The 57,671-nt window shown below is 39.4% G+C and carries 52 protein-coding genes; 28 read left to right on the top strand and 24 right to left on the bottom strand.

Features of this window, described 5'->3' with window-relative positions; genetic code table 11:
* Positions 1-127 precede the first annotated feature (127 nt).
* From J2Z66_RS13600 to J2Z66_RS13505, 20 genes are all read left to right on the top strand, one after another.
* Positions 128-586 carry a GyrI-like domain-containing protein gene (locus tag J2Z66_RS13600; RefSeq protein WP_209971983.1) on the top strand — a complete coding sequence of 153 codons (459 nt, stop codon included), beginning with the start codon at positions 128-130 and terminating at the stop codon, positions 584-586.
* A gap of 253 nt (positions 587-839) precedes the next feature.
* Complete coding sequence (locus J2Z66_RS13595; protein WP_245375524.1) at positions 840-1,613, top strand: kanamycin nucleotidyltransferase C-terminal domain-containing protein; 774 nt, start codon at positions 840-842, stop codon at positions 1,611-1,613.
* A 62-nt stretch (positions 1,614-1,675) separates the two neighbouring features.
* Complete coding sequence (locus J2Z66_RS13590; protein ID WP_209971982.1) at positions 1,676-2,863, top strand: extracellular solute-binding protein; 1,188 nt, start codon at positions 1,676-1,678, stop codon at positions 2,861-2,863.
* A 338-nt stretch (positions 2,864-3,201) separates the two neighbouring features.
* Positions 3,202-3,921 carry an ankyrin repeat domain-containing protein gene (locus J2Z66_RS13585; protein ID WP_209972195.1) on the top strand — a complete coding sequence of 240 codons (720 nt, stop codon included), beginning with the start codon at positions 3,202-3,204 and terminating at the stop codon, positions 3,919-3,921.
* 336 nt (positions 3,922-4,257) lie between these two features.
* Complete coding sequence (locus J2Z66_RS13580; RefSeq protein WP_209971981.1) at positions 4,258-4,848, top strand: PadR family transcriptional regulator; 591 nt, start codon at positions 4,258-4,260, stop codon at positions 4,846-4,848.
* A complete protein-coding gene (locus J2Z66_RS13575; protein ID WP_245375523.1) occupies positions 4,845-6,683 on the top strand; it encodes an ABC transporter ATP-binding protein in 1,839 nt (612 codons plus the stop codon). The genes J2Z66_RS13580 and J2Z66_RS13575 overlap by 4 nt, the downstream gene beginning before the upstream one ends.
* Positions 6,684-6,713: 30 nt before the next feature.
* The gene (locus tag J2Z66_RS13570) at positions 6,714-8,474 is read left to right on the top strand and encodes an ABC transporter ATP-binding protein (protein ID WP_209971980.1); all 1,761 of its coding nucleotides are present in this window, start codon (positions 6,714-6,716) and stop codon (positions 8,472-8,474) included.
* A complete protein-coding gene (locus J2Z66_RS13565; protein ID WP_209971979.1) occupies positions 8,452-10,329 on the top strand; it encodes an ABC transporter ATP-binding protein in 1,878 nt (625 codons plus the stop codon). Before J2Z66_RS13570 ends, J2Z66_RS13565 begins: the two co-directional genes overlap by 23 nt.
* A gap of 261 nt (positions 10,330-10,590) precedes the next feature.
* Complete coding sequence (locus tag J2Z66_RS13560) at positions 10,591-14,085, top strand: PAS domain S-box protein (protein ID WP_209971978.1); 3,495 nt, start codon at positions 10,591-10,593, stop codon at positions 14,083-14,085.
* Positions 14,086-14,318: 233 nt separating this feature from the next.
* Positions 14,319-14,732, top strand: coding sequence for a hypothetical protein (locus J2Z66_RS13555; protein ID WP_209971977.1), 414 nt, complete (start codon positions 14,319-14,321; stop codon positions 14,730-14,732).
* A 204-nt stretch (positions 14,733-14,936) separates the two neighbouring features.
* Entirely contained in the window at positions 14,937-15,569 is a 633-nt protein-coding gene (locus J2Z66_RS13550; protein WP_209971976.1) for a hypothetical protein, read from the top strand.
* Between the two features lie 180 nt (positions 15,570-15,749).
* A complete protein-coding gene (locus tag J2Z66_RS13545; protein ID WP_209971975.1) occupies positions 15,750-16,079 on the top strand; it encodes a PadR family transcriptional regulator in 330 nt (109 codons plus the stop codon).
* A 14-nt stretch (positions 16,080-16,093) separates the two neighbouring features.
* A complete protein-coding gene (locus tag J2Z66_RS13540) occupies positions 16,094-16,960 on the top strand; it encodes a pentapeptide repeat-containing protein (RefSeq protein WP_209971974.1) in 867 nt (288 codons plus the stop codon).
* A 12-nt stretch (positions 16,961-16,972) separates the two neighbouring features.
* Complete coding sequence (locus J2Z66_RS13535) at positions 16,973-17,734, top strand: ABC transporter ATP-binding protein (protein ID WP_209971973.1); 762 nt, start codon at positions 16,973-16,975, stop codon at positions 17,732-17,734.
* Positions 17,735-18,502 (top strand): ABC transporter permease, encoded by a 768-nt coding sequence (locus tag J2Z66_RS13530; protein ID WP_209971972.1) that lies wholly within the window; start codon positions 17,735-17,737, stop codon positions 18,500-18,502.
* Positions 18,503-18,758: 256 nt separating this feature from the next.
* Positions 18,759-19,136, top strand: a complete 378-nt coding sequence (locus J2Z66_RS13525) for a MerR family transcriptional regulator (RefSeq protein ID WP_245375522.1) — start codon at positions 18,759-18,761, stop codon at positions 19,134-19,136.
* Positions 19,137-19,167: 31 nt separating this feature from the next.
* Positions 19,168-19,995, top strand: a complete 828-nt coding sequence (locus J2Z66_RS13520; protein ID WP_209971971.1) for an NmrA family NAD(P)-binding protein — start codon at positions 19,168-19,170, stop codon at positions 19,993-19,995.
* 264 nt (positions 19,996-20,259) lie between these two features.
* A complete protein-coding gene (locus J2Z66_RS13515; RefSeq protein WP_209971970.1) occupies positions 20,260-20,739 on the top strand; it encodes a DUF2975 domain-containing protein in 480 nt (159 codons plus the stop codon).
* Positions 20,740-20,749: 10 nt separating this feature from the next.
* Positions 20,750-20,971, top strand: a complete 222-nt coding sequence (locus J2Z66_RS13510) for a helix-turn-helix domain-containing protein (RefSeq protein WP_209971969.1) — start codon at positions 20,750-20,752, stop codon at positions 20,969-20,971.
* 69 nt (positions 20,972-21,040) lie between these two features.
* Positions 21,041-22,285, top strand: coding sequence for a DUF4153 domain-containing protein (locus tag J2Z66_RS13505; RefSeq protein ID WP_209971968.1), 1,245 nt, complete (start codon positions 21,041-21,043; stop codon positions 22,283-22,285).
* A gap of 232 nt (positions 22,286-22,517) precedes the next feature.
* Here J2Z66_RS13505 and J2Z66_RS13500 read toward each other — a convergent pair whose 3' ends face one another.
* The gene (locus J2Z66_RS13500; RefSeq protein ID WP_209971967.1) at positions 22,518-23,210 is read right to left on the bottom strand and encodes an adenylate/guanylate cyclase domain-containing protein; all 693 of its coding nucleotides are present in this window, start codon (positions 23,208-23,210) and stop codon (positions 22,518-22,520) included.
* 861 nt (positions 23,211-24,071) lie between these two features.
* On the opposite strand from J2Z66_RS13500, the gene ppsA reads away from it, so the two are divergent.
* Positions 24,072-26,666, top strand: coding sequence for a phosphoenolpyruvate synthase (gene ppsA, locus J2Z66_RS13495; RefSeq protein ID WP_209971966.1), 2,595 nt, complete (start codon positions 24,072-24,074; stop codon positions 26,664-26,666).
* A gap of 524 nt (positions 26,667-27,190) precedes the next feature.
* On the opposite strand, the gene J2Z66_RS13490 is transcribed toward ppsA, so the two are convergent.
* The 6 genes from J2Z66_RS13490 to J2Z66_RS13465 form a co-directional block, all read right to left on the bottom strand.
* Positions 27,191-28,543: a hypothetical protein gene (locus J2Z66_RS13490; RefSeq protein WP_209971965.1), complete on the bottom strand. Its 1,353-nt coding sequence runs from the start codon at positions 28,541-28,543 to the stop codon at positions 27,191-27,193.
* A 19-nt stretch (positions 28,544-28,562) separates the two neighbouring features.
* On the bottom strand, positions 28,563-30,104 hold the full coding sequence (locus J2Z66_RS13485) for a tyrosine-type recombinase/integrase (protein WP_209971964.1): 1,542 nt from the start codon (positions 30,102-30,104) through the stop codon (positions 28,563-28,565).
* Positions 30,105-30,292: 188 nt separating this feature from the next.
* Complete coding sequence (locus J2Z66_RS13480) at positions 30,293-31,819, bottom strand: TniQ family protein (protein ID WP_209971963.1); 1,527 nt, start codon at positions 31,817-31,819, stop codon at positions 30,293-30,295.
* Complete coding sequence (locus tag J2Z66_RS13475; RefSeq protein WP_209971962.1) at positions 31,816-32,844, bottom strand: ATP-binding protein; 1,029 nt, start codon at positions 32,842-32,844, stop codon at positions 31,816-31,818. The genes J2Z66_RS13480 and J2Z66_RS13475 overlap by 4 nt, the downstream gene beginning before the upstream one ends.
* Positions 32,845-32,863: 19 nt before the next feature.
* Entirely contained in the window at positions 32,864-34,804 is a 1,941-nt protein-coding gene (locus J2Z66_RS13470; RefSeq protein WP_209971961.1) for a TnsB C-terminal domain-containing protein, read from the bottom strand.
* On the bottom strand, positions 34,786-35,454 hold the full coding sequence (locus J2Z66_RS13465) for a TnsA endonuclease N-terminal domain-containing protein (RefSeq protein WP_209971960.1): 669 nt from the start codon (positions 35,452-35,454) through the stop codon (positions 34,786-34,788). Before J2Z66_RS13465 ends, J2Z66_RS13470 begins: the two co-directional genes overlap by 19 nt.
* A gap of 142 nt (positions 35,455-35,596) precedes the next feature.
* Between J2Z66_RS13465 and J2Z66_RS13460 the strand changes: the two genes are divergently transcribed.
* Positions 35,597-35,806 carry a helix-turn-helix domain-containing protein gene (locus J2Z66_RS13460; protein WP_209971959.1) on the top strand — a complete coding sequence of 70 codons (210 nt, stop codon included), beginning with the start codon at positions 35,597-35,599 and terminating at the stop codon, positions 35,804-35,806.
* A 49-nt stretch (positions 35,807-35,855) separates the two neighbouring features.
* On the opposite strand, the gene J2Z66_RS13455 is transcribed toward J2Z66_RS13460, so the two are convergent.
* Together J2Z66_RS13455 and J2Z66_RS13450 are read right to left on the bottom strand one after the other, a co-directional pair.
* Positions 35,856-36,185 carry a hypothetical protein gene (locus J2Z66_RS13455; protein WP_209971958.1) on the bottom strand — a complete coding sequence of 110 codons (330 nt, stop codon included), beginning with the start codon at positions 36,183-36,185 and terminating at the stop codon, positions 35,856-35,858.
* Positions 36,186-36,230: 45 nt separating this feature from the next.
* Entirely contained in the window at positions 36,231-36,572 is a 342-nt protein-coding gene (locus tag J2Z66_RS13450) for a hypothetical protein (protein ID WP_209971957.1), read from the bottom strand.
* A gap of 138 nt (positions 36,573-36,710) precedes the next feature.
* On the opposite strand from J2Z66_RS13450, the gene J2Z66_RS13445 reads away from it, so the two are divergent.
* Entirely contained in the window at positions 36,711-37,055 is a 345-nt protein-coding gene (locus J2Z66_RS13445; RefSeq protein WP_209971956.1) for a helix-turn-helix domain-containing protein, read from the top strand.
* A gap of 736 nt (positions 37,056-37,791) precedes the next feature.
* On the opposite strand, the gene J2Z66_RS44065 is transcribed toward J2Z66_RS13445, so the two are convergent.
* Positions 37,792-37,932, bottom strand: a complete 141-nt coding sequence (locus J2Z66_RS44065) for a DinB/UmuC family translesion DNA polymerase (protein WP_209971955.1) — start codon at positions 37,930-37,932, stop codon at positions 37,792-37,794.
* Between the two features lie 327 nt (positions 37,933-38,259).
* Between J2Z66_RS44065 and J2Z66_RS13435 the strand changes: the two genes are divergently transcribed.
* Complete coding sequence (locus J2Z66_RS13435; protein WP_209971954.1) at positions 38,260-42,063, top strand: hypothetical protein; 3,804 nt, start codon at positions 38,260-38,262, stop codon at positions 42,061-42,063.
* A gap of 580 nt (positions 42,064-42,643) precedes the next feature.
* Here the strand turns inward: J2Z66_RS13435 and J2Z66_RS13430 are convergent.
* From J2Z66_RS13430 to J2Z66_RS13370, 13 genes are all read right to left on the bottom strand, one after another.
* Positions 42,644-42,940 (bottom strand): hypothetical protein, encoded by a 297-nt coding sequence (locus tag J2Z66_RS13430; RefSeq protein ID WP_209971953.1) that lies wholly within the window; start codon positions 42,938-42,940, stop codon positions 42,644-42,646.
* 416 nt (positions 42,941-43,356) lie between these two features.
* Positions 43,357-43,515 carry a hypothetical protein gene (locus J2Z66_RS13425; RefSeq protein ID WP_209971952.1) on the bottom strand — a complete coding sequence of 53 codons (159 nt, stop codon included), beginning with the start codon at positions 43,513-43,515 and terminating at the stop codon, positions 43,357-43,359.
* A 328-nt stretch (positions 43,516-43,843) separates the two neighbouring features.
* The gene (locus J2Z66_RS13420) at positions 43,844-44,395 is read right to left on the bottom strand and encodes a hypothetical protein (RefSeq protein WP_209971951.1); all 552 of its coding nucleotides are present in this window, start codon (positions 44,393-44,395) and stop codon (positions 43,844-43,846) included.
* A gap of 145 nt (positions 44,396-44,540) precedes the next feature.
* Positions 44,541-45,092, bottom strand: a complete 552-nt coding sequence (locus J2Z66_RS13415; RefSeq protein WP_209971950.1) for a hypothetical protein — start codon at positions 45,090-45,092, stop codon at positions 44,541-44,543.
* A gap of 208 nt (positions 45,093-45,300) precedes the next feature.
* Positions 45,301-46,143, bottom strand: a complete 843-nt coding sequence (locus J2Z66_RS13410; RefSeq protein WP_209971949.1) for a P-loop NTPase family protein — start codon at positions 46,141-46,143, stop codon at positions 45,301-45,303.
* A gap of 400 nt (positions 46,144-46,543) precedes the next feature.
* On the bottom strand, positions 46,544-47,068 hold the full coding sequence (locus J2Z66_RS13405) for a GNAT family N-acetyltransferase (RefSeq protein WP_209971948.1): 525 nt from the start codon (positions 47,066-47,068) through the stop codon (positions 46,544-46,546).
* Positions 47,069-47,327: 259 nt separating this feature from the next.
* On the bottom strand, positions 47,328-47,918 hold the full coding sequence (locus J2Z66_RS13400; RefSeq protein WP_209971947.1) for an HD domain-containing protein: 591 nt from the start codon (positions 47,916-47,918) through the stop codon (positions 47,328-47,330).
* Positions 47,919-48,163: 245 nt separating this feature from the next.
* Positions 48,164-49,021: an alpha/beta fold hydrolase gene (locus J2Z66_RS13395; RefSeq protein ID WP_209971946.1), complete on the bottom strand. Its 858-nt coding sequence runs from the start codon at positions 49,019-49,021 to the stop codon at positions 48,164-48,166.
* Positions 49,022-49,185: 164 nt separating this feature from the next.
* Entirely contained in the window at positions 49,186-49,740 is a 555-nt protein-coding gene (locus J2Z66_RS13390; RefSeq protein WP_209971945.1) for a 2'-5' RNA ligase family protein, read from the bottom strand.
* Between the two features lie 190 nt (positions 49,741-49,930).
* Positions 49,931-50,428, bottom strand: coding sequence for a hypothetical protein (locus J2Z66_RS13385; RefSeq protein WP_209971944.1), 498 nt, complete (start codon positions 50,426-50,428; stop codon positions 49,931-49,933).
* 106 nt (positions 50,429-50,534) lie between these two features.
* Positions 50,535-51,101, bottom strand: a complete 567-nt coding sequence (locus J2Z66_RS13380) for a helix-turn-helix transcriptional regulator (protein ID WP_209971943.1) — start codon at positions 51,099-51,101, stop codon at positions 50,535-50,537.
* A 612-nt stretch (positions 51,102-51,713) separates the two neighbouring features.
* A complete protein-coding gene (locus J2Z66_RS13375; RefSeq protein ID WP_312894546.1) occupies positions 51,714-52,502 on the bottom strand; it encodes a 2-phosphosulfolactate phosphatase in 789 nt (262 codons plus the stop codon).
* Positions 52,503-52,609: 107 nt separating this feature from the next.
* The gene (locus tag J2Z66_RS13370; RefSeq protein WP_209971941.1) at positions 52,610-53,080 is read right to left on the bottom strand and encodes a GNAT family N-acetyltransferase; all 471 of its coding nucleotides are present in this window, start codon (positions 53,078-53,080) and stop codon (positions 52,610-52,612) included.
* A gap of 323 nt (positions 53,081-53,403) precedes the next feature.
* On the opposite strand from J2Z66_RS13370, the gene J2Z66_RS13365 reads away from it, so the two are divergent.
* The 4 genes from J2Z66_RS13365 (at position 53,404) to J2Z66_RS13350 (ending at position 55,459) form a co-directional block, all read left to right on the top strand.
* Complete coding sequence (locus tag J2Z66_RS13365; protein ID WP_209971940.1) at positions 53,404-53,565, top strand: hypothetical protein; 162 nt, start codon at positions 53,404-53,406, stop codon at positions 53,563-53,565.
* 142 nt (positions 53,566-53,707) lie between these two features.
* Entirely contained in the window at positions 53,708-54,226 is a 519-nt protein-coding gene (locus J2Z66_RS13360; RefSeq protein WP_209971939.1) for a DUF3231 family protein, read from the top strand.
* Between the two features lie 24 nt (positions 54,227-54,250).
* Positions 54,251-54,544, top strand: coding sequence for a WGxxGxxG family protein (locus J2Z66_RS13355; protein ID WP_209971938.1), 294 nt, complete (start codon positions 54,251-54,253; stop codon positions 54,542-54,544).
* A gap of 252 nt (positions 54,545-54,796) precedes the next feature.
* On the top strand, positions 54,797-55,459 hold the full coding sequence (locus J2Z66_RS13350) for an exosporium glycoprotein BclB-related protein (protein WP_209971937.1): 663 nt from the start codon (positions 54,797-54,799) through the stop codon (positions 55,457-55,459).
* 604 nt (positions 55,460-56,063) lie between these two features.
* Here the strand turns inward: J2Z66_RS13350 and J2Z66_RS13345 are convergent.
* Positions 56,064-57,566: an IMP dehydrogenase gene (locus tag J2Z66_RS13345; RefSeq protein WP_209971936.1), complete on the bottom strand. Its 1,503-nt coding sequence runs from the start codon at positions 57,564-57,566 to the stop codon at positions 56,064-56,066.
* Between the last annotated feature and the right edge of the window lie 105 nt (positions 57,567-57,671).

The following is a 57,671-nucleotide window of genomic DNA, read 5'->3' as shown; positions in this document are numbered from 1 at the left end:
TAAATGACTACCTTTATCTCACAGATTATGGTAAAATAATAATATAGAACGCATGTTCCCTTTGTGGGCATTGTTGGAATGTAATACATGATTAATTTAATAAAATTTAAGAAAGAAGTGAAATATTTTGAGAGTAACTGAACTTAAAGAGATGAAGTTAGTTGGACTACGTGTTGTTTGTGAAGGTGATCAATATGTTAATGAAATTCCCAGAGCAGCAATTACTTTAAAAAACGGTCTTAAAGAAATTAAGGAAGTTGTAACCCCAACAAGATTAATAGGAGCTTTTATTGTAGGAGACTTCACTGATGAAGAAGATGGTTATTGGGTATGTGTTGAAGTAAAGCAGTATAATGAAATACCTGTTGGTATGGTTTTTTTAACGATACCTCCACAAAAGTATGCAGTAATCAAACATAAAGGACCTAATTATAAAATTAGGGATACGTACGAAGTTTTGCATAAGTGGATTGATGAAAACAGATTTGAACGAATAGTTAGATCATGGCATCTTGAAATATCAGATGAATGGGGTAGTAACAATTCGACAGAAGTAGAAGTTGAACTTCACGATACAATTAAATGAAAATAAGTTGACTATAAGAATTCTTTACAAAATTTTTCATAAGTGAATGTGATATAGTAAAAGAACGTTTACATAAGGGGGATTCTTTTAATGGTTGATGTTTTTCCGTAGCAGATATTATTGTCGATCAAATTAAGACTCAATACCCGCAAGATGTTGATATTGTTGGAAACTATGGATCGTATTTGCAGGGTAGGGATCGGATTTGGACTTCTTCTTTATACCGGCCACGGAGAGAGGAAGACAAGTAGAGTTGCAGTTTATAATCGATGGTATAAGTTTTGATTTCTTGCCAATCGGATGGGAACGTGCGGGAAGAATGGCAACATCTGAGAGTGGAGTACGACCATTATTGCAGACTGTGAATTATTATATGTCCTATTGTCGAACGCAGGCCCAAGAGATTGCTGTTTCCGCATTTAAATCACTTGCCTTGTTGAACCAAGCTTACTATACACGTATGTGGGGCCATTTCCGTGAGCAGGTCATGAATTTTCCGATTAAGCCAGATCAACTGGATCCATATCTGGACACAATTATGTTCAGCCATTCTAAAGATGAAATTATGTCTGCGTGTGAGCAACTGACTAAAGATACTCTTAATCTGATTTCAGAACGCAAAAATAGACTAGAAGGAATTCGCTCTTATAAAGATCGAATGAAGGGTTACTACGAAGAGGAAAAAGGAATGCTAAACAAACTCTTGACTGCTTGCGAAAAAGGTCATTACGAAACAGCATTTTTCGTTGCTATTGGCGTACAAGATGGTTTGTCCCGAGCATTGTACGCAGCCGAAAAAGGACGCTGGCCTGGTATTTTGGATTCGGGGAAGTATCGAGAGTTTTATTATCGGTTTGGGTATCCAGATCTCGTCTCTCTTCTTGATCCAACAGATTTTGAGCCATCGCGGTTAGCTGTTGTGCACCTTATAGAGAAGCTAGAGGAACATTTATGTTCAGAAGATGTATCTTTGAACCAGTTCGACTCTGTTGCTGAATTCGAAACATTTATTAAGAACAGAATTTGATCACTAACGGTTGCATGTTGACTGATTACAAATCAGAGATCAATGGCTTGGAGGACGATGCGATGAATAAGGTGGAAATTAAAGTGTTTATCGATGAACCCTGGCAGAGGGAAGCAGTAGAGGCTGTCGCAAGTCGGTTTGAGACCAAGAACCCGGAAGTGAGTGTACTCATCGAGGTTTTCCAGGGTGGTGAAATTCGTAATGCGCTTTACACAGGAGAATTGAAGGCGGATCTCGTCCAGCTGTTTAATGGTGATATTGCGGATGCCAATCGGGATGGTTTGCTTCTGAATCTACAACCATGGATGGAAGCTGATGGTATGGATGCTATATTTCACTCTTCAATCCTTCAATTTTTGCGAATGGATGGGGGCATCACTGCAATTCCGCTGAGTGCTACAATGAAGGGCTTTTTTTACAATAAGAAATGGTTCGATAAAGCTAGAATTCCGTATCCGGAGGGAAACTGGACATGGGACGATTTTCTTGAGACGGCCCTACGGTTGCAAAGGGAGAATGTAAACCTAGATGAGGAACGGTTTGCTGCCCGCATCTCGTTCCATCGTGAATATTTGGGTCTCCTATTGATATCCAAGGGTACGGATTGGACATCTCCGGACCGAACCCGTGCTTCGGGATATACGAACAGCCTGCAAGCTATCGAAGTAATCATGTGGGCAAATGATTTCGTCCGCAAACACCGCGTGGCCCGTGCAACTCAGGATTACTTCACAAGCACTGATTTGCTTGAAAATAAAACCGGTATGATCTTAGATTATTTCATCATGCTTCATGAAAATCAGCCGCTATTAATGGACGATCTTGGCATAGTGGGATTACCATACTTCCGTGAAGGTCAAAGAATAAATGAACCATGGATTTGCGGATTCGGCATCTCATCCCGTACCAAACACCCTGAAATAGCCTGGCGTCTGCTACACGAATTAACCTGTACAAACAATGAGCTTACCCAGATAGTGACACAAGGCTTTATTACACCGCTTCGCTCGGTGTATTCAGATGTCGGTCATGATCTAGATCCGATGCGCGGTGTGGTACTGGCAGAAATGGCATATGGCAGCAAACTTCCGTTGTCAGCCACGTCAAGTTACTACCAACTGCTGGATGAGTATGTCAATCCTGCGTTGGCTCGGATTGTATTCGAAGGTGCTGATGTAAAAGAGACGCTAGATGAACTGGCATTGAAGCTTGATCAAGGGTTGGTGAACCTGCAAAAACAGCCTGTGTAAATCAGGCTAACAATTGAAATGCAATCCACCAAATGGCCAAATCCATTTGAGAAGTCCCCGTCACCATCCAAAATTTGATGCGGACTAGTGTTCCATACGGGTTTCTTTTTATATTCAATATAGCACCGGCTCTCTGAATATTATTAAAAATATTCAGAATGTTGGTGTTTTTTTAATAATAAATGTAGTGCGGTTCTAAAAAGAAGGATCAAACAACTGCCGTTATTCCATTATTTTCAATTATTGGTGTAATGACTATAAATCTTATTATTTTAATATTTTTCATATAGTAATCTCTATGTTAGCATATTTGTATAGAAGGAAAAGGAGTGATGTCGATGCACCGCCTCCTCATGATTGTATTTGTTGTCCTGCTTACTGCGTGTCATATCACGCCCAGTTCCTCGCAGAATTTGCCGAAAGAAACGCAAACTAAAGAAAAGAAGGTGGATACGATGAACCAACAACTGATTTATTCAGCAGAAAAAGGAGACATCGAAAGCGTTCTGAACCTGCTTGAAGACGGCGCAGACATCCATGCAACCGATGGACGCGGAAGAACAGCCGTACTGGCAGCGACTTATAGCAATGAGGTAGATACGGTAAAGGCACTTATCGAAAAGGGCGCGGACATTAATGCTCGTGATAACAACTTAAATAATGTTTTCTTGTATGCCGGAGCCGAAGGAATGCTCGAAATTGTAAAACTAGCCATTGATGCCGGGGCTGATACAAAGCTTACGAACCGGTTTGGAGGCACGGCTCTTATCCCTGCTTCAGAACGTGGACATGTTGAAGTGGTTAAAGAACTTCTTACTCGTTCGGATGTTGATGTCAATCATATCAATAATTTGCATTGGACGGCATTATTAGAAGCAGTAATTCTAGGTAACGGTGGAGAGAAGCATCAAAAAATCGTACAACTACTAGTTGACCACGGAGCAAATGTCGATATTGGCGATAAAGAAGGGATAACTCCTTTGCAGCATGCTCAAAAACGCGGGTTCCTGGAAATTGAAAATATTATTAAAAGTGCTTCTTTTGGCAAGGTCTCTTAAACAATTTCATGATGCCAATCATCTAACAACATTCACTATGTAAAATTTAGCTCAGTTAACAATGAAGCGGGTCTATAAGTTAAGGTTTACTTTCGAAGTGAAATTCGGCTCCTTCCAGAGGTCAATTCTAAATCCTTACTGTAATTATGCAAAATCCAGTAAAGTACGATTATTTACTGGATTTTGTTATGTGAAAATTTGTTATACGAGATTTTGTTCTACAAAATTAGAGGATGCTCATAAAGGAAGAAATTTGTAGCAAGGGATTGCCAATTAACGATATATCGTTTAGTATAGAAATCAATACGATATATCGTTAACGAAGGAGAGTATGAAATGTCCAATGAATGGCGGTCAGAGGAACGATTATTTTTGCATCATAGCCAGGAAAGGGACGCAAATGGTTCAGGCAAGCGATTTTTCAGCCGAGGAGGAGTGAAATATGCATTGCTGGAGCTGCTTGAGCAGGAAAGCATGCATGGCTATCAAATGATGAAAGCGATTGAGGAGCAGTCCGGGGGCACCTATAAGCCGAGTGCAGGATCCATCTATCCTACTTTGCAGATGCTGAGGGATCAAGGGTTTGTGGAAGCCTCCAAGCAAGATGGCAAGAAGGTATTTAACATTACGGATAACGGCAAAGCTTATTTGCTGGAAGAGAAGGAAAATGCCGCTGTCGGGTCTGATCGCAGGGAGTATGGCTTTGTTGAAGAGGAGGCCGCCCCATGCGACCGGAACAAGCCGAACCGGCGGCTGACACCAGCCGGCAAGGAGCTGCTGCATTTGTTGAAGGCGGCGGAGCGTGCTGTCGTGAGTGATAGCAGCAAAGCCGTTCAATTGCGCCTCATTCTCGATAATCTGCGGATATCGCTACGCCAGATAACGGCTGAAGCGATTATCAATGGCAGTGAGGATGACGAGGTATGAGCAATAAGGGCGACTCCGCTCGGAGTTTTCATCAAGGTGGCGGTATGGGAGGGATGAGGAGATTCGGAAGCGGTGAGAAGGTAAAGCCTGCGAGCATATACAGTATGTTCGTGCGAATATATACACATGCCCGGACGCAATTGCCGCTGCTTCTCGCTGCTGTTGTTTGCGTCATCATGATTTCTCTGCTGGAGTTCATCGTGCCTCAGCTAACACGCTATACCATTGATGAGATTATTCCCAACAAGCTCTTTAATAAGCTGTTCCTTATTATGTGCGGCATTCTGGGATCGGCCATAGTGCTCGGTATCCTGCGTTATATTAGTGCCTCTCTCATGGCTTCTATCGGCCAGAGAGTACTTTACAATCTGCGAAATGATTTATATCGCCACATGCAAAGTCTGGACGTTTCTTTTTTTGACCGCAATCGTACTGGTGATCTGATGTCCCGGGTTACGAATGACGTAAGCATTCTACAGCAAATGATTTCCTCCAGTATGATGCAATTATTTACCGATTTTTTCACCTTTACGGCGATCGCAATTTATATGCTCTGGATTGATTGGAAGCTAACGTTACTGCTGCTTGCTACTTTTCCGTTTATGATTTTGACGACCCGAATATTTGCGAAAAGAATGCGCTCCTCGTTCCGCACGGTCCAGGAATCCGTGGCGGATGTGAGTGACCATTTGCAGAACACGCTGACAGGTATACGTCTTATTAAAGCATTTACAGCTGAGTCTTACGAGTCGGAGCGTTTCTCCCAGCGGACCAAGCGGAATATGGATGCGAATATTCAGGTGACTCGCTTGCGAGCCGCTTATGAACCTATAATTGATTTTCTTAATTTTCTAGGCCTCGCTATTGTACTTGTGTTTGGTGCGTGGCTGGCTATGAAGAATCAGATGACGATTGGAACGATCGTTGCTTTTATTGCCTATTTGCGACTCTTGCAAAATCCGGTGCGTCATTTTAGCCGAATTATGAATACCATTCAACAATCAGCTGCTGCTTACGAACGCATTATGGAAGTTTTGAACACGGAGGCGGAAATCGTTGAGAAGCAGGGCGCCATCAAGCTGCCGCCAGTGCGCGGGCATATTGTGTTCAATCAGATTGATTTTGCTTATTCCAGTGATACTAGCGTTCTGAAAGATTTTCATCTGGAACTGGAGGCAGGTAAGGTGACTGCACTTGTGGGATCATCCGGTTCAGGAAAAACTACGATTGCGCATCTGATCGCCAGATTCTATGATCCTCAGTCTGGAGAGATCACGATTGACGGTTATTCACTTAAAGATATTACGCTGGCCTCGCTAAGAGAACAAATTGGCATCGTATCACAGGATATCGTATTGTTCAACGGTACGATTGAGGAGAACATCAGGTACGGCAATCATCATTCGACAGATGAGGAAGTTATAGCCGCGGCTAAAGCGGCAAATGCATCTGGCTTTATCGATTCGTTCCCACAGGGCTACCATACGCAAATCGGCGAGCGGGGAGTGAAGCTCTCTGGCGGACAGAAGCAGCGGCTTTCTATTGCAAGGGCCATTCTGAAAAATCCCCGGATTATTATTCTGGATGAGGCTACTGCTTCGCTTGATACCGAGTCAGAGCAGCACATTCAGGATGCTTTGGCACAATTGCTGCCAGGCCGAACTTGTCTCGTTATAGCACATCGTCTGTCAACGATTCAACAGGCAGATCAGATATATGTGCTGGAGCAAGGGCAGGTTGTAGAGAATGGAACGCATAGTGAACTGCTGGACCATCAAGGGCGTTATCATCAGCTTTATGAGCTGCAATTCCCACAAACGGATGCATCGCAATAACAATTATTGACAATAGGAAGTGGTCGCTTTTTGAAACCAAAACGAATATTGGCCGACTTTTTTCGGAAAACGTGGTATGTGTACCTGATCTCTATTTTTTTTCATCTGATTTCTAATGCCATTCATGTTTTTTATCCAAAGGTCTTGGGTGAGTTTACAGATACGCTGCAAAGCGGAGGCCTGACCAGTGAATTGGTTGTCGATTACAGCTGGATGCTGCTTGTAATTGGCATTGGTCATGTATTGTTTAACGGATCGGCTATGTATTTGATTATGTATGTGGGCAGAAGGTTTGAATTTATCGTGCGGAGAGGACTGTTCCTGCATTTTACGGAAATGGGCGAACGCTTTTATTCGAAGAACGGTGTCGGTAAGCTGCTGAGCTACTTCATGAATGATGTAACTGCGGTTCGTGAGTCGATCTCCATGGGGGTCAACTCGACGGCGAATGCGACAATGCTGCTTGTAGCGGCTGTTACGATGATGCTTGTTAGTCAAATTCCCTATTATTTGATTTTAGCCTCCGTATTTCCGCTGCTGCTCATTCCAGTTATTGTTGTATACCTGGGTCCAATCATTAGAAGACGATCGCTTGAGGTGCAGGAATCGCTTGGCAGGATGACGGAAACGGCGGAGGAGCAGTTTGGCGGCATTCGGGTAACGAAGAAATTTGCGGTGGAAGACATTATGAACGAACGGTTTGGTCAAACCGTAGAAAAAATTCGCGATAATCAAGTGCGGCTCGTACGCGTTTCGTCTTTTTTTCAGGCGTTGGTTCCTTTTCTTGGAGCTGCGGCATTGATTATTGCGCTTGCCCTCGGTGGCTATTTGACGATAACGAAACAGATTACACTTGGTAAATTTGTCGCTTTGACGCTTTATATTAGAATGATGATGAATCCACTCCAGCAAATCGGCAACGTCATTAATACGATTCAACGCTCGCGCGCTTCACTGGACCGCTTGAATGGCCTGCTGTCACAGCGGCCGGAAATTGTGGAGCTTGAGAATGCGAAGGAAGCAAACTTCGGTGATGCAGACATTACTGTTCGTAATTTGTCATTTGCGTACGATCCAGCCTCCAGTCCTGTTCTTAAAAACATAAATCTGAACATTAAGGCGGGAACGACGTTAGGGATAATCGGCCGCACTGGCAGTGGAAAGACAACGCTTATGAAGCTGCTTCTGCGTACTTATGATCCGCCTCCAGGAACCATATGGTATGGAGAGACGGATATCAGAGCGTTGAAACTTGAAAGCTTGCGGACTCAGATTGCTTACGTACCGCAGGACGGATTTCTGTTTAGTACGACGATCAAGGAGAATATTGCTTTCTCTGATAGCACGCTGGATTTTGAAACGATCGAGGCTGCCGCGAAGCATGCCCAAATTTATAACAATATCGTTGATCTGCCTAACAAGTTTGAAACGCGGCTGGGAGAGCGGGGCTTAACCTTATCCGGTGGACAGCGTCAGCGTACCAGTCTGGCTCGCGGGATTGTCAAGAATGCTCCGGTTATGCTTCTTGATGATAGTGTAAGTGCTGTGGATGCAATAACGGAGAAGGATATTATTGAAGCGATCCAAATAGACAGAAGCCATAAAACGACGATTATTATTGCACACCGTATTAGTGCGATCAAGCATGCTAATGAAATCATCGTGCTTGATGATGGTGTGATTGTTCAGCGGGGCACACATTCGGAGCTGCTCTTACAGCAGGGACTCTATGCGACGCTGCATGCCATACAGGAGGAGGGAAGTCCACATGCGACCGGCACAAGCGATTAACAATTGGCAGGCAGATCAGAAGGCTGATCCTAACATGCCGGAACAGAAGCCCGAGTATGTATCGGCTTTCCGGGCGCTGTCTGGCTACGCAAGACCGCATTTATGGTCATTTATTGCTGTAATTGGCTGCACATTAATTGCTATTCTTTCTGATTTAATGCAGCCGTTTTTAATAAAAATAGCGATAGATGACAATTTGCTTTCCGGCAAAAACGATTACAAAGGCCTGCTCGCAATTTGCGGCATTTATTTGGGACTGGCGATATCCAGTCTGTTATTTACATACCTCCAAAACAATTTGCTGCAAAATATTGGTCAAAGCATCGTGGCACGCATTCGCAAACAGCTGTTCGGTCATATTTTGAAGCAGTCCATGCGATATTTCGACCGGATGTCGAGCGGCAGTCTGATTACACATGTCTCTAGCGATACCGAGGCACTGAACCAGTTCTTTAATCAAGTGCTGCTAAGCCTGTTCAGGGATGGATTTACACTTATTTTCATTATTGTTCTGATGTTTCAGCTGGACACCCAGCTTGCGCTGTATTGTCTAATTTTGCTGCCGATTATATGGGGGATTGCAGTTGCTTTCCGCTCCTATATGAGAACGACGTATCAGCTTGCCAGAACGAGATTATCGCGTCTGGTGGCGTTTGTAGCGGAGAACCTGTCGGGTATGAACCTTGTACAAGTGTTCCATCAGCAGAAGGAGCAGCAAAAGCAGTTCGATGAGCGGAACAGCTCGTATTTCAAGGCGAATCTTCGGGAAATTGGCACGAATGTAATATTTGGCCGTACCTTTGATATTCTGAGCAACCTCTCCATTGCATTCGTCATTCTGGCCGGCGGGAACTCAGTGCTCGACAAGCAGCTTGAATTCGGCGTGCTGTATGCATTCGTCACATATATCCGCCAGTTTTTCCAACCCATTAATACGATTACCCAACAGTGGAATACGCTGCAGTCTGCTACTGTCGCCGTAACAAGAATCTGGGGCGTATTTGCCAATAAACCGGATATTACGGATCGCGATCATGAGCCGCTGGATCTGCACAATTTGGAGCTGGAGGATGAAGCGGACGAACGTCAGGCTTCGCTGTCGAACCTGAATCTGGAGAAGGTGAAAGGACGCATCGACTTTAATCACATCTCGTTCTCCTATGAGGAAGGGGTACCGATTATTCGAAATCTCGATCTGCATATCAAATCCGGCGAACTCATTGGCGTCGTAGGTACGACAGGTGCTGGAAAAAGCTCATTAATCAGCCTGCTGTGCCGCTTCTATGATGTGAAGGAGGGGAGCATCCGGATTGATGAGACAGATATAAAGGACATTCCGCAAGCGACCCTGCATAGATTAGTCGGGCTTATACAACAAGAGCCGTATCTGTATTCGGGCAGCATTATTGATAACGTAAGAATGTTCGACGAGTCGATATCCCCCAAAGAGGTTATTCGAGCCTGCGAGTTTGTCGGTGCGGACAGCATTATTAAAAAACTAAAAAATGGGTATGAATCACAGCTGTCCGAGCGAGGCAGCGGCCTGTCCGCCGGTGAGCGTCAACTGATCTCCTTCGCGCGAATAATCGTCTTTAAGCCGAAGGTTCTAATTCTGGATGAGGCGAGCGCCAATCTGGATTCCCATACAGAGCAGCTGATTCAACATGCACTACAGATCGTATCGCAGGGCAGGACGACGATCGTTATTGCGCATCGGCTGTCCACTATTATGCAGGCAGACCGGATTATTGTGATGAGTCATGGTGAAATTGTGGAGCAGGGCAGTCATCAGGAGCTGCTGGAGCTTGAGGGGCATTATAAAGAGCTGTATGAGCATTCGCAAGGCCATTCGTAATCATAGGAGGTTGGTAAAATAAGTCTAGTAGCTAACAATAGTGAAGGATAGAGTTTCCATCAGCATTATCGAAGAGAATAGACATATGAGGTTAAAGCCATAGATGCTTGCGGTCTATGGTTTTTTTGTTATCCCCTCCGGCTTTTCGCATGAAGTGGCGAGCTCCCTGGTTTTAGGAGAACCTTCAATAGGGCAATAGATGTCATTCACCGTTTAGTAGTATAATGATCCTATACTACTACTTAAGGAGAGGTTGTTTGTATGTTCAAAGCTTCTTCGGAGAATCACTTGCCATTTGGACTTGCCTATCAACATATGATGAATGGCATAGCAATAATTCATCCACACACTTATAAAATAATATATACAAACCCGGCTTTGTTGGGGCTGCTTGGATATGACTCTGAAGCGCAAGGGGGTGTGCTTCCTGAGCTGGATTGGCTATGTCCGGATCCACAGGACAGGCAATCCTTTGTCGAAGCCGCGGAGAATTTCTGCTCATTGTCAGGATATAAGCAAGATGCTAAGCAAGATACTGAGAAGAGAATTCGCCACCTTAATGGTCAACTAACATGGGTAAGGCAGAGGCTCTCCCTTCTTCCATCTGTCGATTTCGTTTCCACTGGATTCATAATAGCCGAGTTCTCCGATTTCGTGCACCGAAACCAGGAAAATTTGCCGCTGCTTAATAACCGTAATTTACTCAGTCTTCTCACAAGAAACTTTCAAGATGTTATTTCAGTCAGCAATTCTGACGGAGTTATTCATTTTGTCTCTCCCTCGAGTCTGGAGGTGTTGGGGATTGATCCCAAGGACATGATTGGGAAGAAACGCATTGAATATTACCACCCCGACGATGTCGTACAAATGAGCAAGCCGGGTCAGCTCTACTCCGAAGATGACTTGTTCATGCGCAGGATTCGACACAGCGACGGCAGTTATATTTGGGTTGAAGTGTGGTCGAAGATCATATGGGATGACTTGGATCAGACAGAGAAAATACTGTCTGTCGCACGCAATGTCACTAAACGCAAGAAGAGCGAGGAGAAGTTGGCGCAATGTCAACGGATCGCTCAGATCGGCACATGGGATTGGGATCTGTCCGGTCCTTACCTCAATGTGTCTGAAGGAACGATGCGCATATTCGGCAATGCTTTTGATTCCGTAATCGAAGGACCTGAAGCCATCTTCCGGATGGTTCATCAGGATGACGTGGTGCGGGCGATGGAGGAGGTCAGCCAGTCTGTCGCGCAGGGGAAGAACGGATCTATTGTGCATCGTATCGTCCTGGCAAACGGCGAAATCCGCGTTATTATTAACCAATGGGAGGTTGAGAAGGATTCTTCGGGCGCATCCCGCCAATTGATAGGTATCATCCAGGATATTACCGAACAGACGCAAATGGAGCAGCGATTGAGGGAGAGTGAGCAGCGCTACAAGTCCATGTTCGATAATAACCCTGCGGCTGTGTATTCTATGGATCTGGAGGGGAATTATTTAACGGCTAACGCCAATCTGGAGAAACTATCGGGATATTCGCTCGAAGAGCTGATTGGCATGTACTATGGTCCGTTGGTGAGCGAGAAGGATGTGGAGAAGACTCGCAAGCATTTTCAGCTTGCAGCCAGTGGAGAAGCCCAGAATTATGAGATTACGATTATTCATAAAGAAGGACATGATGTAGACATTAGCGTAGCTAATATTCCGATCCTTGTAAACGGTCAAGTCGTTGGGGTCTATGGGATATCCAGCGATATTACAGACCGCAAGCGGCTGGACGAGCGCATTCGTGAGAGTGAGAGCCGATACAAGAGCCTGTTCGACAACAATGAGACGGCGATCTGCTCCTTCGACAACCTTGGACGATACCGCTCCATTAACCTCAGCATGCAGGCGCTGACAGGGTATACACTGGAAGAACTGCAATCGGGGGAAAATACGCCGCTTGTGCATTCGGATGACCTGTCCAGATCCATCGAGAAAGCCAAGCTTGTCCTCCAAGGAACTTCTCAGGAATATGAAGCGCGCATGATTGCCAAGGATGGTACGATCAGGGACCTCAGCATCAACAACGTTCCGATTATTATCAATGACAAGGTAGACGGTTTCTACGGCATTGCCACGGACATCACGGATCTTAAGCTCTACATGGAACGGATCAAGAAGCTCGGTTATGAGCATGAGAGAATACTGAATGCGCTGACTGAAGGGATATTCCGCTTGAACGCCGAGGGTTTTTCCACCTTCATCAATTCTGCCGGAGCGGCACTGCTGGGCATTCCGAATCATGAGACGATTAACCCCATCGATCTGGGCTTAATTCAGCAGACAGATGTGGATGGCAATCCGTATAAGCCGGACGCCTCTCCGATTATCAGAGCGATCCGCGAAGGCAGAACTTTCAAAGAGAACGAAGCGGTATTCTGGAAACGCAGCGGCACAAGCTTTCTCGTGGAATATCAGGTTACACCTCTGTTCGACAAGGGGGAACTCAATGGGGCGGTAGTCGTGTTCCGGGACATTACGGGTGAGAAGGAGATCATCCGTGCCAAGGAGTTCGCAGAGCGCTCGGATCGGGCCAAATCTGACTTTCTATCCATCATGAGCCACGAGCTTCGCACACCGATGAACGGGATTATCGGGATGATGGACCTGATGCTTGAGACGAAGCTGAACGAGGAACAGCGGGAATATGCGGACATTATCAGCCAAAGCAGCGAGGCTTTGCTTCATATTTTGAATGAAATTCTGGATTTCAGTAAAATTGAAGCGGGTAAAATGGTTTTGAATCCCGAACCCCTTTCAGTCGAGGATGCATTGACGGAAGTGAGCGAACTGTTCGCGGTGTCAGCCTCGGAGAAGGGGGTGGCGATAAATTGCAGCATCGCGGCGGAAGTTCCCGGCTTTATTATCAGCGATCCGGTCCGGTTGCGCCAGGTGCTTGTCAATCTAGTCAGCAATGCGGTGAAATTCACGGAGTATGGAAGCGTCAATCTGAGCTGCGGCTTGATCAGCCGATCTACGGAGAAAGAGCTGCTGCTTGAATTCGTAATTGAGGATACCGGGATCGGAATTCCGCAGGACAAGGTGAGCCAGCTGTTCCAATCCTTCTCCCAAGTGCATTCCGGCATGAGCCGCAAATACGGAGGGACCGGACTTGGGCTGGCCATCTGTAAGAAGCTGGTCGAACTGTTGGGCGGGGACATAAGTGTGGAGAGCGTGGTAGGGGAAGGCTCGACCTTTCGTTTCACTTTGCTGACTAGCGAGCATGTGGTTCCCGGCGTTATGCAGGTGAATGAAATCCCAATGCGGAGCGCAGATCAAGTCCCTGCTGTGGAGCCTGTCGTTCCTGCCGAGCCTTACGGCAAGCTTAGTATTCTGGTGGCGGAGGACCATCCGATTAATCAGAAGATTTTTCGTTCTATACTGATGAAGCTTGGTTATGGCATGGACGTGGTCGAGAACGGGGAAGAAGCGCTGAATGCCGTAATGAATGCTGAACCGGACAAGCGCTACGATCTGATCTTCATGGATCTGCAGATGCCGGTAATGGACGGACTCGAAGCGGCTTCATTAATCCGTCAACAAGTACCTGATCCGGCTTCATCTGTTATCGTAGCCCTTACCGCCTATACCCGTCCCGAGGACCGAGAAGCCTGTTTTGCGGCAGGGATGCAGGAGTTTCTGCGGAAGCCGGTAAGGTTGGAGGAAATAGATGCCTTATTACGCAAATACGCCTTAGGTTCGGGTTTGTAGCTGGCTCTGGCTGGCTCAATATACGAGAAGCGAAACAAAAAAGTAACTACCGATCATAAAAAAAGCTGCCAATTACGGCAGTTTTTTTATCGGTTGGAAATAATCAGAAACTTTGGTGTATTCTGGTTCCAGGAAAAAATCGGCATTGGAGGAGAATTCATTGATAACTCTACCTATTTATGGGATATAGTGGTATTATAGTGATGGATTTAATTTTTATTGGAGATAATTTCATGAAAAACTTTCCGATTTTTAAAATAATTGTAATCACAAGTTTCGTTTTTGTTGTTATGGTTGCATTAGGATCATTGACGATTCATTTCACATCAGCTAATTCTGACAACTTTGTAAAAGCCAAATTTCCAAAGAATGCTAATGGACAGACTTATGGATCTGACAGCGATGTCAGAAATTCCGAAGAAGGTCCGGATTTAATTGAAGCATATGGAGTTGCCGGAAATATTGGGTACGTGCTTAAAAAAGACTTAGAAGGCGATAGACCAAAGTCGCCTGAGGAAGCAGTAGCTATGGAAAAAAAGAAGGTTCCAGGTAGTATTAGCTATATTCCTCTATATGAAGCTGATGGAAAAACAGTAATTGGAAAATTTAAAATCCAAAATAGTGGGGGACCCACTATTAAAAAATAATCTATATAATATTCTATAGTCCTTGCTTAGCAACTGAAAAAATCTACAAAGTCACATAGATGTCTTTTGTGCATTAATCAGGCTACTCGCATATGTGCATTAATTAACAATTGGATGTAGTAACATAAAGAGGAGGACGAAGCCCAAGTGAAGCTTCGGGAGCGTCCTTTTTTTATTAGACTAACGGAGCTGAAGAGGTGAAATATGATTCGGGGAGTAATTATCGAAGGGATGTCTACTGCAGGAAAAACATCAGTCTTTTCTGCAATAAAGAGGTTACATAGTCAAACACAACATGATGAAAATACGACAATTGCAATAAGTGAACACTATTCGCAAGTTTTGCATTCATATCAAGGTGTCTTAAGATCGATGGACAAGGATGAACATATTCAACTTTTAAATCGTCATGTTGATTATCTTGAGCAACAATACAATTGGATAGATTCACTTGGTCATACGAAACTATCGAACGGTATATTTTATCTTTTAGAGAGATTCCATGTAAATCATCGGGCAGCGTTTATAAATTCTGCAGAAATTGAGATTCTGGAAAACCGACTATCTAGGCTGAATGCAAGCTGTGTACTCTTAACCTTGTCCCAAGATGCTGTTGAGCCCAGATTTATTGAAAGTCGTGGCGAAGCTTGGAAATCATTTGTAATGGAAAACCATTCCACAATAACTGAGGCTTGTCAGAAGTTCTTAGAGGATCAGGAAAAACTTCGCATGTGTGCAAAACAATCGCTAATTCCTACTTTAGAGATAAACACTGACGAAGCAGACTGGGATTCTTATGCAAAACAAATACTCAGACTGAAAATTATCAAGACCTAAACTTAAGAAAATCACATAAAATAAAGGGTTCTACATATTAGGCATGACTAATGTGTAGAACCCTTTATTTTAACTATCGTTATGAATTTATATCTTACTTTTCAAACAAAGTACCTAACTTAAAATATTACCTTGACACTCATAGTACTATGTCGTATTATACAAATGCGAGGTGATTATGTGAGTGAGAATAAAATTACATCCGACCTGCTGCGCGGACATACCGACACGATGATTTTACGGCTCTTATCCGAAGCGGACCGTTACGGGTACGAGATTGTCAAGTTGATTGCCGAGCGCTCGGGCGGTGAGTATGAATTAAAGGAAGCCACGATGTACTCCAGCGTCCGGCGGCTTGAGACAGACGGCGATATCGAGTGGTATTGGGGCGATGAATCTCAGGGCGGAAGGCGCAAGTATTTCAGGATTACCGAAAAGGGCAAAGATACTTACGAACGCAACAAAAGCAATTGGGAGTATTCAAAGCGCGTACTAGAAAACTTATTATAGGGGGAATTAATGATATGAATCAAAAATTGACGAATTATTTGAACGGCGTATTTACACCATACGATGGGATAAAAAGCGTCACCGAATTAAAATCTGACCTGCTTTCCGATTTACAGGAGAGGTACCGTGAACTTATTGCCGGGGGCAAAGACGATGAAACAGCGTTTAATTTGACCATTGAGAGCATCGGCGACATCGAGGAAACGATACTGGAGGTCGCCAATCTCTCCCGCTCCCTGGAGCGGCAAGTACTAACAAACTTTAGTGCGAGCAACTTGCCAAAGAGCGACTTTGCGGGCGTTATTGCGCATAAAGGACAATTTAATTCTAGCGCATTGCGTGGTTCCGACTTTGCGGGCGCAGACTTGACCGGCAGTTCGTTCAAGGGAAGCGACGTGAACGAAGCTAATTTTGATGGCGCGAATCTGACTGACTGCAGCTTATCCGCCATTACTCTTGCGAATGCAAGCTTCAATCATTCGATCCTTGTACGTACTAACTTCAGCAAGTCGTGGCTGCCCGGAGCAAAATTCACAGGCGTAAAACTGACAGACGTCACGCTAACGATGACCGACCTTAGAAAAACAATCTTTGAAAATTGTTCCTTTATCGGCGTGAACTTCGAAAGTTCCGACCTGAGTGGGCTGTGTCTTGACGGGCAAACCTTTATTGGCGTTAAGTTTGACAAGTCGGCATTAAACGAAGTTTCGTTCAGAGGCGCTACGCTCAAAAATGTGTCTTTCCTGTCTGGAATTACCTTGTCGAAGAAGTTTTATCGTGCAATCAAGACCATCTGCTTTGACGGCGCGATGATGGATAAGCTGACCTTTGCTGCACTCAAAGGCATGGAGGCCAATTTGTCAAAAGTTACGGTTATCTAAGGAGGAATTAGAATGAATAATAAATCCATTCAAGTGACTGGGTTGCAGAAGTCCTACAAGCAGCTTCAAGTCCTAAAAGGCGTAGATCTCGAGGTGGAAGAGGGCAGTATTTTCGCGCTGCTCGGGTCCAACGGGGCGGGCAAGACCACGGTTGTCAAAATCCTGTCCACACTGCTCAAGCAAGACAGCGGAACCGCCACCGTAAACGGATTCGATGTCACGTTAAAGCCGGAAAACGTACGGCAGGCGATCAGTCTGACCGGACAATTTGCCGCCGTGGACGAAATATTGACCGGACGGGAAAATCTAATCTTGATTGCCAAATTACGATACCTCGACAATCCGCGTCTGGTAGCGGAAGATTTGCTTAGACGCTTCGGCCTGACTGACGCAGCAGACCGCAGGGTAGCTACTTACTCGGGCGGGATGCGCCGCAGGCTCGACATCGCCTTGAGCCTCGTAGGAAAACCGAAGATCATTTTTCTCGACGAGCCGACCACCGGGCTTGACCCCGAGGCGCGCATCGAGGTTTGGAAGATTGTCAAGGAGCTTGCCGACGGCGGCACGACGGTACTCCTGACTACGCAGTATTTGGAGGAGGCAGAGCAGCTTGCCGACCGAATTGCCATATTGCATGAGGGCAAGATTATCGCCAGCGGCACGCTCTCGGACCTAAAAAAGCTGTTCCCATCCGCAAAGGTGGAGTATGTTGAAAAACAGCCGACATTAGAAGAAATATTCCTCGCCATAGTCGGCAAAAAGGAGGCGAAGTAAATGGAGGAGGCAAAGAAACACTTCTTCAGTGATCTAAGTGTTATGCTTGGACGTTCCATGCGCCATATTTCCCGCAGTATGGACACCATCGTCACGGTCACCATCATGCCGATCGCGATGATGCTGCTGTTCGTCTATGTGTTCGGCGGTGCAATTCAAACCGGAACGGATAACTATGTGAATTACCTGTTGCCCGGTATACTACTGATTGCTATTGCTAGCGGTATATCCTACACGGCATTCCGCCTGTTTACCGATGTGCAGCGGGGTATATTCGAGAGGTTTCACTCCATGCCGATTTCACGTTCCACCTTACTGTGGGGGCATGTGCTGACCTCGCTGGTATCCAACGCCATATCGGTTATCGTCATCATTCTCGTAGGTTTGATTATGGGCTTTCGTTCGCCAGCTGGGATCCTGTCATGGCTTGCAGTAGCCGGCATACTCGCACTATTTACGTTGGCATTAACTTGGGTCGCGGCGATTGCCGGACTGACCGCAAAAACGGTGGATGGTGCAAGTGCCTTTTCCTACCCGATTATCTTCCTTCCGTTTATCAGCTCGGCGTTTGTGCCGACCGAGTCGATGCCGTCAGTCGTTCGCGCCTTTGCCGAAAACCAGCCGGTGACCTCGATCGTGGAAGCTATCCGTGCACTATTGTCAGATCAACCGGTGGGCAATGATATATGGGTTGCACTTGCGTGGTGCGTCGGGATTTTGCTCGTAGCATATTTCTTTGCAATGTGGGTGTATAAAAAGCGGGTGTAAAAAAAGGACTTATGACCAGTGTAGAAACGAATGTCGTTATAAATGTCATTATAATGGTAAATTCTACGTTGCAGTGCATTTCCCAAGTGCCGAAATATCAGCTCAGCGTAAAGCACCCAAGTGGTGCTTTTTATTTTGCGTTTTAACGTGGCTTCTTACCAAATGTTGTTCCAATATCTAAACAAAAAGAACTTGACTATTACACTAGTGTCATACCTTATGATGAAAAAGGTTACAAAAAAAGGGGCGTAGAGGTATGAAAATGAAAATAAGTCAAATAGCTAAACAGACTGGTACTAGTATTCGATCCATAAGACATTATGAAAAAAAAGGGTTGATAACCGTTTCTCGTCTTGACAATAATTATCGCGAATTTGATGATTCCATTGTCGAAGTTATTCATACGATTCAACTCTATCTTAATTTAGGACTCACAACGGATCAGATAAAAACTATTATGTATTGCAAATATCCCGAAAACCATGAATTCGGCGAAAAAGACGAGTATTGTGATGAATTACTGCAAATCTATGAAACAAAACTGGATGATGTTATTCGCCAGCAGAAAGCATTAGCAGATGCAGAATTAAGTTTGAAAAAGCAAATCAGCTTAATGAAAAACTACCTAAGATAAAAGAGATAAAAGAATTCAAGGAGGATGAGCTATGACGGTTTTAGTAACAGGAGCGGCCGGAAATGTGGGTCGCTATATCGTTGAAGAACTTGTCCAGGCAGGTCATAATGTGCGTGCGATGACGCGCAACCCGACAAAAGCAAATTTTCCAGAAGGGGTTGAGGTCGTATATGGGGACCTTGCTTTTCCGGAGTCTCTTGTGCCCGCGCTGAAGGGCGTTACCAGCATGCACTTAATCACTTTTAACAGTGAAGGTTTCGGCCCGCTGCAGACTGGACCCGAAATTGTTGAACTGGCCAAGAAAGCTGGAGTAGAGCGAGTCACGTTATTGTGGAGCGGTGTGAATGGACCCGTGGAGCAGGCTGTCGAAGCCAGCAGCCTTGAGTGGACCTTTCTCCAGCCGCCACCAGAGTTTATGTCAAATACACTTGTCTGGGCAGAGTCCATTCGCTCGGAAGGCGTTGTGAAGGAGCCATTCGCTGACTCTTTGGATGCTATGATTCACCCGGCCGACATCGGCAGTGTGGCTGCAACCGCTCTGACCAACACCGGTCATGCAGGTAAAATCTATACGTTGACCGGCCCCGAAGTGCTGACGATACCAGAGAAGGTTCACACGATCAGTGCAGCAATCGGGAAGGATATCCGTTTCGTCGAGCTCACTGAAGAGCAAGCCCGCGAACGCATGCGGAATAAGGGGGCCCAAGAGGACGTTATTGATTTTGTAATAGGTTGGCATGCCAACCCTCCTAAGTCTGCGTATACAGTGGTTCCTACCGTCGAGAAGGTCACTGGCCGCCCAGCACGCACCTTTGCCCAGTGGGTGTCTGAACACGTGCAATTTTTTAAAAACCCATAAATCGAAGTGTTACAAAGTAGCAACTAAAGATTAAGCTGCGACAGGTAACGATTGCTGAATAAATAAAAGGAACACATAGGACTGGGTCCATTAAATTAATGGTATAGAGCATTTCTTGATAGTGAGGAATGCTTTTTTGCTTTGTCTAAAGGTGAAGGGGGTTTTATAACAACAATAATATAATAAAAATCAGTAATTATATATTGCAAAACGATAAATATTGTATTAAAATCAGATTGACAATAACAAGGTGAGGTGCGAATTATGAAACGAGAAACACTCTTTTTAAAGGTAGCTGTTATTTTTATGGGAATCCCGGTTCTTGCTTTGTGCATATTTTTGGTGCCAGAGATAGCGAATTTTGCAGCAGAACTGTATCCAGATCATACTTATTTGAAATATCTTGTTTATATCGAATTGTATGCAACCGCGATACCTTTTTACTTTGCTTTGTATCAAGCGTTTAAACTTCTAAGCTATATTGACAAGAATAAAGCCTTCTCGGAGCTATCTGTACACGTTTTAAAGAATATTAAATTCTGTGCAATCATAATCAGCAGCTTGTATGTGGCAGGCTTGCCACTCTTTTATCTCATAGCGGAGAAAGATGATGCCCCGGGTCTCATACTAATCGGGATGGTGATGATTTTTGCCTCCATGGTGATTGCAGTCTTTGCTGCTGTTCTTCAAAAGCTTTTAAAAAATGCCATCGAGATAAAATCAGAAAATGACTTAACAGTGTGAGGTGAATAACATGGCGATTATCATCAATGTTGATGTAATGTTGGCAAAGAGGAAAATGAGCGTTACAGAACTTTCGGAGAGGGTCGGAATAACGATGGCCAATATTTCGATATTGAAAAATGGAAAGGCAAAAGCGATTCGAATATCTACTTTAGAGGCGATTTGTAAGGCTTTAGAATGTCAGCCTGGAGATATTTTAGAATACAAAATTGACGAAGACGCTCAAGCATAAAAAAGTTTGGTTAAACCATCGCGAAGGAAAGTAGGGTTTAATATGACAATTATTAGGGGAGGTACATCCATGGACATTAACAATCTGATTATTGAAAATATGGCTAACCCCCATGAGCTGGAGAGAATGTATAGAAAAGAACCCGAAGCTTTTAAAAAGTCATTCTCGCACGCCTGGGAACAAAACCCTGATTCGCAGGTTCTTGCCATTTGGTATGAAAGATTACATTTTAAGGAGACGGTACATACAGAAAAAACTTCCTTGTTTCAAAAAGATTTCCTATCCATGGGCATTTTAGCCATTTTGGCCGGGATAATTACAAGAATCCTTTTTCATTTTGTCGAACAGGAAGCAATAGCCCCTATTAATCTTGTGTTTGGTATACTTCCCTTAATTGCCATCTATTTTGCATTCAATAATTCACCGAAAAAAAAGGTTCTTTACACCCTGGCATCGTCATTCCTAATCTCCGTATTTTTTCTGAATTTGCTGCCACTTGAGCTGACAGACAGTATTATCCTGGCTTACATACACCTTCCCATTTTCCTATGGGTAGTAGTAGGTCTTGCATTTACAGGAAATGACTATGCCAGAGGCAGCATAAGATTAGCCTATCTTAAATTTAATGGGGAACTTTGCATACTTTACGCCAGCATGGCAATTAGCGGAATGCTGCTAACAGCATTAACGATGCAGTTATTTAAATTTGTCGGCATGGATATTTCTGAATTTTATTTTAAAAATGTTGTTCTATTTGGTGCTGCCGCGCTATCTATTGTGGCTACTTACCTGGTAACAAGGAACCTTAAACTTGCTAAAAATATAGCACCCTATATAGCCAAAATTTTCAGTCCTCTTGTAATGGCAACATTGTTGGTCTATCTGATAACGGTTATTGTGGTTGGAAAAAATCCATTCTTGGACCGTGATTTCCTCCTATCTTTCAACGGAATACTTCTTGCTGTATTGGCCGTCACCATATTTTCCATTACCGAAAGCAGCACAGACAAGAAAAAGAACATTTCTGATTATATAAATTTTTCCCTAATTGTTCTTGCACTTGTCATTGATAGTGTGGCTTTATCAGCCATAGTGTTCAGGCTTTCTTTTTATGGGATCACGCCCAACAGACTTGCTGTTTTAGGCGTAAACATACTTATCTGGGCCAATCTGATTTGGATTATGCTCTCCTATATGCGTTTTCTACAAAACAAAACAGGACCGTCAACCATCCAAGATGCCGTTACTAAGTATTTGCCGGTCTATGGGCTTTGGGCAGCTTTCGTTACATTTACTTTTCCTTTAATTTTTTAGTAGAATCAGATTTTACGTTTTAGCATATAAATTCACAAAGGCAGGAAAGTACAGGAAGCATGTGGAATAGAGTATTGTTTCGAATGTCAAGCTTCAAAGGCGTGTTTAGTTGTACGAGGGCTCGTTTTTTAAAATTAACAGGTAACCGATAGTTCAACAAATAATAGGGGCACATAAAAAAGAACTCTCGAAATTAGAGGGTTCTTTACATTTTGAAACCGGCAGGGTTGCATTACAACGGAACAGCGTAGGCAACAACGGGTTGGTCAATACCCTTCAGGTTATAAGTATGGGGTTCCAAATGCGGATAATCGCCTTTGATACTGTGATAGGCATCATCTGATATCAAGATTTCTCCGTTTTGGGCTGCGCCTTGAATTCGGGAAGCTTTATTGACAACAGACCCAATAATCGTAAAATCCTTATAAGCTGTGCCAAATTCACCGATAGAGGCCATACCTGTATGGATGCCAATCCCGATCTTGACCGGGGCGTCCACACCTGATATGGTTGAAAATTCGGATTGCATATCTCTGCAATTCCTTTGGATCTCTATGCCGGCCATGACAGCCTGATGGACATGATCGTGCCGCTCTAAGGGGAAATTAAATATAGAAAGCACCGCGTCACCGATCATTTTATTAATAATGCCGTCCCTCTTCCAAATGGCCGGCGCGCATTCGTCATAAAATTTGTCTAACAACCGTGCAATGTCTGCTGGATCGGCATGTTCAGATAGACGGGTATACCCCCTCAAGTCGGCGAACATGACGGTGGCCTGGATTTCGATCTGTTTGTTTTTCTTAACTTTCGTAAACATAGATTCACAAATCGTGCATAGATTTGGATGCATCCGGCTGGGCTTTATTCCCATAAGACGAAAAGGAAAAGATATTGGGCTGCGAATAAAGATTGGCACCTTCATCTGTTGCCAACATCCTTTGCAGTATACACTCTTGAAATCATCCATAATTTCCAACCTCTTCCCCAGAAATAATGCTTTTTAAATATACAATATTTTCCATATATACGCGATGGGTGATGCAACATCTTGAAGGACACCTCAAGGAATCTCATAAAGGCAAACCTGCATAGGACGGTCCAAAAACTTGCCGTTGCAGACAGTGATGAACCCTACCATAAGTAGCGTCGAGTTTTTTGGTAAAATGACAACGGAGGGATTATAGAAGGAAGTGGGGATGTGATTACATTGCGTCCAAAGCGTTTGGAGCCCTATACTCCAAGGCAAATACATGGTTCAGAAATGTTTCGGATACCTGAATGAAATGCAGCATTTTTACAATTGTATGATTCCAATCAAGGTTGTCATAACCATGGAAGGAGAGATTTTTTATGAATGTTGAAGAGGAGTGGATTCCAAAGATTAAAGATTGGGATTTAGCTTTTCGCATTTATCAAGTAGGGGATACCAAGGGATGGTGATTATAGGAAGTAGTAATAATCCGTTTCATGTTCGAAATGGGAGCGGGAATATCGAGTTTGAAAAGTACCAGTAAATGAAGAACGGGGAACTATGTAGCGACGGAGATCGGCTAGAACCACGGTTTTGATGTGACTAATGATGCCGGGAAATCAAAAAAGAACCTGGATAGTTTTATCAGGTTTTTCTTATTGCATATAAAAAGACACGATGATATAATCAAATTACGACTTTACCAAAATAAATGGTCGTAATTATGTTATCTTACAATTTAATTTTACCATGCAGGCGAACTCTTGTCAAATGTTTTTTCTTAATTTAATGGAGATAGGGGAGAGATGTTGAATGAGTACTTTGGTTCTCGGTTTTCAGGAAATGGAAAACACGCAGCTTTTGCTCGTTGGCGGAAAAGGGTTAAATTTAGGGAAATTATCAAAAATTGAAGGAATACAAGTACCAGAAGGATTTTGTGTTACAACGGTGGGATTTCAAAAAACCATCGAACAAAACGAAACGTATCATTCTTTGTTGGATCGACTAACCAAACTAAAAGTACAAGATCGAGATCAAATTGGTGAAATCAGCAGGGAGATTCGACAAATCATTATGGAAGTAGAAATTCCTTCCGATGTTGTGAAAGCAGTTACTCGCTATCTTTCCCAGTTTGGTGAGGAAAATGCTTATGCAGTGCGTTCTAGTGCGACTGCTGAAGATTTACCGCATGCCTCTTTTGCTGGCCAACAAGACACCTATTTAAATATCATCGGCAAAGAAGCAATCTTGCAGCATATCAGCAAATGTTGGGCTTCACTATTTACGGATCGCGCGGTAATTTACCGTATGCAAAACAGATTTGACCACAGCCAGGTTTATTTATCCGTTATCGTTCAAAGGATGGTTTTCCCACAGGCTTCAGGGATTTTATTTACCGCTGATCCGATTACTTCTAACCGAAAGCTCCTATCCATCGATGCCAGTTTTGGGCTTGGAGAAGCACTGGTCTCTGGCTTGGTATCTGCCGATTGTTATAAAGTACAGGAAGAGAAAATTGTCGATAAGATAATAGGAAGCAAAAAATTGGCTATCTATGGACTAAAAGAAGGTGGAACAGAGACACAGCATATCAATCCTGATCAGCAAAAGACTCAAACACTCACTGACCAACAAATTTTACAACTAGCACGCATAGGAAGACAGATCGAAGCTTATTTTGGTTGCCCACAAGATATCGAATGGTGTTTGGTTGATGATACCTTTTATATTGTCCAGAGTCGGCCGATCACTACTTTATACCCGATCCCTGAAGCGAATGATCAAGAAAATCACGTCTATCTATCCGTTGCTCATCAACAAATGATGACAGATCCAATAAAACCATTGGGATTGTCTTTTTACCTGTTAATTACTCCTGCACCTATGCGTAAAGCCGGTGGGAGGTTGTTTGTTGATGTTGCACCTAGACTGGCTACACCTGTCGGCCGGGAAACTTTATTAAATACGATGGGATCCGATCCGCTCATAAATGGCGCACTCATGACCATAATAGAGCGAGATTTTATAAAATTGTTACCAAATGATCAAACAGCACCGATTCCCAACAGAAGTAATACAGACATGCTGGTACAATTCGAGAACGATCCGACAATTGTTTCTGATTTAATTAAGCGTAGTCAAACATCGATAGAAGAGTTAAAACAAAACATCCAAGCGAAATCGGGATCGGATTTGTTTGATTTTATTCTGGAAGATATCCAGCAATTAAAGAAGATCTTATTTGACCCCCAAAGTTCGGCTGTGTTTATGGCTGCTATGAATGCCTCATCATGGATCAATGAGAAAATGAACGAGTGGTTAGGTGAAAAAAACGCAGCAGATACGCTTTCTCAATCTGTACCCAACAATATTACTTCGGAAATGGGTCTGGCGCTATTGGATGTCGCAGATGTGATTCGTCCATACCCTGAAGTCATTGATTATTTACAACATGTAAGCGATGATAATTTTTTGGATGAACTGGTTAAGTTTGAAGGTGGACAGGAAATCCAAGATGCTATCTATGCTTATCTCAGTAAGTACGGAATGCGATGTGCCGGAGAAATCGATATTTCTAAAACTCGTTGGAGTGAAAAACCGATTACACTCGTCCCGATGATTCTGGGTAACATCAAAAACTTTGAGCCTAATGCGAGCAATCAGAAGTTTGAGCAAGGGCGACAGGAAGCTTTGAAAAAAGAACAAGAGTTAATAGATCGATTGAAGCCATTACCGGATGGTGAACAAAAAGCCAAAGAAACAAAACGAATGATCGACCTAATCCGGAATTTCATCGGTTATCGGGAATATCCAAAATACGGCATGGTTAATCGCTACTTCGTTTATAAGCAGGCTTTACTGAAAGAAGCCGAACAACTCGTTCAAGCAGGCGTTTTTCATGAAAAAGAAGATATATATGATCTCACTTTTGAAGAACTTCACGAAGTCGTACGCACCAAAAAAGTGGATTACCAGATCATCATCAAACGAAAAGACGAGTACAAATTATATGAAAAACTAACTCCACCACGTGTTATCACGTCTGATGGTGAAATCATTACAGGTGAGTACAAACGAGAAAATCTCCCAGCCGAATCTATTGTAGGTCTACCTGTTTCTTCCGGAGTTATAGAGGGACGAGCACGTGTAATCTTGAACATGGAAGATGCTAATCTAGAAGATGGAGATATATTAGTCACATCCTTTACTGACCCTGGCTGGACACCATTGTTTATATCCATAAAAGGCCTAGTCACCGAAGTTGGTGGTCTGATGACTCATGGAGCAGTTATCGCACGTGAATATGGCTTGCCAGCAGTTGTCGGTGTGGAAAATGCTACCAAACTGATAAAAGATGGGCAACGAATTCGCGTGCATGGAACCGAAGGTTATATCGAAATATTGTAGGTAATAAAAGCAAATAAAAGAGCAAACAACACAACACCCAAATCAAAATCATTTGATTTGGGTGTTGTTTATTTATGAGAACTGGGGTTCCAGTGAAAGCAATTAGTTTGTTAACGCGTACACAAGCAAACAATAACCCCAACGAAAAACAAATCTTTTGAAGAGAATTAATTTATTTTTTATTTTTTCTTAAACTAAAAACTGATGGGGGGGGGGGAATTGGTTTTATAATCAAAACAAAAGGGGATTTTGGAAAAACAGGAAAAGAAGAAAAATTTAATTTTTAAGAATTCAATATATACATATTCACAAAACCCGTATTTTATACATATGTCTATAAATCGAAATAATCCCTCCCAATATGTTGTCGGACGACACAAACATTATCCCATAAAAGACACAAACATTGTCCTATTCTTGTCCTATTCTTTAGCTGGCTCCTCTGCGGCTGTTGTGTTGTTGTTTTTTTATTCTTAAAACCAATTCAATAGGTGTTATTATTTATGCAAACATGCGGCCACGGCCTATTGCATCCAATTACAATAGGCGTGTTTATAAGCTTTGGCTGCTGTTGTTTTTTTATTCTTAAACCAATAGATCTCAATATTGTCTTTTATTAAATCATCAGGAAAATGATAAAACACACAAGGAACAGTAAATATCTCTTTGGGTAAATTAGTTAATATATTTCTGTTAACTTTTATTTTCTCAATATTGGAATTAACATACCGCAATATATCAAAAAAACTTGTTAATGCAATCATAACAATAAAATGGTTTACTATCCACTTTAAAGCAGCCGTAAAATTGCAGTTTTTGAGGCTAGCTTTTTGTAAGTATTTTATTGAATAATCAAGTAATTTATGAATCTCATTTGTGAAAATATGCACAAGAATATCAAATTTTTTCAGCTTATTCTTTCCTGCCGGTCCCATTTCTCTTTGAACTAAATCAATATCTAATAAGGACCTTTTCCAATTCAAAAGTGTTACAGCATAAATGCATGTATCATTACTTTTTCCTTTGTCAGTTACTACCCTCTCAATACATTTTTGGTGCTTTACTATCACTCTATGTATCAGATATTTTTCTACACTTTTTACGGTTTGCCTTATAGATTCGTAAATCTCATCGTGTAAATTTTGAGTATTATTTAAATCGGATTTAATGGGGCGAAATTGTAATAAAGAAACTTGTTTATTCGCAAATGGATTTACTCCCCTACTCACTTCTAAAAACATGCTACGTATATTTTTATTATCAAGCAATATATTATTTGTTATATACATGTGAGCGATTCGATTATTTTCATCTATTTTTAAATTCACCCATTCTTTTAATTCAGCCCCACTAATATCTTGTTTAAATATCCAATTATTAAAATGATTTAATTTGATATTTGAAATTAATCCCCCGCATTTACATATGAAACCACTTTCTTGTTGACTTAAGGATGGTTCAAATAAAATAGAATCTCCACAAGATTGACAGGTGTTCATTAATGGACTCATATGATATGGACAATAATAAAATAATTTTATTTGGTGTAATAAACTATGGTATCCATATCTAAGACACTCGCTACAATAATGCAATTTGTTTCGCACCAGCATTGATTTCTCGATATTTTTTGGTAAAAATTTTGTCATCTCTTCAATTGAGTTTTGAGTATGACTATACAAGCAAATACCAAATGTATTTGTAATATGATTATTATTCAGTATCCCAAAATTTAATAAATCTTTAGTTTGAGTAGGATAGCCCAGATATGTTAATAGCTGTTTAGTATTTACTTTATTCACATACTTTGCTTTTTCAAGGATAGACCATACTGATTCATAACGTGATATCCAATTTTCATTCCAGGTAATAAACATGACTATCATCCTTCTCAGATTAAGAAATCCCCTGAATTTTTTTTAATATTTCTCTATATTTGAATAATCTCGGTTCAAGTATTTCAGCTGATCTATATCTACCCATATTCTTATAGCGTTCAATTTCAATTTCCATCTTTGATATCTGATCCAAATAATAATGTAAGAACGAAGAATCAACATAGAAACTCTGGCATTTATGATGAATGCAAGGCATTTCTATAAGTTGATGAATGTATTGACAATGTGATTGAGAAGGTCTAACGCAATATCCATGTTCCATCTTAAGTGACTCGTGGTTACGTCTTAACCATTCTTGATTTATCCCCTGTTCGTCGGCCATATTTTCAAGAAAGGTAGTGATTGTTTCCCCTGTTAATGGGTTTAAACGCAATCCATACATTTCTTTAGTCTCTTCCCACTTTTTATCTAAATCACGATCTTTAATTTGGGCACAGATCATGGCTAAGTATGGTGTTACTGTAGCAAATAGTTTTTGAACTTCAGGAACACTTTTGCCTGAAGCCAGTTGATTTATACCAAATCTATTTCTGAAAGCCCTGGAATTAAAATGTGCTGAATTGCCCATTTCGTCTTTAATATTGTTGTCCTTAGAAAAATTGTTGAGTTGCCTGTAAAAAGATATATATAAATATGGTTTCCCTGGTGCTTTGCCAGAGGTCTTCAGAAATAATAAATTCCTGGGGTTCATTTCCACCGGAAATCGAGTTTTTATAATTTTACGTTGATGCTTAATTATTTCTGCTATATCATTAGAAACTGGAATACTATGATTTTTCACAATTCTTTTGGTCACTTTTACACGAAAGCCTTCACTTGTTTCATGTAAACAATCTAGATCAAGTGTTAAAACATCATTCAAATTTAATCCTGTTGATTCTAGGATCAATAAGATAGGTATGTAATGAGGTATCATTTTATCTAGATTATCAATTACTTGTGCCCATATAAAATCTGTAATGATCTCATATTCTTCTATTTTTTTATTTTTAACAATTGGCCTGTCCTCTTGATAAATTAAGTTTCTAATTCCTTTTAGAGGAGCCTCTTCCCATTCGTATCTTTGTATGTAAGTCAAAAAGGTTTCCAAAATACCAATCATTCTCCATAAGTAATAGTCTGAAGAGGGTTTTCCCTTATATTTTGTGTCATTACCACCTAATTTACTTTCCTTTAGAAATATGTAATATTCCTCAATATCACCTCTTTCAAGGTTTTTCAAATGATTAAGTTCCGGATATTTCAAACAAAAAAATTCGAAAAATTTCCTTAGATGAAATACATCATTCCTTGCTGTTTGCCACGAAATAGAATTTTTTGTAAATAAACGATCTATAACATATTTTTTTAGGAGAGGCCTTAACTGAATGTCTATATTTTTAAATGTTAAATGAAAATCATTCCGTGTGTAAATATATGTAATACCTAAAACTCTCACATCCCATGTGTCTTTATTCAATTCTTCATTACCTTCGGCAGTAATTAGTTTATTATTTCCAGCATACTTATTTTCAGTGGCCATAATTTTATTTCTTTTCATATCTGTGACTTCCTTATCTCAAACTTAGATTTATAAAATCATTATCTCCAAGAAATTGATAACTTATAATTTAATAACCTAATCATAATAGAAATAACCGATTGCAGCAGCAACCGATTTAAGTATAATATCTATTTGATGTGTCTTAATTTATTATTTAATAATTATTTTTTCACAATTTTTTAAATCTATCGCACTCGGAACCGGTTTATATAATTCATCATAAAGTTAGAAATTTTGCTATCATCATTATTCAGCGCTAAAGATAAAGGATGTTGTGAGATTTCCGTACTATTTTTCCTTTTCGTCTTAGTTGAAGCATATGGACACTTTAAATTGATATTTTTCCAATGTATATCATCGTTCTTATTTCTCCAACTATAAAATTTAAATAATTTGGAGTATGGAATAATGATTAAGGGTTCGACTTTAGGGGCTTGATCCATTTCTATATTATTAGGAGTTCTATGTTGTGTGGAATATTGTTTTGCAAAGTACATCCATTTTGTAAAATGGCCTATCAAGAGCTCGCTACTATATTTCATTATAAGCCATCGTATTCCAGCAATCTGATTAACATTAATTACTTTAAATTCCGAAATATAACTTAATACTAAATCCAAAAGCCTATCCTCAATTAATTTTATGGGGAATTGTAGGACTTTTATATTTTGTTTAGAATATGCACCAATTGTTCTCTCAGTAAATACTCGGTCTGATTTGAAGAGTGAATGTTTCCAAAACACATAAGCATATGCATAGGGGCATATTTCAGGTATATCCTCCCCTTCCGACTTTGAAAGGCTTATAAATTTAGTTATACATGATCGATGCGTTGATAATATTCTCTTCCTTAAATTTTTATCGATTGCTTTAAATGTTTGTCTAACCGACTCGTATAAATCATCGCAGAGAATAAAATTATCATCCCCTCCATAAAGGATTTTTGCCTGATCAACTAAATCATTGCACTGCTCTTTCTTCAACTTTAAATTATGTATGTATGGAGCCATTTTCGAGAAGTTAAGATGATAGTTATCTTTTAAATCTGCCTCACATCCAAGTGATATTAATATACAACTGAGTATATCTTTTAAATCTCTTGCTGTTTCGAAATTTATAAAATAATTTATTTTGTCAATGTTCTTCACACCTAACCAGGGAAGTAAATTCAAATGGTAGTCAGTGAATTTCCAGCAGGTTATATCACGATTTAAATTCATATGTTGCAAATTACATTCGCAATTCTTTTTTTTCTCTAAAAGAAATGCAAATTGTAATTGCTTTTCACAATTAATACATATTGATTGCAAGAGCTTTTCATGAATTGGGCAGTAGTTTATTAATTTGAATTGATGTAGAAGGCTGTGAAACCCATCCCGAAGACAATCATTACACCAACGCAAATTATTATCAAAATAATTATTTCTGTGCCCTTCTGGGAGCCAAGACATAATATTCATCATGTATTGCTGATTTTCTTTTATCAAGTCATATCCGAATGATTTGGTTATAACATTAGCATCTAAACCACCAAGCAATAGCAAAGAACGGTTAGACAGACCAATCATTTGTTTTCCCTTTAAATTATCACGACAAAGTTTAAAGAAAGCATCTCTTGCTTCAATTCGATTACTTGCCATCAATTTATTAAGTATTGACCACATAGATTCATAAGGTTGAGTCCATTCATTGTTCCAACATATTACACTCATGTAATCTTTGTTCCTAATAAGTCCATCAATATTTCTGACTCCAAATATCCAGACTTCTTCACAGCAATATTCCAGTGTGATACTGTTGGCCAGTAGACGCCTTCACCTAGTGCCCCATGATGCTTCATTATGTTCTCAATTGCATTTGCGATATATTGCATCGGTATGTCAAATTTCTTTGACAACCCATTTTCAAGACGCAAATTAAGAAAAGCATTGTATAAATCATTACAAAAGCCGCTAAACCTCTCTCCTCGCTCGAACGCTTCAGGATAGAAAAACTTTGTGTATGAACATTTCGAGTTATCTGGAAATTCTGCAGTATCATAGCCATGAAGACATGCTTTGATTTCGTTTGCAGATGTCATACCTCGATATTGATGTTCGTTCACCATGAAACGACCAATAATTTGAGCTTTTTGCTGAAAAGCAAAACTGCTTCGCAATTGTTGAAGGGCTAATTGCCCTACAGATATGACAGTCATACTTATTTCCGCATTGTCTACACGATTATAAATGTCCATAAGCCAGTCATAATGTAGGCTAGATAATCTGTCCGCCTCATCCAGAAAAAGAACAACCCTTCTTTGTCCAGACCGTTCCCCCCTTTCAATAAATAGATTGACTATACGTTCCCTTTTTTCAGTTGCTTTACCATTCGACGCAAATGCATGGTTAAAGTCAGTAAGTAATTCCTTAAAGAAGACGTCTTCATTTGGTTTTGTATGTCTATTACATACTGCAGAGAAAATAGGTATATCTGCTCCTAATAAAGATGGAAGAACATTAAGAAGATACTTTAACGCTCTTGTTTTCCCAATTCTCGGTCTGCCATAGATGATTCCCCCAGGAGATCGATCCTCAATCATGCTTTTTACTTTTTGAAACATCTTTGTTATTTCACTGGTAGGAATAATGTATTGACCCGTTGATATAGGATGACAAGAAGAGGGTGTAATAGGATTTATTAATTTATGAATATCTATAGGTTGAAACTCTAAATCCTCCTTTTTAGGTCTAATCATATGTTTCATCTCTCCTATTCTAAAAAGAAATTGTTTTAAACTGTTCTAACAATACAAGCGAATCGTCTACTTCCTCCATAATACTTTGATTATATTGCTCGATCATTACATGATGTCTCTCTTTTTCCACTTCTTTCTCAAGTTTGTTTTTAGCCTGTTGTACAATTGCATATTTGTTAGCACTTCTTTTATTATTTTGAGAATCCATTACCAGAAACTCTTGATATATTGAGACTGGACAATCATGCTCAGTGAAGTGAATTATTTTTAGTCTTTTTAGTTTCATGATTTCCTTTCTCATTTTTATAGAGTGGGGAACAACCCCCCACCTTCCAGTAGCAACTAACATGCCAAACTCACTACCATCTGGAAGGTAAGCTTTAAGAAATCTGATATCATCAACACAAACATGTAATTCTAACTTTGTACCGATTAAATCAGCTGCATGAGATAAAATTTCGTTTCTATATTCTACTCCTTCATAATAGATGTGAGGTCGTTTGCCGCTTTCAATATTGCCACTTATTTTTCTGGAAGTATTTATTTGCAAGAAAGATAACTCCGATCGGAGATTTTCAGACATTACTTTTGGTAGCATTCCCCGTTCTAATCTTTGTTCCATTGCTTGTAATGGACTCAAATTATCAAGACCATAATGTGGCATTCCATTGTAATTTGAAATTAACACATCACTAAGTTGTTCCAAATGCTCAAGGCTTATGTAAAATTGTATTGCTTTTTTGTCGGGTTCATTTCTTCGTGGATCTTTAAAATGACTCCCAGTTGTACTAGGCGAACGATGAAATCCATTTTCCTCTAGTGTTTGAAAAAAACGTTCAATATAAGGTCTTCTCATCGGTTTAGCCACGGGTCCAGGATTTGTGTTACATCGGATTAGGTTATGCATTCTATCCTTTACTAATTTTGAAAGATTGGACTTTGCATTGTCTAAACTGCATGCTTCCCAAGTGGCCCATTCCGCCTCCTTGAATACCTCTGACGGATAACCACCAGTATCGTGATATGTTAAGCCCGGTATCGTTAGATTCAATTTCGTTTTTGGAACAATTGCATTGCGAGCACATATCATTACATCAGCTGCTGTATATTCCTTATTTAAGCTGATGTATTTACCCAATACGTTTCGTGTAGCAACATCCAGAAAAGCTAAGATCCATACTCTCTCAGTAACTGTCCAAATAACATCACCAGCTAATGTTTGAAGTTTAATTGCAAAAACTGCATCTATTCGGTGTCCATCAAATTGTACAATTTGGTAAGGTCTTATGATTTGTGGTTCGTTCTGTTCACCAATTCCTGAGTTTTGTGCTTTTTGAGCAGAATCTGTACCGTATCGCTCAGATGCTTTGCCGAAATGAGTATCCCTCACCTTTTTCAAATACCTTTGTAATGAGCGGTATCCTTGATCCTCTGTATTAAAGGGATATTCATTCATTGCGATTGCCTGTTCTTTGCAAGAATTAATAAAATGCCTGTATATGTTCTTTGGTCTCATAACAGGATCCCTGGCTTCTTTATTAAGTCGGCCAAGATAAAGACTCACAATCTTTTCCTCTATATTAGGATATTTCTTTAATAATAAAGTGAACTCCCCCGTCTTTGCTTTATTATTCAGACCTTTATTGGACTTTAATTTTGTGTACTCTTTAATTTTTTTCTGAGGAATAAGCGCTCTAAACCCCCAAATTACACCATTTGGGTTTAAAGCAAGACATCTATGCACTAACCTTCTTAAATTCCTTGGTTCAATACCTGTTATTTCATGAATTTCTTTTTGAGTGAGTGCGTTTTCAAAGTATAATTTCATTGCTTTTTTTCTTAGATCAAAGATTTTACGATCAAATCCATTCAAACATAGAGTATCGACAGATGGCCATAGGTCTATATGCAACTGCTCAGGTAAAATATTCGGGTTTTCTATTAGCTTTTGTCTCGACATGTCCAAACCTCCGTATTGTTTCCTAGCGTCACTGTTTCAATATTTGATTTAACATTACCATGATAAATATGCCAGAAGATCAATTCGTGAATTTGATAAACGTTGAGTTCTGGTAACCATTGAGCAATAGTAAAAAAAGATGTTGGTTGATCCGTTAGATATTTAATAAATTGCTCCGAAAAGGATAATGTTGCAATATTGGTGTCTTTGACAAACGACAAGATGCGTTTTTTGTTATCGAGAAGAATGCGATTCTTACGAATATCCTGTTCGGTCTTAATACTGTGTTTGACTCCTTGCTCTGCACACCATTCTTTTTGAACTTCGATTTGTTCTACATTCCTTTCATAATTCTTATGCCCAGGCTTAAGTTCATTAGAGTACTTAACTTCTATAAACTCTTCACCAGTAAGCCGGTGATGCAACCACATATCGAAAATCGTTCCTTTCAACTTCCCACCAATCACAAAATTTACTTTGCATGGTTGTTCACAATAATCAATGATTTCAGGATCAGTTTCAATTAGTATCCAATTATCATATTCTAAATTACTGTATGAAGAAACGATACGATCATATTTGAAACTTATACCTTCCCAATAATTACTGCCGTAATGCTTGTTACGTGGAAGTCTGATTGGATTATACATTGTCATCACCTATTAGTTTTCTTCTCCATAAATTTAGAATTATAAACATATACAAAAAAATTAACTGCCTCATTAGTGTAGTCTATCAATCTATTAATCTGTCAATAATGATATTTAGAAACAAATAGGAGGAGATAGACCTATGGAACACACAATTTACATTCAGATAGGCAATAAAATACGAGCTTTACGAAAAGCCCAAGGACTTACACAAGGTGACATTGGGAAAATCATCGGGCTTTCAAGAGCCTCAGTTACTAATATTGAAAAAGGACGCCATAAAGTTCAGTTACATGTTTTATATGACATATCACAAGCACTTCACACGGACCTTATTGAGATCATTTCTTGAAATTAACGATTTGTAGGGTATTACTAATTAACTCAGATGAACTACTAAACTAATTTCTATTCTTAATAGATTTGGATTGTTGAGATAATTGTTCTTTAATATTTTTTATTGCTTCAAAATATCCTTGGATATACTCTTCGCTGACGATTTTTGGTTCATCAATGGATGTCGCAACTTCTATTTCATTTAAATCAAATAGCATGATTTCAGTTAGATCAGACTGGCGATACAATATTGGAACTTGCCATTCTCCGTACAAAGCTACATTTTCAAACCAGTTATTTTTAATCATTAATGAGTTTGAAAACAATTTATTACGGAATTTTAAACCATGTGAAGTGACAGTAGCCAAACCAAATTGAATTTTATTTAACATCAAGTTAAACAAACCTCCATTTATTGAAATTATTTTAATGAAATAATGTTAATTCCATCTGTTTATTTCATGTTTCTGAAATATTAGTATTAACTCTTGAAGATTATCTTGATAGGTGTTTAATAAATGGCTTTCCCTACTATCCTGTAGAGCAGACACTTCTGTACTAGTAGCGACTTCGATGGATTGTAAATCAAATAGTAGTACTTCATTATGAATTTGTGAATGAAATAATATAGGGATCTCCCATGCACCATAAATGGATGCATGCTCAAACCAGCCGCATCGTATCATTGCTTCGTTCGTGTAGGAGCGTTCTTCAAATAAAAGCCCTTCAGGTGTTATTTGGGCCAAACCAAATTGAAGTTTTGATTCATTGTTTTTTTTCATGTTTTATCCCTCCTTTACTACATGTATAACCAAATAATTTAATATTAATACTTATATGTATCAAAATAAAAATATGATATTTAACAGTCGGTGTCCCCCTGCAATTCCATTGTTTACACTGACATTAGAGGTGTAATCATGGAAAACCAAATTCTCAAATTAGTAGGCCATCGAATTAGGGACATTAGAAAACAAAAAGGTCTCACTCAAGAACAATTGGGTGAATTGGCAGGTTTTCATTTTTCATATATTGGTGGTATTGAACGTGCGGAGAAAAATGTTTCGTTACTGAACCTTCAAAAAATAGCTAATTCTCTCCAAGTCCAGACACACGAATTGTTTTTGTTTGAAAAGAACCTTCGTTCTTCTAAAGGCGAAAAAGAGATCTTAATGAATCAAATTAATGAGCTGCTTTGGCCGTTAGATAAGAAAGACATAAAAAAAGTGAAATGGTTTATTACTGAGATAATTGAAGAAAATTAGTCGAAAACGTAAAAGGAAAAGACAGACACCTAGAGAAAATAAGGTGTCTGTCTTTCCCTTTCATAAATCAGATGTTTTGTTAAACCATTTAATTATACGAAACATGACGATACATTAAGTCGTTAAATATTTGCGTAGACAACCAGTCCGCTCCATGCTAGAATAAATCTAAATCCAGAAGCACTGGTACAAAGAAAGGCCTGAATGGAAGCATCCTCAGGCCTTTTTCGTTTTTCTATGTCTTGATCATTCCCCACAGATGAGTAAACTCTGCTTTGAGTACATGGGCTATTCCTATCCTTCCCTCCCCTCCATCCCATCATAGGAATCGATTGTATTTAATTTAAAGCGTTGCGCCTCCACTTGTAATACAGTACCTTATACAAAGCGGTTCTCGAATTATCCGAAAATAGTCAGTTTGACGGGCACATTTCTTTTCATCGATTCCCGAAGTGCTGCTGATACCAGCTCCAATTCTTGCTCGTCGAGCTCGGGCTGTTTTTAGCCTTGGTCGCCTGTAGTTGTTTAATAGATTGCTCATGATGCTGTGGGAGCATCAAAAGGCTTGACTCCCACAAACCATTGCCTTTCAGTTTCTTGCTCTTAATAATGTCCTCCAATTTTTTGCGATCTCTCCATTGCCTGGCCAGAAGTTGTAAGTGAAGATGCCATCACTATGGCTGTACTGCCAAACCGATCCTTTATTTTATCGGTGACTTTTCGAGTGCTCTGGGCTTTACCTGCCACAAAGATTGCTAAGCATCACTTGAACACGACGTAACAGCATTTTGTCCCAGTATCGATAAAATAGTACCTCAGCTGCTTCAAAAACTGAATTCGTGCTACGTGTCGGGTCAGAAATTTTCATCTGGCGCAAAAAGCTAGTTGGCTCCTCGTAGGAGGTGGAAAAAATCTATCTCTGATTCAATTTAAATAAGCTGTAGCGTGATTATAATATCGAAAAGCACTTTATTAAGATTTTAATTAATAGATATCAGACAGCTTTCTAATTTTCATTATATACTAGGATTCTAACCAATAAAATTTGATCGTTCTTTCATAAAATCGCTTAAAATATAATCATACATCATGCTAAATAACAGTTACTAGATCCACTCGTTGGAGTCCCTAGGATAAAGCAGAATATGAATCATGATATATCGGTAAGTGATGCCAAATTATTTAGATATATAGGAGGTTTAGTATGATTGAAATTACAGGTAATGATATAAAAGAATTAAACGATACAGATCTTAGATCACTTGTTGGCCTTCTTTGCGAAGCAGAGTTGCGTTCTGCAGGTTTACCTGTCGCTGGGGTTACTTGGGGTGGCCATCAAAATGCAAGTGATGGTGGGCTTGATGTGCGTGTTGAGATAACTGCTGCTTTACATAATGACAGTTTTATACCAAGGTCAGGTACAGGATTTCAAGTGAAAAAACCTGATATGCCACGTTCTGAAATTATCTCTGAAATGCGTCCAGAAGGTGAACTTAGACAAGTAATTAAAGATTTAGCAGATACCGATGGAGCCTATATTATTGTTAGTAGTCAAGGATCAACATCGGACTTATCATTAAGAAATAGAAAAGCAGCGATGCAGCATGCAGTATCTGATTACGCAAATTCTTCACGAATCAAGCTTGATTTCTACGACCGTGAACGAGTGGCTGGGTGGGTTCGTACACATCCCGCACTTGTTCTATGGGTAAGAGAAAAAATCGGACGACCAATTCATGGATGGAAAACATACGACAATTGGGCTAACTGTCCCGGAGGTATTGAAGAAGAGTACATTACTGATGCACATGTTCGATTATATAATGCCACAAATACAAATCCAGAAGGTATCTCCATAGTAGATGGTATAAATGAACTTAAAAATATACTTATCCGGCCAGGGTCCTCGGTTCGTTTAGTTGGGTTGTCTGGAGTGGGTAAAACTCGACTGATACAAGCTTTGTTTGATGAACGAATCTGTGAAAAGCCATTAAATCGATCTCAAGTATTTTACTCTGACAGTAGTGACAGTCCCTTTCCAGACCCAAGAAATTTTGCTGAGAGATTAATTGCCCTACAAAACCCAATTGTACTTGTTATTGATAATTGTCCACCAGATTTGCATAGACGATTAACCTCCATATGTTCAGCGGCAGGAAGTCTAATTAGTTTGATTACAATTGAGTATGACGTCAGAGAAGATCAACCTGAAGAAACAGAAGTATATCATCTTGAACCAGCTTCAGTTGAATTAATTGAAAAGGTTATGCTTGCACGATTTGGTCACATTAGCCAAGTAAGCGTACGTACAATAGCTGAATTCTCCGGTGGAAATGCACGTATTGCTATCACCCTAGCAAGAACTATTGAAAGAGGAGAGGATATTTCCAGGCTAAGAGACCAAGAATTATTTGAAAGATTATTTTTTCAACGAAATATACCAGACAGTAAATTACAAAAAGCAGCAGAAGTTTGTTCCCTTGTGTATTCATTCGATTGCAGAACTGGAGAAGACGAAAATACTGAACTTACGCTCTTGGGATCCTTATTAGAAATGAGTGTTCGAGAACTTTACGAAAATATTAGTGAATTGAAACGTCGTGATCTTGTACAACAAAGAAGTAATTGGAGAGCTGTTTTACCTCACGCAGTTGCTAACCGTCTTGCCGCAAGAGCATTGGAAAACATCCCGAATAGCGATATCACTAAAATTTTTCTAAGTGGAGGTTCTGAGAGGTTGTTAACTTCCTTCTCTAGACGACTAGGTTACCTTCATAATTGTGCTGCTGCAAAAGAAATTGTACGCGATTGGCTGTCTGATACAGGCATTTTACGAGATATTAGAAATTTAGATGAACTTGGTATTAACTTGTTTAGAAATATCGCTCCGGTGGATCCTGCGTTAATCCTCTTTACTATTGAGAATGTTGTTAATCAAAAAGACGATGAATATTTTTTCACTCGAAAAAATAATCATTTTAGATATTTCACACGACTTCTTAGATCTATAGCATATGATCAAGAATTATTCGAGAGATCTACCCATCTTCTGTGCCAATTTGCATTGTCGGAAAATTCAAATGAAAACACTGATTCAATAAGAAGTTTATTAAATTCGCTTTTTTATATCTATTTATCCGGTACTCACGCTACTCCTGTACAAAGATTAAATCTTATTTCTAGATTAATAGAATCTGAATCTGAAGTTCGAGTAAACTTGGGCGTTTCATTGTTAAGTGCGGCATTAGAGTCTTGGCATTTTAGTTCTCCATACAATTTTGAATTTGGTGCTCACGCAAGAGATTTTGGGTATTCACCGAAAAATAAAGAAGATATAAAGGAATGGTATAAATTATTTCTTGATTACGTCGTAACAGTGGCCGTTTCTGAAAATCCTGCTTCAATTAAACTTATGAGTCTTTTGGCTAAGAAGTTCCGAGGTCTATGGACAAGGGCTGCCATGTATGATGAATTGGAGACTGCTGTAAGAACCATTTCGGCAAAGGTTAGTTGGAGTGAGGGATGGGTTACTGTTAAGAGTACTAAACGGTATGATGGAAAGAATATGAAACTGGATATAATATCTAGATTGGATAAATTAGCCGACCTTTTAGAGCCGATTAATCTTTTAGATCAAATCAAATTATACACTCTATCTGGGACTAGAACTACACTTGACTTGGTCGATACAGTTGATGATGAGAACGCAAGCGATATTTATGCACTGGTAGAAGAAAAAACTCGTTCATTTGGACGCAAAATTAGAACACAAATGAATATTTTTAACGAGCTATTACCCGAGCTTTTAAGTAATGATGGCATAAGGATATTTGATTTCGGACAAGGTTTAGCAGAAGGAAATGATGATCCAAGAGATATTTGGGATGATATCTTGGGTCAATTATTGTTAATTGATGAATCTAGACGTAATTACCAGTTACTTAGAGGTTTTTTAAATACACTTTCTAAAACAAATACTACTCTGTCCGAGGCTTTGTTAGACGAAGCTATTACTAATAAGGTTTTATCTGTTGCATTTCCGTTTATCCAAACCAGCGTAGACATCACCCAAAAAGGGGTATCCCGGCTTATGCAATCACTTGAACTTGGGGACGCACCAATTTGGCAATATGGAAATTTAGCCTACGGGAAAACACATGAAACAATTGATGATATCGATATTTGTGAATTGTTGAGAAAAATATCTTCCCAGAGTGAAGGTATAGATGTTGCTATTGATATTCTTCAAATGAGACTTCATGGAAAGACAAAAAATGATGTTAGCGAATTAATTGCTACATTAGGACAAGAATTACTCGTCCACTATACATTTTCTCGTAAGAACGCTTTGCGAAAGGACTATACACTAGCAAACATTATCGACTGTTGTTTCGATAACGAAGCCGGGACCGAAAACGCTCGCATAGTTCTTACGAAAATTGCGATAGCATTGGAAAATTATGATATTTCCACTACAGATTATGATCAAAGTTTATATTCACTAGCTTCTTCAAATGCATTAGTCTTCATGGATGTTTTCCTTGGCAAAAGCGATCATCTAAATTATCGGATAGCCCAATTGTTCTCAGAGGATATTGCAACGCAACGTAATCCGATATTAGCTATTAAAGATGAAGTTATCCTAAGATGGTGTAATGTTGATCCTACCACAAGGTATCCAGTAGCCGTGTCAGTTATTGTACCATATAGAAATTTTGGCACTGGTCTGCAGTGGACCCCACTTGCAATGAATTTAATTGATAACTCCTCTGATCCAATTCTCATTTTAAACAAGTTAAAGTCAACCTTTAGGCCAACGTCATGGAGTGGGTCACGGTCAGAGATACTACAGACCCGATTACCGTTGTTGTTAGAACTTCAAAACCATGAAGATCCTATTATTAGGGATTGGGCTATACAGGAAGAAAGGATATTTGTTGAGGAAATTCGTTTAGAACGTGAGTGGGAGTTGAAACATGAAAGGGAGCGAAATGAACGATTTGAATAGTGGTTGAAAGCCACCCACTTATTTCTCTTAATAAATTAAGCCAGATGGAGGTTTTCCGTCTGGCCTCTTCATGATTATGTTTGCCACACATCTGCTTTTACCGGTTATATATGTTAGTTACAAGACCATCAGCGAAGCTGAAATAATAATTACACTTTCTTATTCGCACTCAACCCCATTTTTATCCCTGTATAAACTTAGTGCTGTAACCTGGACCACCTTCATACAATGGTGCAAAAAGAAGTCATCACCCCGTCGGACGTTTATCCAGGTACGTAATTTATATGATCATTTATTTAAACTTTAAATTTGTACTCATCTCATTAAGGATTTTTTTTACCTTATTTTCAGTTACAGCATCGGAATCACTAATTGAAGGCAATTTTTCTATTGTATAATCAATGAAATTATTTGAAATGTATTTTTTACATCAACTGGCAGAGAACGTGATACTTTAATTACATTATCGATGGATTGACCACATTCTTTAAAGCTCTTAATATTAGTCGCTTTATGAAACCTTTTAATTTTGCTAATTATTATTTTCTCATCTTGAGATAAGAAATTATGTTTCATTAAATTAGGTTTCTATGTTTATCTTAGGATGAATTGTGAAGAGTAGTTTTCTTGAGAAATCTTTGTAGTGTTTATAACTCTTATCATAATCATTAAGATATCTTGCCTTAGTTCCAATTATTTCAACATGTCTACAAGTTGAAGAAATCCATTTGTTAAGATCCTCTAGCACAATTATTTCTTGAAAGAATCCAGAACTGAGTATTAAAGTATCAGTATCAGGTGCTTCAATTAATCTTTTCAAATTTGATTTAAAATAACTCTTTGATTTCTCAGTTCTAACCGTTATCTCAATGCCCAATTTAGAAATTCCTCCTATTAATTAAATCCAAATGCAAGGTAAATCCCACTTAGGACTTAAGTGTCACCTCAATCATTGTTATTGGCAGGTCACTGAAAAATAGTGGGCTGTGTCTTGCGCTTGCAGGATCTCTTTTGGGTTAATTGTATCGTCCTATGTATTAAGATCAAACCGCAATAGTTTGAAATGGCATGAGAGATTCTCAGTGAAAGGAACCCAAGGCAGTTTTTCAATGTTTTCTGAATCATAATCGGTTTGCTCATTCTGTTCCCACTTCATCAGCTTCACTCACGACCTTTCCATCACCTAGCTTTGGCATTCTAATCATTAATCGTTCGGTAATCGTTCGGTGTAAAACTCGTTTGGAATATCAATCATAATTGGGTTCATTAACATCCCCCTTTGGTTTATTCCTATCATACAAAATAATCCATAATAGTTTTGGGAACGAGTAGGCCGTCTCCCCCGATATTTACGCCGTCGCGAACAACCGAGATCCGGAACGCGTTTCCTGTCAGTCCCATTACCATCGGCAGCGTCGGTCGTTGCTCCGTATACCCGAGCATGCGATACATTGCCCATCCCACTGAAGTCCAAGACCCTGCCTCTACTTTTGCGTCCAGTCCGAAGTTGGTAATTGTTACAACCCTTGATGATGAGATTCACAGATTTTTCAGTTCTTTTCGCTTGTACCTGTTGTAATGGAGTAATTTTTCCGCTTTCAAACGGATTACGTAACCATCCTACAACGTCCACCAGGTCCTTAATTGCTCTTTCTGACTCTCTACAAGAAAAGTGAAATACTGTTTTAACGCATAACAGTGCAGCCGATCAGTGGCCGGCTGCCTTCATGTTTCATTCAACTATCGTGTCCCGTTAGCTCAATAGTTTTCTATAAAATCATTATTGGATTACATTATTATTTTCATCAAATAAAGTTAATTCAGCTTGGAAAGTTTCTTTTAAACCACTTGGTAGTTTCTCGTACTTCACGAACATTTCGTCCTTAGAAACATCTGTTGTAAAACCAAATTCTTCATGTGTTAGTTTGACTGACAAATGGTCCATTTTTAAATTGGGATTTTTACCAATTAATATTCCATACACACCTTTATTTGTTTCTATTTTTTCATAGGATACTACATTAGTGCCATAACCTGATCGTTCAATCTTGAGCTTACCGTTCAATCCTTTAATCAATTGCGAATACCCAATATTATTATTTTCCAACTGAAATAAAGCGATATAGGAATTTGAATTATCTAATCGCACAACATCTACAACATTAGGTATAATTTCTTCTTTACTTCTTCTATTTAACCAGTCTTTCAAATTAGATTGTATGGATACATTATCGTTATTAACATGGTACTGATTAAAATAATACAATGAACATCCAATACAAAGCACTATAAGAAATACGGCATAATACATTATCTTTTTGGTTTTAGACAATCAAAACACCCCCATAAATTAAGACGCTGTATAGTTAGTATAAGTTTCTCCTTTATTTTCAACTATACTGCCCGTTAGCTTAATAAAAACAAGGAGCAACTGCCGCGGCAAACTGCTCCTTGTATCGTTGAACTAACGTGTCCCGTTAGCGTAATGAATCTGCTATTCCAATCAGCATATCCGCTGTGACTTGGTTTTCTATTCGACTATCCACTGACAGACGATACTGCCATCCGTTTTTTTCGAAAACTAAGATGTTAAATCCTCCCCTTGACTTTGGGGTTTTAGTTGAAAAATACAGTGCATCACTACCGTCATTCAGTTTGTACTTTTTCTTACCTCTCTTCGATTTCTCAAAGTCAATTCTCTGCTCAATAGGTCTTACATCAATATTATAGTGGTTCTTGCCCTGCGCTTCATGGAGGTATTCTATTTGAAGTTCATCGTTATAATTTCCCTTGTCATTTACACATCTACCTAAGTGATAAGTAAATTGTATAGGCGGTAATTTAATCGGCAATTGAAGTTCTCGTTGATTAACTGTTTCACATTCCTTTAATGCTTCTCCAACTGATTTATACCCGATTTCGAGATAAGGCTTTTCAAAAGGAGGAACATCAGGTGTTGCATTAGCTTGAGAAGTTAAAAATATTGTGCAATAGAACACATTTATGAATATTGCTTTTATTTTAATCATGATTTCACCTCAATGGTTAAGTTGTCCATAACTAAGAGGTATTAATCATTGTTACTTCACTAATCTCGTTAGCGCAATGAGGCTGCCGATCCATGCCGGCAGCCTTGTTCTGGTTACTTATTGTGCTATAGTTACCCGTTAGCTTAATAGATTTCCATATTTTTCAGCCTGTAATCATTAAAATCCAATTTCTAGTTAGTTTGTTGATTTAAAAATATTCTGATAAAATGCCCTCTAAAACTTGCTTATAATCGTTTTTATTATAAGAAGAGTTATCAGCTTTTATCTTGGTTATGTTTAAGCCGTTAAAAATTTCTTCTTCTAGTTCCTTTCTTGCTTTAAGAACCTGCAGCGTTCCTTCTAAACCATTGTAATTTTGTTTTTTTCCATACCCTTGGTTCGTGTAATATTCAATAAATCCCTCTGACCATTCCTGAGGTCTTTCCTTTACAGCCTTTCTGAAAGAATGATCAAAATCGTTCTGATCTACGTAAATCAACAATGGATTCAGTCGCTCCACAATTGTTGCCAGTTCAATAACGTAACTTATAACGTCTTCCTTCTTCGCACCATGTTTAATCATCCCCATGGTTACAGGGTTTTGTATAAAACAACAATCAAAAACAAAGATGTCTGCGCCATTCAAAACACGATCCGCAAAATTCTTCCATCGTTCTGTTATCAGTTTCCTGTTTTGATCTAGCGACAATTCATAAATATCATGTTTGAAAACTGCCTGAAGCAATTCATCTGGAAAACTTGACCCGTATTCATATTTTATTTTCCGATATTCTAGGAAGTAATCGTTACCTTGTTTAATCATGAGATTACTCAACAACTCTTTAAACTTTTCATGGGTACTCAATAATTCATCCCATTCATTTTTCTTAAAGAAAGCGACTCCATCATAATCAGCAGGATGTTCCAGATTTCCTTCTAAAAACAACTGAGATGTAATGTTCATTTCCGTAAGAATTTCATGAACGAGTTGAGCAGTTGTTGTTTTCCCGGATCCTGGAAATCCCTCAATCAAGACTAACTTCGATCTCATAATAAAGTTCCTCCATTCGCTAGTAGGAGGATAAGCAGATAGGAATCAATAGAGATACGGTTTTCCACGAATAAAAGCGGATACCATCAGGTAACCGCAGCATGGGTTTATGATACACCTTTCCCTGCATACCCTGTAAGATTAAAGAAAAGCATACCTAATAAAATAGTGTAGTCACTATTACAGGCATCCTTTCAAATTGTTAATCTTTACAGAGTAATCCACATGATAAGGTTTATGCTCCTTTGTTTGCATCTCTATTGTTTAGATTAACATTAAGCATAGATAAATACAATCAGGGACTTTCTAAACAAACCTGCCCGTTAGCTTAATAAAAAACAAGGAGCAACTGCCGCGGCAAACGGCTCCTTGTATCGTTCAACTAACGTTCCCAGATAGTTTAATTAGTCAGAGCGTAATGAACTAATTCTTCATAAACGCCAGATTTTAAAATTTGTTTAGGGAAGTTATCTTCAGATTTCATCCCTATTTTTTTCATTACGGTGTATGATGCTGGATTTTTCACCATTGCAGCAGCAAATATACGTTCTAAGTTCAGGTCTGTAAAGCCAAACTTACATACTGATTGGGCAGCCTCTGTGGCATATCCTTGTCCCCAATAAGGATGACCTACCCAATATGCTAACTCAGCCTGATTTTCGCTTTTGGCGACACGTAAACTTACGCAACCAATAAGCACCTCATCTTCCTTCCTTATCATTGCGAAAGAGTATATATCTCCATTATTGAATGCATTTCGAATACGTTCTATCCATGCTTCGGCTGCTCCATCAGGATATGGATGAGGAATAGAGAGCGTTGTCCGAGCAACTTCTTCATTTCCAGCTAATAATTGTACTGTTTTTGCATCCGAGGGTTCAAACAATCTAAGAATTAACCGGCTCGTTTCCAATCTTGGACCCATACTTTACCTCCTAATAATAAAAACATATATTAGAAATATTCTCTATGTAATTAAAACTATCCTGCCCGTTAGCTTAATAAAAACAAGGAGCAACTGCCGCGGCAAACTGCTCCTTGTATCGTTCACCTAACGTACCCGTTAGGTGAATGCCTGATCCACTTCCCCGAAATTCCTCGGGCAGACCGAGGACCCCCAGGACCGCAGCGTGGATACAGTGTTAGGCGAAGTACTTGTCTTCTATGAAATACCAGCAAGTAGTTTATTTCATTAAATAGTTTTTTTCAACAGCATCACTGACAATGCTTTCAATGTACTCCCATAATCTATTTGACCCAAGCTCTATTTTTTTATTTCGTTTAAGTACCATTTCACTTGTTACATTTAATTTTTGCCATTGTAGTCCTTGAGTTCGATAGTTATGTAATATTGGCATGAAACAATCAAGTGCTTGTGCAAACTTTGCTTCAGAGCTAGCTCCTTCTTCAAATTCATTCCATAACTCCAGAAATTCCTTATACTGTCCATCTGGAAGTAACCCAAATATTCTTTTTGCAGCTTTCTTCTCTTTAATAGCCTTTTCACTAAGGTTTATATTACCGTATGCAAAAACATCTCCAGCATCAATCTCAACAATATCATGAATTATGACCATTTTAATTACTTTCAACATATCGATAGCTTGATCGTTTGAGTATTCACATAAAGTCATAGCCGCTAGACTCATATGCCAAGTATGTTCAGCATCATTTTCCTTCCTTGATTTATCCATAAGGATTGTATTTCGAAATATTTGTTTCATCTTATCTACTTCAACAAGAAAATTAATTTGATCGTTTAATTTCCGCATCATATTCGAAACACTCCAATTATTTTAGGATTATTGGATTTATTGGTATATCAGGCCTTAATGATTGTTGCAAGTATTTCGCCTAACAAGGTGATGCGAATTCACAAAACCAAATATACTTTAAGTATTCGTGAATTGCTTAAGCTATCCTGCCCGTTAGCACAACAAAGCTGCCGATCAGTGCCAGCCAGCAGCCTTATTCCAATATTTTGTTTCGATATCGTATCCGTTAACGGAATAATCCCCCTCTAAATTCCAGTAACTTTTCGGGCTACAAAGTCATGTATTAGTTTCCCAAGAGTAGTGGGGTTGTCAAGCCAAGGGTAATGTCCAGATTGGGAGATTAATCTAAACTCGCTATTCTTTAAGTTACTCGCAAGTTCCTTCACGTATTTATATGGTCGAGGGTCTACTTCACCATGAACTAAAAGCACAGGAGCAGTAATTGAGGAAATGACTTCATTTCTAAACTCATCATTTTCTAGGTACTCATTGCAGTCAACCTTTTGATTGACTTCATTGTTTACAAATTGACCATCTACTCGTGGAAGCATAGAAAAATTATTTTTGTTAAATAAATCTGCCCTCAAACTGAGTTCACGTATTCGGTTTCGGGTGTGTTCTCTTTCTATACCGCTCATTTGGTTCACGATTGAACGCAATTGAGTATACTCTTCTCTTTCATCAAAGCTCATATTTTCAAGTCGATTAATACGATAATCGATATGCCATGCGGGGTTTATTCCAGTTCCCGATATATAAATTAATGCTTTAACCTGACAATTATATCTGACAGTATAAGCTAGACCCAATGATGCCCCCCAAGAATGTCCGCACACAACCCATTTGTCTATACCTAAATGAAGCCTTAAATGTTCTAAATCATCAATAAAGGTTTCAACATCATAGGGTCCTTTTTTCTCAGACCTCCAACTCCCTCGCTGCTCATACCGTATAACTTTGTAACGATTATCTAACATATCGGCGATTGGCTCTAAATAGTCATATGCCCCTGGTCCTCCGTGTAAGAGCACCATAGGAATACCCTGCCCTTGAGTTATATGCCAGAGTGATACACCATTTATTTTTGAAACTATTCCATCCATTTAATTCCTCCCGATTTACGGTTATTATTACATATATTTCTCTCAGGATATTCAAAATCCTTTGAGTTATTCTGCCCGTTAGCGTAATAAAACAAGGAGCAACTGCCGCGGAAACTGCTCCTTGTATCGTTCAACTAACGTGTCCCGTTAGTTCAATGATCTGATTAGAACAACTTGGCAAGTTTGATATCTTCAAAAGGTACGTTTTTTTTAATATCAAATACCCGCACGAATGTTACATCGAAGTTTAGAAAAGGAGATAATGCTTCTCTCGCAGCCAATTTCATTTCAATAATTTCTGCTTCATTCATGCCCCATTTTGTTTGACCCAAAGTCAAATGTGGAATGAAGTGATCCAACTCTATATGCCTTTCAATAAGTTCGGGCGGTGGGGAAACCGCATCTACCAAGTTCTTGTGTAGATTATATACCTCTTTCGATTCAACGCTAAGGAATGTAACCGCTGTTCCGAATGTTGCTGGTTCAGACAAAGTTAACTGGAAAATTGGAAATGAAGAACAAGTTTCTCTTACTTTTTCAAACCAATTCATATCCTCCGTAAGTCCACTTTGGGCTTTAACAGTTATATGAGGCTCCACAAGATCCCTAAAGCAGTTATTAGCCCATCGATTTCGAAATGTCTTAGCCCATTTAGTACGAAATAGCAAAATTTGTTCTTTATATTCTTCGGGTGGAACGATTCCTATGAAAAAATGCATTTTTACACCCCATAATAAATAATATGTAAGAATTCTTCAAGTATTTTCCAAATCCTGCTTTAGTGTTAAACTGCCCGTTAGCGTAATAAAAACAAGAAGCAACTGCCGCGGCAACTGCTCCTTGTATTGTTCAACTATTGTGTCCCGTTAGCTTAACCAATCATTGTAATAAATGGCTAGTTCCAGACTGTTAAAGTTTAATTCGAGTTGGAGTAACTACATAGTCTACTCCTTGATTATCTCTCCATAATTTTTCTACTTCTGATGGTCCAATATTGATTCCCAGAAATGATGGGTCCAAGAATATTTCTTGTTTATTTAGAAGAATTATTTTCAATGCATCACATGTTATTTCGCTATTATTATCTACTTGCAAGTTAAAAAACTCGATTTCAGCGACTTTATTATCTATTAATGGATTATTAAATATGATATTACTGATTCTTGATTTTGCTGGGATAACATCTTCCAGATCAATTTCTAATTGGACTGACACTGTTTTAGAAATTGATAATTTCGAATATTGATCAACTGACTCTATCTTTATAAGTTGACCATCAAATTCGAAAAATAAGTAACTCATTAGAGCCGTAAATTCAGTGACTCCAATATCATCTGTATCTACGAAACCAGTTAAATAAATTTCATCTATAAAATTTTTCTCTATTATATCGAGAATTTCTTTCAAGACATAACCTCCACATGGAAACGCTCTTTATGATCTAATTGTACACTCATGTCACACCAAAATACCATAAGAGTTGATTACGCAAATCTGCCCGTTAGCTTATAACTCACATCGATTCTAAGTTTAATGTAGTTCGACTTGGTATCATACCATCCCCTCTATTGTTTGCATCCATAGATCGGAATTCTATCTTGAAATCAGTCGCACCAGTTAATCCCTCAAGTGTTTTTATTATGAGTGAGGAATATCGATGGTATAACCATTCTGATGTGAAGTTGTTCGGGCTATAGATAAGGAACACTCCATCTACATACTCTGCATTCGTATTTCTCAACCATGTATTGAAACTAGGAAGGGAAATTTGATTTCCAATTTCCTCCAGATCTTTAATCCATACACTTGGTTGGCCCGAAGATTCAATAGAATGTTCAACTTCTTCACCAAGAAAGTCATCATCTGTAATTCTCTCACTCAGAAGAAGCTCTTCAACGGATTTATTGAAAATCTGTCCCAACCTTAGTAACACTTCAATATCCGGCAAACATTCCCCTTGTTCCCACTTAGAAACAGCTTGATGACTGACCCCCAATAATGTGGAAAGCTCCACCTGCGTCAACTCTAATCTTTTCCGTAAATCCAATATGTTTTTTCCAATTTTTTTATTATCGAGCAATGGGATTTCACCTCCAACGTTAAGTACACACCAATAGTATCACAAAAGAAATAGAACCTAAATCGAGTGTAAGTTGAATGGAATGGTGTATCCATTGCAACCCTAAGTTGCAAAATAATAGCCATGTAATCTCACATAGACCCTAGAGTATTACACTAAACTGCCCTTTAGCTTAATAAAAACAAGGAGAAGCTGCCGCGGCAAACTGCTCCTTGTTTCGTTCAACTAACGTTACCCGTTAGCTCAAATTTGACGCGGTTTTAGAGTTTGAAAAACTTCAGGTATTGAGAAATAAGTTTTAGACTGATTCCCAATAGTTCAAACGGCGGCAGCCATGAACGAGAAAATAAAGTTATAGACTGCCGCTGACTTGTTGAACTAACGTTCCTCGTTACTTCAACGAATAGAAGAAGTCCTATTACTGAACGATTGTACATATTTGTTTAGATCTTCTCGAAATACTTCAGAATACTTTCCAGCGGTATATTGATTTTTCATGCGCCAGTACCGAAGCAGCACTCGTGCAGAAACGGTAAGGCGCATTGATGGCGCCAATAAAGCGAGAGATTGCGCCGAGTCGTTTGCTGTGCGATGGTGATTCGCAGATCGGAGTTATCTTGCCCCCGGTTGCATATAAGCACCTTCATGAAATACAGGAACAATCTGACTAATGTTAAGTTCACTTGCAATAACAACATCTTCAGGAAATCCTTTTTCTATTAACTCACGACCAGATGAACATTCTTTTAAAATATTTTGTATATCGCCCTCTGCGTGTTTAAAGGCACTAACAGCTAACTTAGCTTCTGGTGAGAGACACGACTGATTAAAACGACTTAGTATTGCCCCAGCTGCTATTAAGTCTTCAATGGCAGGACGTAACATACCACCTTTCCATTGTTCACCACAGGCAATTACACTTACTACTTCACCAGGAAAATGCTCGTTTATATATTCTGAAACAGCGAATGCATTGCGTAGACAGCCAGCAATTGTGGTTGCATTTGACTCTTTTGCTATAACTGTACACGTTGAACCGTTCGGTGAAGGTAATACAATCCGAGTTTGTGGTGTCAAAGAAAACAAAGTGTTTGGAGATAAAGAGGGTGTTTGACCGCGCTTACCTGCTAGCGTTGCTGTGACCGATTCAGCAAAAGCTACTGCTGATTCATCCTTATAAATATATGGAAACACTAAAGATTCTCTGGAGACCGCTACCTCTACACAAGTTGTAAATGATAGTACATCTATGATGACTATAACTTGTGATAATGGTGCCAATCGCCGAACTCCTTCAGCTCCCCATTCAAACCTGACTTGGTACTCAACCTGATTAAAAACATCATCGATAATAGTAACCACCACCCCATTGGTTTTCGAAACAATGTAAAACAATTCCACAGATAAGTGAGTAATCCTGCGTATGAGGTTCATTGAAAGCCTTGATGGCAGGCATTAAGGTTTTCTCTTTTCCTTCAACTTTGGACTAGATCCGCTAGTGTAGTGCGCTAAGCCCTCCACCTGGGACAACTTCTCTTAAAGTTATACACAGTTCTTTTTTGACAGAGCAACGACACTACATCCCGCCAAAAATGTTTTGCTGGCTCATTTATTTTCATCTGGACCACTTTCCAATTCCCTTGGTATAAATTAAACGCCTGAACAGCCGCTAGTCTCCCTAAACCCCTTCTCCTATATTTATTGAGGACTAGAAAATCATATATGACATGTGTTGGATCGGGATCCGTATCGTAATTCTCAAAAAGTATAATTAAAAACCCAATGATTTGTTCCTTATTACATATCAAATAAGGGTTCCATCTAGGGTCTTCCCAATAGTGTTCCAAGTCTATATCAAAACGTCCATCTAAGCCCAAATCTTCCTCGGTATACTGACTAAAATCATAACGATAATATTGATATAGGTTGTAGAGGATTTCTTTTTGTTCAACTTTAACAGGCATAAGTTTAACTTCCATGATATATCTCCCACCTCTAAATCAGACTAACACACCCCTTACGAAATGTTATGGGAAAAACCATTATAACCAAACTATCCTGCCCGTTAGCTTAATGGCGCTATAACCATACTTCGGGAATCAGGTATACATTCTTAATCTCATTTGGCAATCGGACCATATTCTTGACATGGAGAATTGACAAGAATATGATCCGATAAATTTAAATGCAAGGGAATCAGGCTTCCAGCAAGCGTTATTACGTTAATAACACTTTAGGATTGACCGAATAAAATATATACAAAACTGTGCTTGCCCCTTATGGGGCTGAGGGGGATATCTTGATGTGGGTAACCGTACACACGCATCTCGGTGTTGATATTCAAGTACGTGATGGTCCGGATATTGATGATGACTGCGTTGGGTACCGAATCAATAAGAAACGATTCAAGGACCAGAGGTTCGAAACTATTGCAGACGCCATTGAAGCAATCGAGACTGCTTAATGATTTTAAAATATAAAGTGGCCCTCACGGCCCAGGTGAGGGCTCTTTTAGTTTTAATTAAAAAAATACTTTCTAGATCGAATACTTAGCGCAAAGTGGGGATCTTATCAATTGAATATATTTTAAAGGAGGAAAACATTTAGTGGGAATACTTAGTGGTAATCCAAAGGACGAGCCTATGCATTATGGCGAAATATTTAATGTGTGGAGTTATTCGGTGGCAGTGAAAAGTGCTGTTTCTTGTTATCAGTCTTATCTCAACCATGCCGGTGATAAGGATTTAAAGAATTTGGTTGAAGACATGATCAAAGAGGCGAAACAAGAAGAGAAAGAGTGCGACACACTGCTTAAAGATAATGGTGTTATTCCAGCACCAGCGCTCCCCGATAAGCCGAAAGCAAAATTAGAAGACATTCCTGTTGGAGCTAGATTCAGTGATCCGGAGATCGCGGCGGCCATATCCGCGGATAATTCAATCGGACTTGTGACTTGCAGCCAAGTGATGGGTTCTTCCGTGCGTGAAGATATCGGTGCCCTCTTTGCAAAATATCATGTAGCAAAAACCGCAATGGGCCTCCGTTTATTAAGAATGAATAAGGAAAAAGGCTGGCTTATCCCGCCCCCTCTTCAAATCAAAACACCGGAATTAGTGAAAGCTTAACATAATAAAAATGGAGGCCATTAAATGAAAAAAACTATTTCACTTTTTGTAACAATCATCTTGGCTGTTATCCTTTCGGTACCGGCTTTTGCGCATCAAAATCAAAAAATGGATATGGAACACCCGACTTCATATTCAGGAGTGCAAAGCGTCAGCTCAACGAACATAAATGGGGCAACAGCTGCAGGTAGTAACAATACTAATAATAATTACAGGGCTAACGCAACTGATAATGATGGAAATGATTGGGGTTGGCTTGGACTTCTGGGACTAATTGGATTGGCTGGACTGCGAAGCCGAAATAAGGAAAGAACTTAAAACAACTGTATCACCACATAAAGCAGCACATGGACCTAAGCATGTAAAGGTTCCATGTGCTGTTTTGGTTTCATCATCCCGTTATCAAAATTCTACAAAGGGGCCTATTAGATCGCCGTCACTACTTCAAAAAACCATTCAAAACTAATTTCCATAAAATGGTTTGTAGTCTATTGAAAATGGGATGCAAGTCCAATCTATAATAAGAGACAATTCATAAGATAGAGCATACTAAATCGGAGGTGTTCATTTATGAGTTGTCCAAAGAAGAAAGTAGTGAAGGTGACTTGTCCTTCACCAAAAGTTTGTGTGAAAGCTCCACAAGGTCTTCGTGGGCTTAGAGGACCTCAGGGCCCAAGAGGTTCCCGGGGCAGAAGAGGTAGAGAAGGCGATGCGGGTCCTGGTGCGATAATTCCTTATGCATCTGGACTTCCAGTTACATTGACTACCCTAGCGACTGGGTTAGTTGGAACTACGGGTCTCATAGGATTTGGAAATTCAGCTACTAATATTGCTCTTGCAGGTGGAGTGATAGATCTTACAGGTGCTGGTGGCACGCTTCTTAATATGGCATTTTCAGTACCCCGTGATGGAACGATAACTTCTATTTCTGGATTTTTTAGCGCAACAGTGGCACTGGCTATTGTAACAACCACTATAACCATCACAGCTCAATTATTCACTGAAACCACAACCAACATCTTTAGTCCAATTCCAGGTGCTAGTGTAACATTATCTCCACCTATCCCGGGCCCAATTGCAATTGGCGCCAGCAGCAGGGGGACAAATTCTGGGTTGGATATTTCTGTATCCGAAGGAGATCGTTTATTAATGGTATTTTCAGCAACAGCTGCAGGAACTACGCTTTTGAATACCGTTGTAGGTTATGCAAGTGCAGGTGTTAATATCAAATAGTATACTAATTAATAATGATTTTCTTGATAACAATACAACGTTTGATATTTTCAAATTAATCAAAGCTGTTGCTGTTTAGATAAAAAAAGAGCCCTGGAGATACTATTGTTCTTTTGTCGGCAATCGGTCTATAATCTTGGTATTTGTCGGCAATCGGAACATATTCTTGACAAGGAGGAATGACAAGAATATGTTCCGATAAATTAAAAAAGCCACCATTTAGGTGGATATTAATCGGACTATGTTCTTGTCACTCGACATTCTTATATGTCGGAGGACAAGAACTTGTACCGTTAAAAGACAAGAACTTGTACTTATTCCCTCTTAGGATAACGAAAAAAGCTGATCTTCAACAATAAAACACGAAAAATGTGATTTAACGGATCCTTAGGCAGATATATTCTTGTCATCTGATTTACGTACTTGTAGTCCCGTCAGAATGTAGGCACTTTTGTGTCATTAGACAAGAAAATCTGAAAGTCTGGTCTGTTCCTCATCAAAGAAAAAGGAACTGTAATCACAGTTCCTTAACATACTAAAGCTACATTTCATTTATATAAAAAATCTAATATATCTAGTGAAGGGATTCGCTAACAATTATTTGTTACAATATCTGACGACTATCTTTAAGTAGAACATCGTGTGCACTACCCTCAACAATACTTGTAGAAGAAACTAAGGTTAACTTAGCGTTTTTTTGTAGTTCAGGAATTGTCAGGTAACCACAATTACACATTGTTGAACGTACTTTGCTTAAAGAAAGCCCAACATTATCTTCTAAACTTCCTGCATATGGTACAAACGAATCAACTCCTTCTTCAAAAGAAAGTTTTTCGTCACCGCCTAAATCATATCTCTGCCAATTTTTTGCCCTTGTACTTCCTTCTCCCCAATACTCCTTCATATAATTACCGTTTATATTCACTTTTTTAGTGGGGCTTTCATCAAATCGGGCAAAATATCTTCCTAACATTAGAAAATCTGCTCCCATAGCTAGTGCCAATGTAATGTGATAATCGTGTACAGTACCTCCATCAGAACAAATTGGTACATAGATTCCTGTCTCATTAAAATATTCATCACGAGCCTTCGCTACCTCAATTAATGCGGTAGCTTGACCTCTTCCTATGCCCTTTTGTTCTCGTGTAATACAAATTGCACCGCCGCCAATTCCTACTTTTACAAAATCGGCACCAGCTTCGGCAAGGAAACGGAAACCTTCTTTATCAACTATATTTCCTGCCCCAATTTTTACGATATCACCATAATTCTTCCGGATGTATTCAAGAACAATCTTTTGCCATTCTGTAAATCCTTCGGAACTGTCAATACAAAGAACATCTACTCCAGCTTGAAGTAATGCTGGAATTCGTTCAGCATAATCTCTAGTATTAATACCTGCACCAACCATATATCTTTTTGATTCATCAATCAACTCATTCTCATTTTCCTTATTAGTATTGTAATCTTTTCGAAATACCATAGAAATCAATCTTTGTTCACCATCAATGATTGGAAGGCAATTTAATTTGTGCTCCCATATAATATTATTCGCTTCTTTTAATGTGGTATCTTTATTACCACAGATTAAGTCTTCGAATGGTGTCATAAAATCTTTAACTTTAGTGTCTAAAGTCATCCGACTAACTCGATAATCTCTGCTAGTTACAATGCCTAATAATTTACCTCTAGAACTTCCATCAATTGTTACTGCTACAGTCGAATGATTAGTCTTCTTCTTTAACATTAACAGTTCGTCTAAAGTATCTTCAGGAGATATATTAGAATCACTAACAACAAAACCAGCTCTATAACTTTTAACACGAGCAACCATTTGTGCCTGACTTTCAATAGATTGTGATCCGTAAATAAAAGAAAGTCCACCTTCTTTTGCTAAAGATATTGCCATTGTATCATCAGAAACAGACTGCATAATTGCTGATGTCATAGGAATATTCAAAGACATAGGAGGTTTATTTCCTTTTTTAAATTTCACTAAGGGTGTTTGTAAACTAACATTTGCCGGTATACACTCTACAGATGAGTAACCTGGTATTAGTAAATACTCACCAAAGGTGCGTGATACTTCATTCATATAAACTGCCATATTATTTCCTCCCTTGTTCTTGAGCTGTTTTTTCCATAAGTTTATATAGACCTTGATACAATCCCATAAGCATTTCATCATCAAAGTCAGTAAATAACTCCTCCA

The organism is Paenibacillus eucommiae (assembly GCF_017874215.1).
Classification (GTDB): Bacteria; Bacillota; Bacilli; order Paenibacillales; family NBRC-103111; genus Paenibacillus_AI; species Paenibacillus_AI eucommiae.
The sequence above is the reverse complement of the archived record's forward strand: the minus strand, read 5'-3'. Positions and strand labels throughout refer to the sequence as shown.

What these genes read in the sequence shown, in the direction of transcription:
- J2Z66_RS13365 (WP_209971940.1), top strand. Translation starts at nt 53,404, where the DNA reads ATGTGGGTAACCGTACACACGCATCTCGGTGTTGATATTCAAGTACGT.
- J2Z66_RS13490 (WP_209971965.1), bottom strand. Translation starts at nt 28,543, where the DNA reads ATGTTTATTACCTGGAATGAAAATTGGATATCACGTTATGAATCAGTA.
- J2Z66_RS13500 (WP_209971967.1), bottom strand. Translation starts at nt 23,210, where the DNA reads ATGAAGGTGCCAATCTTTATTCGCAGCCCAATATCTTTTCCTTTTCGT.
- J2Z66_RS13520 (WP_209971971.1), top strand. Translation starts at nt 19,168, where the DNA reads ATGACGGTTTTAGTAACAGGAGCGGCCGGAAATGTGGGTCGCTATATC.
- J2Z66_RS13470 (WP_209971961.1), bottom strand. Translation starts at nt 34,804, where the DNA reads ATGTCGAGACAAAAGCTAATAGAAAACCCGAATATTTTACCTGAGCAG.
- J2Z66_RS13565 (WP_209971979.1), top strand. Translation starts at nt 8,452, where the DNA reads ATGCGACCGGCACAAGCGATTAACAATTGGCAGGCAGATCAGAAGGCT.
- J2Z66_RS13505 (WP_209971968.1), top strand. Translation starts at nt 21,041, where the DNA reads ATGGACATTAACAATCTGATTATTGAAAATATGGCTAACCCCCATGAG.
- J2Z66_RS13585 (WP_209972195.1), top strand. Translation starts at nt 3,202, where the DNA reads ATGCACCGCCTCCTCATGATTGTATTTGTTGTCCTGCTTACTGCGTGT.
- J2Z66_RS13535 (WP_209971973.1), top strand. Translation starts at nt 16,973, where the DNA reads ATGAATAATAAATCCATTCAAGTGACTGGGTTGCAGAAGTCCTACAAG.
- J2Z66_RS13390 (WP_209971945.1), bottom strand. Translation starts at nt 49,740, where the DNA reads ATGCATTTTTTCATAGGAATCGTTCCACCCGAAGAATATAAAGAACAA.
- J2Z66_RS13575 (WP_245375523.1), top strand. Translation starts at nt 4,845, where the DNA reads ATGAGCAATAAGGGCGACTCCGCTCGGAGTTTTCATCAAGGTGGCGGT.
- J2Z66_RS13445 (WP_209971956.1), top strand. Translation starts at nt 36,711, where the DNA reads ATGGAAAACCAAATTCTCAAATTAGTAGGCCATCGAATTAGGGACATT.
- J2Z66_RS13465 (WP_209971960.1), bottom strand. Translation starts at nt 35,454, where the DNA reads ATGTATAATCCAATCAGACTTCCACGTAACAAGCATTACGGCAGTAAT.
- J2Z66_RS13590 (WP_209971982.1), top strand. Translation starts at nt 1,676, where the DNA reads ATGAATAAGGTGGAAATTAAAGTGTTTATCGATGAACCCTGGCAGAGG.
- J2Z66_RS13555 (WP_209971977.1), top strand. Translation starts at nt 14,319, where the DNA reads ATGAAAAACTTTCCGATTTTTAAAATAATTGTAATCACAAGTTTCGTT.
- J2Z66_RS13415 (WP_209971950.1), bottom strand. Translation starts at nt 45,092, where the DNA reads ATGATTAAAATAAAAGCAATATTCATAAATGTGTTCTATTGCACAATA.
- J2Z66_RS13580 (WP_209971981.1), top strand. Translation starts at nt 4,258, where the DNA reads ATGTCCAATGAATGGCGGTCAGAGGAACGATTATTTTTGCATCATAGC.
- J2Z66_RS13450 (WP_209971957.1), bottom strand. Translation starts at nt 36,572, where the DNA reads ATGAAAAAAAACAATGAATCAAAACTTCAATTTGGTTTGGCCCAAATA.
- J2Z66_RS13485 (WP_209971964.1), bottom strand. Translation starts at nt 30,104, where the DNA reads ATGAAAAGAAATAAAATTATGGCCACTGAAAATAAGTATGCTGGAAAT.
- J2Z66_RS13395 (WP_209971946.1), bottom strand. Translation starts at nt 49,021, where the DNA reads ATGGATGGAATAGTTTCAAAAATAAATGGTGTATCACTCTGGCATATA.
- J2Z66_RS13540 (WP_209971974.1), top strand. Translation starts at nt 16,094, where the DNA reads ATGAATCAAAAATTGACGAATTATTTGAACGGCGTATTTACACCATAC.
- J2Z66_RS13475 (WP_209971962.1), bottom strand. Translation starts at nt 32,844, where the DNA reads ATGATTAGACCTAAAAAGGAGGATTTAGAGTTTCAACCTATAGATATT.
- J2Z66_RS13510 (WP_209971969.1), top strand. Translation starts at nt 20,750, where the DNA reads ATGGCGATTATCATCAATGTTGATGTAATGTTGGCAAAGAGGAAAATG.
- J2Z66_RS13425 (WP_209971952.1), bottom strand. Translation starts at nt 43,515, where the DNA reads ATGTATCGCATGCTCGGGTATACGGAGCAACGACCGACGCTGCCGATG.
- J2Z66_RS13515 (WP_209971970.1), top strand. Translation starts at nt 20,260, where the DNA reads ATGAAACGAGAAACACTCTTTTTAAAGGTAGCTGTTATTTTTATGGGA.
- J2Z66_RS13350 (WP_209971937.1), top strand. Translation starts at nt 54,797, where the DNA reads ATGAGTTGTCCAAAGAAGAAAGTAGTGAAGGTGACTTGTCCTTCACCA.
- J2Z66_RS13345 (WP_209971936.1), bottom strand. Translation starts at nt 57,566, where the DNA reads ATGGCAGTTTATATGAATGAAGTATCACGCACCTTTGGTGAGTATTTA.
- ppsA (WP_209971966.1), top strand. Translation starts at nt 24,072, where the DNA reads ATGAGTACTTTGGTTCTCGGTTTTCAGGAAATGGAAAACACGCAGCTT.
- J2Z66_RS13460 (WP_209971959.1), top strand. Translation starts at nt 35,597, where the DNA reads ATGGAACACACAATTTACATTCAGATAGGCAATAAAATACGAGCTTTA.
- J2Z66_RS13525 (WP_245375522.1), top strand. Translation starts at nt 18,759, where the DNA reads ATGAAAATGAAAATAAGTCAAATAGCTAAACAGACTGGTACTAGTATT.
- J2Z66_RS13370 (WP_209971941.1), bottom strand. Translation starts at nt 53,080, where the DNA reads ATGGAAGTTAAACTTATGCCTGTTAAAGTTGAACAAAAAGAAATCCTC.
- J2Z66_RS13400 (WP_209971947.1), bottom strand. Translation starts at nt 47,918, where the DNA reads ATGATGCGGAAATTAAACGATCAAATTAATTTTCTTGTTGAAGTAGAT.
- J2Z66_RS13405 (WP_209971948.1), bottom strand. Translation starts at nt 47,068, where the DNA reads ATGGGTCCAAGATTGGAAACGAGCCGGTTAATTCTTAGATTGTTTGAA.
- J2Z66_RS13560 (WP_209971978.1), top strand. Translation starts at nt 10,591, where the DNA reads ATGTTCAAAGCTTCTTCGGAGAATCACTTGCCATTTGGACTTGCCTAT.
- J2Z66_RS13530 (WP_209971972.1), top strand. Translation starts at nt 17,735, where the DNA reads ATGGAGGAGGCAAAGAAACACTTCTTCAGTGATCTAAGTGTTATGCTT.
- J2Z66_RS13355 (WP_209971938.1), top strand. Translation starts at nt 54,251, where the DNA reads ATGAAAAAAACTATTTCACTTTTTGTAACAATCATCTTGGCTGTTATC.
- J2Z66_RS13410 (WP_209971949.1), bottom strand. Translation starts at nt 46,143, where the DNA reads ATGAGATCGAAGTTAGTCTTGATTGAGGGATTTCCAGGATCCGGGAAA.
- J2Z66_RS13480 (WP_209971963.1), bottom strand. Translation starts at nt 31,819, where the DNA reads ATGAGTGTAATATGTTGGAACAATGAATGGACTCAACCTTATGAATCT.
- J2Z66_RS13435 (WP_209971954.1), top strand. Translation starts at nt 38,260, where the DNA reads ATGATTGAAATTACAGGTAATGATATAAAAGAATTAAACGATACAGAT.
- J2Z66_RS13550 (WP_209971976.1), top strand. Translation starts at nt 14,937, where the DNA reads ATGATTCGGGGAGTAATTATCGAAGGGATGTCTACTGCAGGAAAAACA.